Here is a 54,683-nt window from a genome sequence, read left to right as displayed (position 1 = left end):
AGCTCGCGCGTCATGGCGCCACTCCTTCTCGTTGTTTCATCGCCGCATACCAGGCCCAGAGCCCGCGCGCCGCGACCGCCCGCCAGGGCGACCAGGCGGCGGCAAGCTCGTTGAAGGCGCGTCGCTTCGGCCGCTCGGGCAGACCGAAGAGCAGCCGCGCCGCCTCGGCCAGTGCCAGATCGTCGACGGCAAAGACATCGGCGCGGCCAAGCGCAAAGATCAGATACATCTCGACGGTCCAGCGCCCGATGCCCGGCAGCGGCAGCAACGTCGCGATCACCTCCTCGTCGGGAAGCGTCCGCAGCGCGTCGAAGTCGATGCCAGATCCCGCCAGCGCCTGCAGATAGCGCACCTTCTGCCGCGACAGGCCGCAGCCACGCAAAGCCTCTTCCGAGGCCGAGACCAGCGCCGCCTCGCCCCCGAACCCCGCCGCCAGAACCTTGGCCCGGATCGCGTTCGCCGCCGCAACCGAGACCTGCTGGCCGATGATCGCGTCGCGCAGCGCCTCGAACCCGTCGGCACGGCGGCGCAGCGGCCAGGGGCCGGTGGTATCGAGCGCGCGCGCGAAGGCCGGCTCGCGCGCGGCAAGCCAGGCGGCCCCCTCGGCCACGTCGTCCTCGGTGGTGATGATCCGTCCAACCATGGCGCCACCCTGCCCGATTGTCGCGGCGCTTGCCAGCCCCCGCGCGGAAGGCTAGGCCTTTCGCCATGACCGATCTCGCCTCCTCCCCCGCCGGCCCCGACGCGCGCGAAAAGCGCAATGTCGCCGTCCTCGTCCTCGCCCAGGCTTTCCTTGGCGCACAGATGTCGATGATCTTCACCGTGGGCGGGCTTGCCGGCCAGTCATTGGCGCCGAACCCGTGTTTCTCGACGCTGCCGCTGTCGATGATCGTGCTGGGGTCCGTGCTCTCGGCGCAGCCGATGTCGGAGTTCATGGCGGCGAAGGGGCGGCGCGCGGGCTTCATCCTGTCGACGCTCGCAGGCGGCATCGGCGCGGCGATCGCGGCCTATGCGCTCTACATCGGGTCCTTCGCTTTGTTCATGGCGGGCTCGATGCTGACCGGCGTCTACATGTCGGCGCAGGGCTTCTATCGCTTTGCCGCGACCGATGGCGCCAGCCCCGAGTTCCAGCCGAAGGCGATCTCCTATGTGATGGCCGGCGGACTCGCCGCGGCGATCATCGGACCGCAGCTGGTGAAATTCACCGCACAGGCGATGGTGGTGCCGTTCATGGCGACCTATCTCGCGATCATCGTCATCAACCTGCTGGGGCCGATCCTGTTTGCCTTTCTCGATATCCCGGCCCCCGGTCGGCGGGCAAAGGGCGTGGCCCATCCCGGCCGCAGCCGGCGCGAGCTGCTGAAGGACCCGGTGATCGCGGTGGCGATGATCTGCGGCATGGTCAGCTATGCGCTGATGAACCTGGTCATGACCTCGACCCCGCTGGCCGTCGTCGGCTGCGGCTTCGAGGCGGGCGACGCCGCCAATATCGTCTCGGCGCATGTGCTGGCGATGTATATCCCCTCGTTCTTCACCGGCCATCTGATCGCGCGCTTCGGCAAGGAAATGATCGTCGGCATCGGCCTGGTGATCCTGGCCGCTTCGGGCGCGGTGGCGATGAGCGGGGTCGAGATCGAGAAGTTCTTCCTGGCGCTGATGCTGCTCGGGCTCGGCTGGAACTTCGGCTTCATCGGCTCGACCGCGATGCTCGCCTCGGCGCATACCGCCGACGAGCGCGGCCATGTGCAGGGGATGAACGATTTCGTCGTCTTCGGCGGCGTGTTCCTCGCCTCGCTCAGCTCCGGCAGCCTGATGAACTGCACCTCGGCGGGCGATCCGCAGGCGGGCTGGCAGGCGGTGAACCTTGCCATGCTGCCCTTCCTGACGCTCGCCGGTGCGGCGCTGATCTGGCTGGTGATGCGGCCGAAGGAAACGCGGTAAGGCAGGCCGCCGGGGGCTTTGCGCCCCCGGACCCCCGCAGAGTATTTTTCCAAGAAAAAACCAGAAGACTTTTCCTGGCCGAAATACTCCGGGGGGAGTCCGAAGGACGGGGGGCAGCGCCCCCCTTGCCCCGATCAGGCCCCGCGCAGCGCGCGGATGCGGGCGGCGAGGGCGCGGGTCGAGCCGTCCTTGCCCGCACCGTCGCTTTCGCCCGAAAGCACCGGAGCGAGCGCCAGCGCCAGCTCCTTGCCAAGTTCCACCCCCCATTGATCGAAGCTGTTGATGCCGAGGATCACGCCCTCGACGAAGACCCGGTGTTCATAAAGCGCGATGATGCCGCCGAGCGTGAAGGGGGTGAGCTTGTTGAACAGCAGCGTCGTCGAGGGCCGGTTGCCCGGGAAGACGCGGTGGCGCGCCTGACGCTCGAGATCGGCGCCGGTCAGGCCCTTCTTGCGCTGGATCTCGGTCGCCTCGGCGAGCGAACGGCCGCGCAAAAGCGCCTCGGATTGCGCCAGACAATTCGCGACGAGCAGCAGGTGCTGATGTTCGAGATCGGGCTCGCGCCCGGTCGCGGCGACCAGGAATTCGCAGGGGATCACCCGCGTGCCCTGGTGGATCAGCTGATAGAAGGCGTGCTGGCCGTTGGTGCCCGGCTCGCCCCAGACCACCGGGCCCGAGTTGTAGGGCAGGTCCGCGCCATCCATGCTGACGCGCTTGCCGTTGCTCTCCATCTCGAGCTGCTGGAGATAGGCCGGCAGCCGGGCGAGGCGCTGTTCATAGGGCAGCACGGCACGGGTGGCGTGGCCCAGCACCTGGTTGTGCCAGATCCCGACAAGCGCCAGCAGCACCGGCAGGTTTTCCGTGAAGGGCGCCTCGCGGAAGTGGCGGTCCATCGCGGCGGCGCCGGCGTGGAATTCGGCGAAATGCCCCGGGCCCACCGCGAGCATCAGGCTCAGCCCGATCGGCGACCAGACCGAATAGCGCCCGCCCACCCAATCCTCGAAGCCGAAGACGCGGGAGGCGTCGATGCCGAAGGCGGCGGTCTTGTCGACGGCGGACGAGATCGCGGCGAATTGCGCGGCGGGGTTGGCGACCTTTGCCGCCATCCATGTGCGCGCGGTTTCGGCGTTGGTCATCGTCTCGATCGTGGTGAAGGTTTTTGACGCGACGATGACGAGCGTCGTTTCCGGGTTCAGCCCCTTCAGCGTGTCATGGATATGCGCGCCATCGACGTTCGAGACGAAATGGCAGCGCGGCCCGTCCGCGAAGGACGAAAGCGCCAGCGTGGCCATCGCCGGGCCGAGGTCAGAGCCGCCGATGCCGATATTGACGACATCGGTGATCGCGCCCCCCTGCCCGGTGAAGCGGCCCGTGCGCACCTCCTCGGCAAAGGTCTGCATCCGGCCGAGCGTCGCGCGCACCTCGGGCATCACGTCGCGCCCGTCGACCGAGACCTCGGCCGCCATGTTGCGCCAGGCGGTGTGCAGGACGGCGCGATTCTCGGTTTCGTTGATCTTCGCGCCGGCGAACATCGCGGCGCGCTTCTCGGCAACGCCGCAGCGTTCGGCCAGCGCAAGAAGCAGCGCACGCGCGGTTTCGTCGATGGAAGTTTTGGAGTAATCGAACAGGAATCCGCCAAATTCCGCGCTGAACTCGGTAGCGCGATTATCATTTTCGAACAATTCCCGGATCTGCCGGTCTTTCGTCGCGGCAGCGTGGGACAGCAGGTCGTCAAAGCGGTTCATCATGGGGCCCAATGAATGGTGGCGGTGTTCAGAACGATGCGGACCGGGGCCTCGGCCTCGGACAGCTGTGCCGCGCGGTCGAGGGCGGCACGCTTCTCGTCGCCGGTGATGAGAATGTGGCAGTGCATCGCGCTGCGCAAGGCCGGCGCGGTGAGGGTGATGCGCGGCTCGCCCGCCGCCTCGGCGCGCAAGGCCATCAGCACCGGCGCGTCGGGGGCAAGCGCCTCGGCCAGCCGGTCGGCGCCGGGAAAGAGCGAGGCCGTGTGCATGTCCGCCCCCATGCCGAGCAGCAGCACGGTGATCGGCAGCACCGCGGCCACCCCCGCGGCAAGCTCGTCAAGACGGTCCTCGGGGCGGGGCGCGGGGGCGTAAAGCGGCACCAGCCGCGCCGCGGCCGCGCGGTCGCGCAAGAGCCGCTCGCGCACGAGCCGGGTGTTCGAGCGCTGGCTGTCCTCGGGCACCCAGCGCTCGTCGTTGAGCAGCACCGAGACGTTCTCCCAGTCGAGCGCCACGCCCGAGAGGATGTCGAAGACCGGCCCGGGCGTGGTGCCGCCCGGCACACTCAGCACCGCCCGCCCCTCGCGCGCGAGGGTTTCGCGCAACTGCGAGGCGATGGTGTCGGCCAGCGCCACCATCAGCATCTCGCGATCGGGGTAGGCCACAAGGTTCATTCGCGGATCTCGCGCCAGCGCCGGCCGTCGCGGTGCATCAGCATCAGCGCATCCTCGGGCCCCGAAGAGCCCGAATCATAGGGCTGCGGCCGGTCCCCCCGCGCCTCCCAGCCGGCGATGATCGGGTCGGTCCAGGCCCAGGCCGCCTCGACCTCATCGCCACGCATGAAGAGCGTCTGGTTGCCGCGGATCACATCCATGATGAGGCGTTCATAGGCGTCGGGGATGTCCGCCCCCTCCTCGCCCAGAGCCTCGGCAAAGGACATGTCGAGCGGCACCTGCACGAGGCGCATGCCGCCCGGGCCCGGCTCCTTGATCATCACCTTGAGGTTCATCCCCTCGTTCGGCTGCAGCCGGATCACCAGCACGTTCTCGCGCCAGCTGTCGTCAGCCTCGTCGAAGATCGAATGCGGCGGCTGCTTGAAGGTGATGGCGATTTCCGAGGTGCGCGCGCGCAACCGCTTGCCGGTGCGCAGATAGAAGGGCGTGCCTTGCCAGCGCCAGTTCGCGATCTGCACCTTCAGCGCGATATAGCTTTCCGAACGGCTGTCAGGGTTCTCGACATCCTCGACATAGCCGCGCCGCGCCGGGTCGCCCTTCACCGGCAGGTATTGGCCGCGCACGATGTCGGATTGCGCCGCGGGCTGCAGCGCGCGGATCACCTTCAGCTTCTCGTCGCGCACTGCGTCGGGGTCGAAGTGATAGGGCGGCTCCATCGCGATCAGGCACAGAAGCTGCATCATGTGATTCTGCACCATGTCGCGCATCGCGCCCGAGCGGTCATAATAGCTGCCACGCCCGCCCACACCCACGGTCTCGGCCACGGTGATCTGCACGTGGTCGACGTATTGGCTGTTCCAGAGCGGCTCGAACAGGATATTGGCGAAACGCACCGCCATCAGGTTCTGCACCGTCTCCTTCCCGAGGTAATGGTCGATGCGATAGATCTGATGTTCGTCGAAATGCGCGGCCAGCGTGGCGTTCAGCGCCCGCGCCGAGGCAAGGTCGCGGCCGAAGGGTTTTTCCACCACGATGCGCGAGTCGTCGGTGGTAATGCCGTGGCCGTGCAGTCGCTCGGCCAGATCGCCGAAGAGCGACGGCGCCACCGAGAAGTAGAAGGCATTCACCACGCCCGGGCGGATCAGCGCCTTCAGCTCCTGCCAGCCGGTGGTGCCGGTGGCATCGACCGGAACATAGTCGACGCATTGCAGGAAGGCCTCGATCTGCTCGGGGTCGCGCTTCGCCGCGCCGACATGTTCGGCGATCGCGGTCCGGGTGAGGGCGCGGAACCCCTCGGCATCGAGCTCGGTGCGGGCGGCGCCGATGATCCGTGCCTCGGGCGGGATCTGCCCGGCGAAGAAGCGCCGGTAGAGCGCAGGCAGGATCTTGCGGGTGGACAGATCGCCGGTGGCGCCAAAGACCACCACGTCGAACGGGTCCACCGGGATAACGCGCGAAACCATGAACCTCTCCGATGTTAGCGCTAACTGTCAGCGTTCTAGCGACGCGTTGCGCAACAGTCTAGTCCCCCGGATGCCGAGGTCAAAGCGGTTTGAAAGATCAGGCGCCGACCTGCGCCAGAAAGTCGCCGAGCGCCTGCGGCTCGGGGGCCAGTTCTGTCGCGAAATCGCCGGCGAAGTCGAGGAAGGCCGTGCGCGTCGCCGGCGGCACCGAAATCAGCACCGGATGCCCGGCCTCGAGCGCGGCGGCGATCAGCGCGCGGCTGCCGTGGCCTTCGCTTTCCTGCTTGCCGAACTTGTTCAGGATCAGCGGCGCCCCGGGCGCAGCCGCCGCAAGCGCCGCGGTGGTGGTCATCACCGCCGCCTCGAGCGCGCCGGCATCGAGCGTGCAGGCATCGGCGCCCGCGCCCAGAGATTGCGAAATCGGCGCGACCTCGCCCGACGGGTAAAGCCGCAGCGCCATCTCGCAGGCGCGCGCGGCCGGCAGCTCGGCACGGACCATGGCGACGACAGGGCGCCCTTCGGCCGCCAGATCCGCGGCGAAATCGGCCAGAAGCCGGTCCGCCTCCCCCCTCTCGGCAATCGTCACGAAGCCCAGCATCACGCCTCCAGCACCTTGCCCAACCGCGGCAGCTTGGCGCGTTTGAGCAGCGGCCGCAACGGCTGCGGCACGCCCGACAGCCGCTCGGCCTCGGCGCGCACCGCCTCGACCACCTCGGCGACGGGCGCGGGGCTGTCCGACCACAGCGCCCAGAGGAAGCCGTCCGGGTCGCGCCGCTCGAGCCCCTCGGCGGCCAGCGTCGCGCGTGGAAAATCGACGGCGTTGAAGGTCACGATGGCATCGGCCGAGCCGGCAATCGCCGCGGCCAGAACATGCACGTCATTCGGGTCGGGCAGCACGAGCCGCGCCTCGAGAGCGGGTTTCGGCGCCACCTCGGCGCGCGGGAAGGCCGCGCGCAACGCCGCCACCTCACCGCGCGCAATCACCTCGTCCGCCGGACCGAGCCGGGCCGCAGCGCGCGCCCATTCCTCCAGAATGCGCGCCGACCACAACGGCGTGTAGAGCCCGCGCCGCGCCACGCCGATCAGGATCTCGCGCAGCACGGTCGGATAGAGCACGCAGGCGTCGAGCAGGACCTTCATCAGTCGAGCCGGAAGAACAGCGCCTTCAGATAGCCCGACTCGGCGAGCTGCGGCAGCATCGGGTGATCGGGGCCGGCATAGCCCGTGTGCAGAAGTTGCGGCCGGCGCCCGCCGCGACCGATGCCGCGGCTCGAGGCGGCGCGGAACTGTTCGAGATCGGCGGCGTGCGAGCACGAGCACAGCGTCAGGAAGCCGCCCGGTGCGACAAGCGGCGCAGCCAGACGCGCGACGCGTTCATAGGCCCGCAGCCCGGCCTGCAGCGCGGGTTTCGCCGGCGCGAAGGCCGGCGGGTCGCAGATCACCAGATCGAATTGCGCGCCCTCGGCGGCCAGCGCCTCGAGCGTGGCGAAGGCGTCGCCCTGCCGGGTCGCGAAACGCGCGCCCTGCCCCATCGCCTCGGCGCCCTGTGCGGCCAGCCCCAGCGCCGCGGCCGAGGCATCGACCGACAACGCCTTTGCGGCCCCGCCCGCAAGACAGGCCAGCGCAAAGCCCCCCACATGCGAGAAGACGTCGAGCACCCGCGCCCCCTTCGCCAGTCGCGCGGCAAAGGCGTGGTTCGGGCGCTGGTCGAAGAACAGCCCGGTCTTCTGCCCGCCCAGAACGTCGGCCATGTAGATCGCGCCGTTCATCGGCACCTCGATCGGGCCCTCGATCGCGCCCAGCAGCACCACCGTCTCCTCGTTCAGCCCCTCGAGGCTGCGCGAGCGGCCCGAGCCGTTCTTGACGATGGTGGTGACGCCCGCGACCTCGGTCAGCGCGGCGGCAATGTCCCCGATCATCGCCTCGGACCAGGCGGCGTTCGGCTGCACCACCGCGACATCGCCGAAACGGTCGATGATGACGCCGGGCAGCCCGTCCGACTCGGCATGGACGAGGCGGTAGAAGGGGGCATCGAAGAGCCGCGCGCGCAGCTCGAGCGCACGGGCGATGCGCGCCGCGATCCAGCCGCGGTCGATCACCGCCTCGGCGTTGCGGTCGAGCACCCGGCCGATGATCTTCGAGTTCGGGTTGACGGTGACGGTGGCGAGCGGCCGGCGCTCGGCATCCTCGAGCGTGGCGATGGTGCCCGGGGTCAGCGCCTGCGTGCGCCGGTCGGTGACCAGCTCGTCGGCATAGACCCAGGGAAAGCCGTGGCGGATCGCACGCGCCTCGGCCTTGGGACGCAGCCGCACCACGGGACGCGGGAGCGAAAGATCGGTGTCGGACATCGGAAGGCCTCGCATGAAAAAAGGGGCGTTGCCGCCCCCTCTAGCGCGCCGCGGCCCGCGAGGAAAGCCTCACTGCCCGGGCTCGAGCAGCGAGATCCGATCCTCGGCCACCGGCGCGGGCACGCCGGGCTTCGCCAGCTCCGCCCGCAGCAGGTCGTCAAGGAACTGGGTGACCACCACCTTTTCGGTCAGCCCCCGCGCCTCTTCATCAAGCGCCTTCTGCCCGCCCGAGGCCGGATGCCCGGCCTTGACCACCCGCGGCCCGTCGATCAGCGCACCGCTCTGCGCATCGCGCACGGTGAGCGAGAACTTCACCCCATAGCTGCCGCCGACGCTGTAGCGGGTCTTTTCGGTCAGGGCATGGAAGCGCAGCACCTCGATGTCGACGGTGACTGGCCGGCCCGCGTGCATCTGCGCCGTGGCACGGTCCGCCGCCTCGGTGAAGATCGCCGAGACCTGGGCATAGCGGTCGCCACGCGGATCGCCGCGCCAGACGAGATCGGCGATCGGATAATAGAGATTCGCCTCGGACACATGCAGCGTGCGCGGCACCGTGACCCGCACCTCCCGCACGTCATAGCGCGGCTGCGTCACCGCGGGGGCGCCGCTCACCACGATCTCGTCAAGCGCCGTGACCTCGGTGGCGGCCCGCGTCGCCGGCACCACCTGCGCACAGGCGGCGAGCAGCGTCAGTCCGGCAAGGACAGCGGGAAAGCGCAGCGTTTTCATGCCCGATACTCCGTCAGCTTTGTTTTCGCTGCTGAAACTCGCTGCGGATTGTGGCAGGATGTGGCTTATTGTCGTGTATTTTGAAGGAATGCCGCTTGCGGCCGCGGGAACCGGCGCCAAAATTGAAACATTCCAGACGAGTTGATTTGTTAGCGCTAACGGTATAGAGCGGAGGCGCTGTCGCCGAAACCGCGCTCGCCCATCCGAACGGAAGACACCATGACCCAGACCAGCCCGCCGCTGAACGCCACCATCGCCCGAGTGACCGACCGGGTGCGGGCGCGATCGAAAGGGCTGCGGGACGACTACATGGCCCGGGTGCACGCAGCCGTCGTCGCCGGCCCCGCCCGCACACATCTGAGCTGCGGCAATCAGGCCCATGCCTATGCCGCCAGCCCGGACAAGGTGCAGCTGGCCGAGGGACGGAGCCCGAACATCGGCATCGTCACCGCCTATAACGACATGCTGTCCGCGCATCACCCCTATGAAACCTACCCCGGCCAGATCCGCGCGGCCCTTGCCGCCGTGGGCGCCACGGCGCAGGTCGCGGGCGGCGTGCCCGCGATGTGCGACGGCATCACCCAGGGCCAGCCGGGGATGGAGCTGAGCCTCTTTTCGCGCGACGTGATCGCGCTTGCCGCGGGCGTCGCGCTCAGCCACAACTGCTTCGACGCGGCGCTTTATCTTGGCGTGTGCGACAAGATCGTGCCGGGCCTCGTCATCGCCGCCGCCACCTTCGGCCACATCCCCGCAATCTTCGTGCCGGCCGGGCCGATGACCTCGGGCCTGCCGAACGACGAGAAGGCGAAGATCCGCGCGCAATTCGCCGCGGGCGAGGTCGGGCGCGAGGCACTGATGGCGGCCGAGATGGCCTCCTATCACGGGCCGGGCACCTGCACTTTCTACGGCACCGCGAACACCAACCAGATGCTGATGGAGGTGATGGGCCTGCACCTGCCGGGGGCGAGCTTCGTCAACCCCGAGACGCCGCTGCGCGACGCCCTCACCACCCAGGCCGCGCGCCGCGCCGCCGAGATCACCGCGCTTGGCAACGACTTCCGCCCGGTGGCCGAGGTGCTCGACGAGCGCGCCTTCGTCAACGGCATCGTCGGGCTGATGGCGACGGGCGGCTCGACCAACCTGGTGCTGCACCTGCCGGCGATGGCGCGCGCGGCCGGGATCGCGCTCGACCTCGAGGATTTCGACGAGATCTCCTCGGCGGTGCCGCTGATGGCCAAGGTCTATCCGAACGGGCTGGCCGACGTGAACCATTTCCACGCCGCGGGCGGGCTGCAATTCCTGATCCGCGAGCTTCTGGGCGCGGGTCTGCTGCACCCCGACGTGAAGACCGTGGCGGGCGACGGGCTTGCCGCCTATACCCGCGAGCCAAAGCTGCGAGATGGCGGCGTCGACTGGGTCGAGGGGCCGCAAGACAGCCTCAATGACCGCATCCTGCGCCCCGCCGCGACGCCGTTCCAGCCGCAGGGCGGGCTCAAGCAACTGTCCGGCAACCTCGGCCGCGGGGTGATCAAGATCTCGGCCGTGGCGCCAGAATATCACGTGATCGAGGCCCCGGCCCGCGTCTTCGCCGATCAGGAAGAGGTGAAGGCAGCCTTCAAGGCGGGCGAGTTCACCGCCGACACCATCGTCGTCGTGCGCTTTCAGGGGCCGCAGGCGAACGGCATGCCGGAGCTCCATTCGCTCACCCCGACGCTTTCAGTGCTGCAGGGCCGCGGGCTCAAGGTCGCGCTGGTCACCGACGGGCGGATGTCGGGCGCCTCGGGCAAGGTGCCGGCGGCGATCCACGTCAGCCCCGAGGCGGCCTGCGGCGGCCCGCTGGCGAAACTGCGCGACGGCGACCTCCTGCGCCTCGATGCGGTGGCCGGCACCCTTACCTGTCTCGCACCCGATTTCGAGGCGCGCACGCCGGTGACGGCGGATCTGACGAAGAACGCCCATGGCCTCGGCCGCGAGCTTTTCGCCGCCTTCCGCCGCAATGTCGGCCCCGCCACCGAGGGCGCCGCCGTCGTGGTCTGACTTTCTTGCCTCCGGCGGGAGTGTTCTCCCAGGGAAATGCCGATTTTCCTGGCCCGAATACTCCCGCCAGAGGCATCCCGCCCCCGCCGCCCGCGCGCGGCCACCGAAGGAGAGCGCCGATGACCCCCGCCGAACAATCCGCCGCCGCGCGCAGGATCTGCGCGCTGGCCCCGATCATCCCGGTGATCGTGGTGCAGCAGGTGACCGATGCCGCCCCCCTCGCCCGCGCGCTGGTGGCGGGTGGGCTGCCCGCGCTCGAGGTGACGCTGCGCACCCCCTGCGCACTCGAGGCGATCCGGGCGATGGCCGATGTCGAGGGCGGCGTCGTCGGGGCCGGCACCTTGCTGACCCCCGCCGACGTCAAAGCGGCGAAGGCCGCCGGCGCGCGCTTCGGCGTCTCGCCCGGGCTGACCGAGCGGCTGGTGAAGGCCTGCGAAGACGAGGGGCTGCCGCTTCTGCCCGGCGCCGTCACCGCGTCCGAGGTGATGCGGGCGATGGATTGGGGCTATGACATGCTCAAGTTCTTCCCCGCCGGCACCTCGGGCGGGGCGGCGGCGATCAAGGCGCTTGGCGGGCCGCTGCCGCAGGTGAGCTTCTGCCCAACCGGCGGCGTCAGCCTTTCGAATGCGCCCGATTATCTCGCGCTGAAGAACGTCGCCTGTGCCGGCGGCAGCTGGGTCGCCCCCGACGCCAAGGTGCAGGCCGGGGACTGGGCCGGGATCGAGACGCTCGCGCGCGAGGCGGCGGCGCTGCCGCGCTGAGCCGCGACCTCAGGCGAGCGCGCGTTCGATGATCGCCGCGGCCGCGCCGGTGGTGCGGGCCAGCCGCGCGGCCAGCGCCTCGAGGTCCGCCTCGTCCGCCTCGCGCAGCAGGAACGCCCGCCCGCCCTCGCCGATCGCCTCCATGTCGAGCGGCCGGTCGGTGAGCAGCCGCCCCCCCGCCTGCAACCGCCACAGGAAGCGATAGGCCGAGGCCAGCGCCTCGGCATCGGCCTTGCCGATCAGCCCGGCGCGTGGCCCCGCGCGCAGCTGCGCCTCGACGCGACGCGCCGGATCGCCGGCACGCAGGGCGAAGCTTTGCGCCAGCAGCTCGATGTCCTGCAGCCGGCCGGGGCCGATCTTCGCCTCCCAGTCGCCATCGGGGGCCTTCGCCGCAAAGATCCGCGCCCGCATCTCGGCCAGATCGGGCACCACCCGCGCCTCGCTGCCCTTGGTGCGCAAGACGATGCGCCGCACCGCCTCGATCTCGTCGGCAAGATCCGGGGCGCCCACCAGCGCCCGCGCGCGGGTCAGCGCCAGATGCTCCCAGGTCCAGGCCTCTTCCATCTGATAGGTCTGGAAGCTCTGCACCGACACCGCCACCGGCCCCTGCTTACCCGAGGGCCGCAACCGCATGTCGACCTCGTACAGCCGCCCCTCCGGCATCGGCGCGGTCAGCGCGGTGATGAATGCCTGCGTCAGCCGGGCGAAATAGGTGCGCGCCGGCAAGGGTTTCGGCCCCTGCGAGGCATCCTCGCCGCCGGCGTCATAGATCACGATCAGATCGAGGTCCGAGGCCGCGTTCAGCCGCTCGGCGCCGAGCGAGCCCATGCCCAGCACCACCGCCCCACGACCAGGCTGCGGCCCGTGCTTGCGCGCGAATTCGGCCACCACCACGGGCCAGAGCGCCGCCACCGCCGTGCCGGCGACATCGGCGTACTGCTTCGCCGCCTCGGCCGCATCCACAAGGCCGCGCAGATGATGCACCCCGACGCGGAAGCGCCATTCCTTCGCCCAGCGGCGCGCCGCATCGAGCGCCTTCTCGTAATCGGGCGCCGCCGCAAGTTCCGCCGTCAGCGCCGCATTCAGCGCCGCGCCACCGGGCCAGGGGGCGAAGAACGAGCCGCCCAGCACCGCGTCCAGAACCCCGGCATTGCGCGACAGATAGGCCGCCAGCCCCGGCGCCGTGGCGCAGATGTCGACGATCAGGTCGATCAGCTGCGGGTTCGATTCAAAGAGCGAGAACAGCTGCACCCCCGCCGGCAGCCGCGCAAGGAAACCGTCGAACTGGCGCAGCGCCTCCTCGGGGTTCGCGGCCCGGGTCATCCGCTTCAGGATCTCGGGCTCGATGCGGCGAAAGATCGCCTGCGCCCGGTCCGAGCGCAGCGCGGGATAGCCACGCCAGCCCTCGACCAGCGCCTCGGAAGCGGGCGAGAGATCCGGCCGCCCCTCGCATTCCGAAGGCGCGAAGAAGGCGCCGGTCAGCGTCTCGACCCGTTCGAGCCGCGCCCGCAGGCCCGCTTCCCAAGCGGCGGTGTCACTCTCGCCCATCATCCGCGCGATGCGGTCGAGCCCCTCGGCCGAAGTCGGCAAGAGGTGGGTCTGGGCGTCGTTGACCATCTGCACCCGGTGCTCGACCTCGCGATGCGCGCGGTAGATCCGGGTCAGCTCCTGCGCCACGGTCTCGGGCACCCAGCCCTGGGCCGCCAGCCGCGCCAGCCCGCCCACTGTCGTGCGCTCGCGCAGCGAGGGGTCACGCCCGCCGGCGATCAGCTGCCGGGTCTGGGTGAAGAACTCGATCTCGCGGATGCCACCCTGGCCGAGCTTCATGTTGTGGCCGGGGATCGACAGCGGCCCCTGCAGCCCCTTGTGCTCACGGATCCGCAGCCGCATGTCATAGGCGTCCTGGATCGCGGCGAAGTCGAGGTGCTTGCGCCAGACGAAGGGGGTGAGCGTCTCAAGGAAACGCGCGCCCGCCGCAAGGTCGCCCGCGCAGGGCCGCGCCTTGATATAGGCCGCGCGCTCCCAGGTCCGGCCCTCGGCCTCGTAGTACAGCTCCGCCGCGCCCATCGACAGGCACACCGGCGTCACCGAGGCATCGGGGCGCAGCCGCAGGTCGGTGCGGAAGACATAGCCCTCGGCGGTGTGATCGCTCAGCAGCGCCGCCATCTTCCGCGTCGCCCGCACCAGCGCCGCGCGCGCCTCCATCCGGTCGTCGGGGTCATAGCGGGTCTCGTCGAAGAGGCAGATCAGGTCGATGTCGGAGGAATAGTTCAGCTCCCCCGCCCCCATCTTGCCCATGGCGAGCGCCACCATGCCGGCGGCGGTGGCGATGTCGTCGGGGCCGGCGCCGGGGATCTTGCCGCGGCGGATCTCCTCGGCGACGAAGTGCTTCATCGCCAGATCGACGGCAGCATCGGCCAGCTGCGTCAGCGCCCCGGTCACCGTCTCGAGCGGCCAGACCCCACCGAGATCGGCGAGCGCCGTCAGCAGCGCCAGCCGCCGCTTCGCCCGGCGCAACTCGCTGCCGAGCGCCTCGCCGGGAGCGGCCGCCACGCGGGCCAGCTCGGCCTCGAGCGCGTCCTCGGGCGCACCCGCCAGCGCCGGCGCAAGCCAGTCGACCTCGCGCTCCATCAGCCCGGCCAGATAGGGCGAACAGCCCGCGGCGCCGGAGATCAGCGCGCGCAGCTCGGGCGCGAGGCCCGGAAAGCGCGCGGCCAGATCGGCACCGCGGTCGGGGTCATGCGGAATGGGGCAGCGGGTCAGGCGGGATGCAAAGCTCATGGCGGCACACTAGCCCCGCGCCCGCGCCGGTCAATGCCCTTCCCTGTCGCGGCCCCGGGCGCTAGACCCGCCGGGGCACGAACGAAGGAGCGCGAGATGAGCAAATCGCTGAAACGGGTCGAGGCGGCGCTGGCCGCGGCCGGGGCAAAAGCCGAGATCCGCGAGGTGGGGCAGGCCCGCACCGCCGCCGAGGCGGCCGAGGCCGCGGGCTGCACCGTCGACCAGATCGCGAAGTCGATCATCTTCCGCGGCGAGCAGAGCGGCCATGTCGTGCTGTTCCTGACCGCGGGCGGCAACCGGGTCAGCGCCGAGAAGGCGAGCGCCGTCGCCGGTCAGCCGCTCGGAAAGGCCGATGCCGAGCTGATCCGCGCCGAGACCGGCTTTGCCATCGGCGGCGTCTCGCCCGTCGGTCATCTGAAGCCGGTGCGGCTGTTCTGGGACCCGCGTCTGGCCGAGTTCGATCTGATCTGGGCCGCCGCCGGCACGCCGCGCCACATCTTCTCGATCGCACCGGCCGAGCTGTTGCGCATCACCGGCGCCGAACCTGCCGACTTCACCGAATGAGCTGGCCGACCGGCGACGGCGGGATGATGTGAAAATCTTTTACATCATCCCTTGATCGGCGCCACGGGGTCCCCCATCTTCCGCAATGTGAAAGACATTCACATCCCCAACCCGGAGGTTCCCATGTCCGCCTACGCCTACACCGACGTTCCCGCCCGTCCGGGCTGGATCGCGCGCACGCTGAACTGGCTTGACGAGCGCGGCCCGATCTCGTGGATCGTGGTCATGGTCGGCTCCTTCATCTTCGCCGGCCCTCTCGGCCTGCTCGTGCTCGGCTTCATCCTGATCACCGGCCGCTTCGGCCGCGGCTGCCGGCGCAATGCCGAGCGCTTTGCCGCCTGCGCGCCGCGAATGCATTTCCACGCCAGCCGCCCGACCGGCAACCGCGCCTTCGACGCCTACAAGGCCGATACGCTGGCCCGGCTGGAACGCGAACAGGATGAGTTCGAGGCCTTCCTTGCCCGCCTGCGCGAGGCCCGCGACAAGGCCGAGTTCGATCAATACATGGACGAACGCGCCCGCGCCGCCGCCGCGATGCCCGACACCGCGCCGGCCGGGACCGACGCCCCCGAGGCGCCCCGCAGCTGATTGCGAAACACGCAACCTGCCCCTTCCTGCCGCCCCGCCTTGAAAAAGGCGGGGCTTCGCATATCTGCAATGGCATGAAAGGCTTGGCGACGAGGATTGATCTTGCTAGCCTGCCGGCAGATTGCCAGGGACCTGACGCCCAGCCCCGCCACCTCAACCCCATCACAGCTGTCGAAATGCGCCATTCGCTTCCGCTTGCACCGCAGTTCTACGTGACCGCGCCGCAGCCCTGTCCCTATCTGGACGGGCGTTCGGAGCGCAAGCTGTTCACCGCGCTGCAGGGCGAGGGGGCGGAGAAGCTGAACAACGCCTTGTCGCGGCAGGGCTTCCGGCGCTCGCAGAACGTTCTTTATCGCCCGTCCTGCGCCGATTGCACGGCCTGCCTCTCGGCCCGGATCCGGGTCGCGGATTTCGAGCCCAGCCGCACCCAGCGCCGGGTGCTGAAGCGCAACGCGCATCTCAAGCGCACCGCGACCAGCCCCTGGGCCACCGAGGAGCAGTTTGCCCTCTTCCGCCGCTATCTCGACGCGCGCCACGCCGATGGCGGCATGGCCGATATGGACATCTTCGAATTCGCCGCGATGATTGAAGAGACGCCGGTGAAGTCGCGCGTCGTCGAATACCGCGAGACCGAGGCCTCGCCCGGCTCGACCCGCGCACTCGCCGCCGTGTGCCTGACCGACGTGCTCGATGACGGGGTGAGCATGGTCTACAGCTTCTATGACCCGGACCGGCACGAGGACAGCCTCGGCACCTTCCTGATCCTCGATCATGTCGACATCGCGCGCCGCGCCGGCCTGCCCTATGTCTATCTCGGCTACTGGGTGCCGGGCTCGCGCAAGATGGGCTACAAGGCGAATTTCGGCGCGCTCGAGATCTACAAGGGCGGCCGCTGGCAGGACATCGGCGCGCCCGAGGACCACAGCGGCGAAACCCACCCCCTGTCCGTCGACCCGATCGCCGAACAGGTCGCACGCATCCAGCTGCCCGACAGCCGCGGCTGACGCTGCGACTCTTGCGCGCAACGGGGGCGCTTTTGACATTTTATTGCGCGTTTTACGAAAAATCTTAATCCCCTGCTCTGGACTCGGTCGTCCCAACCTGACACGTTCGCGCCGCCGCGCGGGGCTTCCCGGCCCACGCGCAGCGCAAACACACCGAATTTGCACAAGAGGATCCAGATGGATCGCCGTTCCTTCCTGACCAAAGCCGCGATCGGCGGCACCATCGGCGGCGCCGCGGCCGGCCTTGCCGCCCCCGCGATCGCGCAGTCGAACCCGAAGATCACCTGGCGGATGACCTCGTCCTTCCCGAAATCGCTCGACACGCTCTACGGCAACACCGAAGCGCTCGGCAAACGCATCGCCGAGGCGACCGACGGCAATTTCGAGATCCAGTCCTTTGCCGCGGGCGAGCTTGTCGGCGGGCTGCAGGCGGCGGATGCCGTGCAGGCGGGCACCGTCGAGATGGCGCATACCGTGGGCTATTACTACTGGGGCAAGGACCCGTCCTGGGCGCTCGGCTCGGCCGTACCCTTCGGCCTCTCGGCGCGCGGCATGAACGCCTGGCACTACTTCGGCGGCGGCATCGAGCTCTACAACGAATTCCTCGCACAGCAGGGGCTGATCGGCTTCCCAGGCGGCAACACCGGCGTCCAGATGGGCGGCTGGTTCCGCAAGGAAATCAACACGCTCGAGGACATGAAGGGCCTCAAGATGCGGATCGGCGGTTTCGCCGGCCAGGTGATGGCGAAGCTCGGCGTCGTGCCGCAGCAGATCGCCGGCGGTGACATCTATGCCGCACTCGAGAAGGGCACCATCGACGCCACCGAATTCGTCGGCCCCTATGACGACGAGAAGCTCGGCTTCGTGAAGGTCGCGCCCTACTACTACTACCCCGGCTGGTGGGAAGGCGGCCCGACCGTCCACTTCATGATCAACCTCGACAAGTGGAACGAGCTGCCGAAGAACTATCAGTCGCTGCTGCGCTCGATCGCACAGGGCGTCGATGCCAACATGCTGCAGCAGTATGACTATCTGAACCCGACGGCGCTGAAGAAGCTGATCGCCGAAGGCACGCAGCTGCGCCCGTTCTCGGCCGAGATCCTCGAGGCCTGCTTCAACACCGCCAACGAGACCTATGCCGAGCTTGAGGCCTCGAACCCCACCTTCGCGAAGATCTGGGGCTCGATCAAAGGATTCCGCGCCGAGCATTACCTCTGGGCGCAGGTGGCGGAATACAATTACGACACCTTCATGATGATCCAGCAGCGCAACGGCAAGCTCTGAGCGCTGAAAGATGCAGCATCTGCCGGTACTTGCGGCAGATGCCCGAGGAAATCCACCGCCCCGGTGCCGGCCCCTGCCGCGCCGGGGCGGCGTCTTTTGGCGGTCACGAAACTTTCTTGCGGATTTCGCGCTGCATGCGCGTCGCCAGACTGGACAGCCTCCCGCGGTCAAGTAAAGTGACCACCGCAAGCCCTTTCGGAGAGGAGCCGGAAACGGACCGTGGGGCGAACGGACACCGGAGGAGTTTCATGGATCGTCGTTCATTTCTGACCAAGGCCGCGGTTGGCGGCACGCTCGGCGGCGCGGCCGCCACCCTTGCCGCCCCCGCCCTCGCGCAGTCGATGCCGAAAGTGACCTGGCGACTGACCTCGTCCTTCCCGAAATCGCTCGACACCATCTATGGCGCCGCCGAGGTGCTGTCGCAGATGCTTTCAGAAGCGACCGACGGCAATTTCCAGATCCAGGTCTTCGCCGCGGGCGAGATCGTCGGCGGGCTGCAGGCGGCCGATGCCGCCGCCGCGGGCACGGTCGAGGCCTGCCACACCGTTGCCTATTACTACTGGGGCAAGGATCCGACCTGGGCGCTGGCCGCGGACGTGCCCTTCGCGCTCAACGCGCGCGGCATGAACGCCTGGCAGTATCATGGCGGCGGCATCGACCTCTACAACGAGTTCATGGCCGAGCAGGGCCTTTTCGCGCTGCCGGGTGGCAACACCGGCGCCCAGATGGGCGGCTGGTTCCGCAAGGAAATCAACACCGTCGCCGACATGAAAGGGCTGAAGATGCGGGTCGGCGGCTTCGCCGGCAAGGTCATGGAGCGCCTTGGCGTGGTGCCGCAGCAGATCGCCGGTGGCGACATCTATCCGGCGCTCGAGAAGGGCACGATCGACGGCACCGAATGGGTCGGCCCCTATGACGACGAGAAGCTCGGCTTCTACAAGGTCGCGCCCTATTACTACTATCCCGGCTGGTGGGAAGGTGGCCCGACCGTCCACTTCATGTTCAACAAGGCCGCCTACGAGGGCCTGCCGAAGGTCTATCAGTCGCTGCTGCACACGGCCGCCCGGGCGACCGACGCCGACATGCTGCAGAAATACGACTGGAAGAACCCGAAGGCGCTGAAATCGCTGATCGCGAATGGCGCGCAGCTGCGGCCGTTCTCGCAGGAGATCCTCTCGGCCTGCTTCGACGCGGCGAACGAGGTCTATGCAGAGATGGAAGCCTCGAACCCGATGTTCAAGAAGATCTGGGGCTCGATCAAGGACTTCCGCGCCGAGCATTACCTCTGGGCGCAGGTGGCGGACTACAACTACGACACCTTCATGATGATCCAGCAGCGCGCCGGCAAGCTCTGAGCGCGGGCAGAAAATGGAAAGGCCCCCGGCGCACTGCCCGGGGGCCTTTTGCGTTGCAGGTCGCGCCGGCTCAGGGCCAGGGATAGCCCGCAACCGGCCAGCCCGCCTGCGTGCAGCCCGCAACCACCTCGCGGCGCAGCGCCACGACATCGGCCACCGGCACCGCGCGCAGCACCGCCACCTCCTCGGGGGTGAAGGGCGCCGCATCGGCCGCCTTCGAGGCGCCGGCATAGCTCTCCATCACATAGTTCATCACCGCCGCGATCTCGCCATCCGAGAGCGAGGAATTCACCACACCGGGCACGTGCATCAGGTAGGTGCGCCCCGGTTCCGAGCGCGCGAAGGAGCCGACATAGCCACGGAAATCGGGGATGCCGGCCTGCTCGCTGCCCGCGCCGTCCATGCCGTGGCAGCCGGTGCAGCGCAGCATGTAGTTGGTGCGCGCGTTATAGCCCTCGGCCCCCGCCTGCCCGGCGGCAAGGCACAGGATCAGTGCCGCAAGCGTCCGTTTCACATCCCGCCTCCCCGCATTTCCATCAGCGCCTTGTGGCCGGGGGCCGCGGCGCGCGCGGCGGCAATCTCGTCCACCGTCACCTGCATTCCGGTGCCGGCGATGGTGCCAAGCACATAGCTTGCCACCGCGGCCAGCTCCGCGTCGCTCAGGTCGCGCTGGCTTGGCATGACGAGGCCGTAATAGCCCACGCCCTGCGACATCAGCGTGCCCGAGAAGCCCGAGATCAGTACCCCCGAGAGGAAGGCCGGCGCCCGCTCGCCCAGCCGGTCCCACAGCGGCGGATCGGCCAGCGGCGGCGCCACCCCCGGGGTGCCGACGCCATTCGCGCCATGGCAGGCGGTGCAGACATCGGCAAAGACCGCCGCGCCGTCGGCCGCAAGCGCCGGGGTCAGGGGAGCGAGGGCCAGAACGGCCCCCGCGATCGTTGCCCGCAGGATCATTCGGCGATCCCCACCAGTACCGCGACCGTGCAGTGATAGCCCTGGCTCGCGTTCGCCATGCACCAGTTGATGTCGTTGTGCAGCCCCATGCGATAGCCGGGGCGCTCGCCCTGGTTCGCGTTGCAGAACGGCGCGTTGTCGCATTCCGCCCGGCCGCAGCAGTCGTTGTAGCTGACCAGGTAGTCCTTGCCGTCGGCCGGGTTGCGGCAGGTGCCGACCCAGCTGACCTTCGACACCTCCGAGCCCGGCGGGCATTGCGTCAGCGTGCCGCCGCAGCTGTTGCACAGGTTGCCGTCAAGCGCACAATAGCGCCAGTAATCGCAGCTGAACTCGTCGCCATCCGGGGCCGCGGCCAGGGCCATGCCGCCCGCCCCGCCGAAGGTGCGGTCGAAGGGCAGCACCGGCATCACCGCCGCGCCCACCAGACCGAGCCCGGCCCTGGCGAGGAAGCTGCGCCGCCCGGTGGTGGAGGCCACACCGCGCACCGAGGCCTCGGTCATGCGGTCCATCCAGTCGGTGATCTTGTCGAAAATGCTCATGGTCTCTCCTCAGGCGGTGATTGCGGGGCGGTCGAGCCAGGACTGGATCGAGTCGACCCCCATCTCGTGGGCGTTGAACAGGCTGTCGAGCTGCTCGCGCGAGTTGATCAGCCCCTTCGAGCGGATCGTCCCGTCGGGCGCGATCAGCACCGCGAAGGGCAGGCGCGAGACGCGATAGGCAAGGCCGAGCTCGGTCGAGTTGACGAAGGGGAAGGCCGCCAGATCGGCGGTGCCGATGAAGCGGGTGAGCTTCGCCTCGTCGCCGTCGGAGGCCAGCACGATGTCCAGCCAGCCGGCCTCGCCGCTGCGCGCCGATTTCAGGATCGGCAGCAGCTTCTTGCACACCGGGCACGTGGGCGAGAGGAAGAAGACGAGCGTCGCGCGCCCCTCGCGCGGGCCGATGGTGACCGGATCGGCCGAGGTCAGCGAGGGCAGCGTGAAGCGCGGCGAGGCCGCGCCGATCTGCGGGCCCGAGTCGTTCACCAGCGCCCCCATCGGGGCGATCCGCTCGAACAGCACGCCCACCTGCCGGGCAAGCGCGAAGACGGCCACGGTCAGCGCGATCACCATCGCGAAGAGCACGGCCACGAGAAAGGTCAGGGCAGTCATTGCAGGGTTCCTTGTTCGCGCCGCACCAGATAGGCGGCGTTCGAGAGAAGCTGGTCGGCCATCAGATAGCCGGCGAAGGCGATCAGCCCCGCGGCAATCGCCGCGGCGGCTTCGGCAAGCCCGAGCGGGGCGGCGGGGGCAAGCGCGCCCGCGATCAGCAGGAGCGCCAGCACCGCGTTGCGGGCGAGCAGCGCCGGGGTCACCGGCTGCACCGCGCCGCCGCAGCCGCATTCGATGTGGCGCCGGCCGCGCGCGACGTTCACCGCCATGGCGACGCCATAGCCGAGCAGCAGCCCCGCCCCGAGCACCAGCCCGAAGGCCCGCGCACCGGGGATCAGCATCGCCGCGACGACCAGCCCCTCGGCCAGCAGCAGCGCCGCCGAGGCACGGCGCACCAGCGCCTCGGGCAGCAGCCGATAATCCTGCACGAAGCCGGTGAAGGCGGTGAAATCCCACGCCTTGTGCAGCGCCGCGCGGGCGAAGAGGAACGCCGCGAAGGCCGCGACCGCCGCCGAGGCCAGCGCCCCGATCCCGGCGGCCTCGATCCCGGCGCCGCTCATTCGACCACCGAAAGCTGCATGGCAAAGCCCGCAAGCCCCGCCTCGCCCGCCTTGGTCAGCTTGAAATCGTCGCCCACGGTGAACTTGAAGAGCTTGCCCTCTTCCGAGGTGCCGAAGACCAGCGGCGTCTCGCCCGGGGTGACGACAAGCGAAGTCAGTCCCTCGGCCTCGGAACGCGCGAGCACCTTGCCACTGGCCAGCTCGATCGCCCAGACTTCCTTCGAGGCCGCCTTGTGGCTGCCGTCCGTGGCGCCCGGATGCATCGACAGGAAGAGCACGCCCTTGGCCGGGTTCGCCCCCAGAAGCTCGTAGCCGCCCGGTGCCCAGCCGCCCTCGACGCCGGCGACGAGATCGGTTTCCGACACCTTCTCGATCGCCGCGCCGCTATCCTTCAGCCCGATCAGCTTGCCCGAATAGGTGACGAAATAGAGCATGTCACCGACCTGCGCGCCCTCGATGAAGATCGGGTCCTTCTCGGGGTCGAAGACCGGCTTGCTCACCGTCTTCTCGGCGGTCGCGCCATCGGCCGACAGCGCATAGCTGGCAAAGGTGCCGTCACCGCAGATCGTCGAGAAGGACGCGCCCGCGGGCGCGGCGAAGATCGCCCAGCAACCGGGCGTCGGGATTTCCTGCGTCACCGCGCCCGCGGCCGGATCGACCACGGTGATCGACGAGGCGGGGGTGGCATTCTGCACCAGCACGAATTTCTTGTCGGCGGTCTGGCGCAGCAGCGGCGTATAGCCCAGCGCCATCGCGGCCTTCGGCGGCAGCACCACCTCGGGCCCGACCTTGGCGGTGGTCACGTCATAGGAGGTCAGCACCATCTCGTTCGGACCATAGGTGATCCGCTTCGGGAAGGAGGATTGCGCGAAGGCGCTCTTGCCATCGGCCGAGATCAGCATCTGGTGCATCGAGCCCGTCGGCAGCAGCGCCTTCAGCGCCAGCGTCGCCTGATCGAAGACGGCGATCGAGCCCGCGCCGATCCATTGCTGCTGCGACACGAAGACATTCGCGCCGGGGTCGATGGTCTCCTTCGCGGTCACCACCTCGGGCACGAAATCCTCGGCATGAAGCGCGGGCGCAAGGCTCAGCGCCAGTGGCAGGGCCAGCACAAGGGGCCGCAGGCGGCGGCGGGCTTGGGTCGTTTCGGTCACGGTTTCTCTCCTTCCATGAAGGTCCCGTGATCAGGCTAGCGGCGGCCGCATTTCCCCCGCTATCCACCGGCGACGGCCATTTCCGCTGAAAATCCGGGCGATTCGGAAACACCGGATGGCGCCGCGACTCGGGTCGCGGTCGCGAATCGCGCAGGGCCCCGAGGGATGCGCCCAAATTCCGGGCGGCGCCGGTTTCGCCCCCGCGCCCCGGGGCGCGACATCTTTACACAGCCCCGCCCCGGCCCGGCGATGGAGAGGTCCCCATCCGTTCAGCCCCCGGTGCCCCTTGCAGCCGATTCCCGCCAGCCGCAGCGTGCAGACCTTCCGCGACAGCGCCGAGCAGGAGCGCGGTCTGGCCGGCTGGTCGCAGCGCTATGTGCAAAGCGAGCCCGGCGCCTATCGCGGCGCGATCGACCGGCTTTCCCTGCCCGGGCTGACGATCTCGCGCGAACGGCTCGAGATCGGCGTCGAGCAGAGCACGGCACCGCCCGAGGGCAAGGTGATCTTCGTGCAGGCGCTGGCCGCCCCCGCGCCCTGGCGCTTCAACGCCGAGTCCTGCGCGGGCGGACTCACCGGCTTCATCCGCGGCGGCGAGGAGCATCTGGCGGAACTGCCGGCCGGCACCGAGATCCTGATGGTCGAGGCCGATGCCGAGGCCTTCGCCGCCGGTCAGGGCGTGCCCGCGGGACGGATGGCACTGGATGCGGCCTTCCTCGCCCTGCCCGAGGCGGCCGAGATGCGCGCGCTGGCCGAATGGTTCGTGATGCTGCTCGACGCGCCCGGGGCGGTCTCGGCGCTGATCCCCGAGCTTGCCTTCTACAACCTCGGCAAGCTGTGGCACCGCGCGCGCTTCGGCGCGGCCTTCCATGGCGGTGCGGCGCGGCGCGACTACCGGCTGTTTCGCCGTGCCGAGGCGCTGTTGCGCCGGGGCGAGCTGGAAACCCCCTCGGTGACGGTGCTCGCCCGCGAGCTGGGCGTGCCGGTCGCCGAGCTGCGCCGCGCCTTCGCGCAAAGCGTGGGCATCGGCCCGGTGGACTGGCTGCGCCGGCAACGCTTCGACGGGGCGCGGCGCGACCTTCGGGCGGCCTCCGAAGACACCACCGTCACCGAGGTCGCGATGAAATGGGGCTTCGTGCATCTGGGCCGGTTCTCGACGGGCTATGCCGCGCACTTCGGCGAGCCGCCCTCGGCCACGCTGCGCGCCGCCCGCGCGCGCTAGCCCGCGGCGGCGCGGAAGGCGCCGGGGCTGAGACCCGTCCACTTGCGGAAGGCCCGGTGGAAGGCGCCGGGCTCGCTGTAGCCCAGCTCGGCCGCGATCGCGGCGATGGGGCGGTCGCTGTCGCGCAACAGCCGCTGCGCCGCGACGGCGCGTACCTCGTCGCGGATCGCGGCAAAGCCCTGCCCCTCGGCCTTCAAGTGCCGGCGCAGCGTCGCGGGCGACAGGCCGAAGCGCGCCGCCAGCTCCTCGCCCCCCGGCCATTGCCCGGGCGGCGCGGCGCGCAGCTCGGCGCGCAGCCGCCCCGCCAGCCCCGCATCGTGGCGATAGCGCACCAGAAGGTTTGCCGGTGCCCCACGCAGGAACACCTTCAGCGCACGTTCCGAGCGGATCACCGGCAGCGCCAGATAAGCCGCGTCAAAGCTCAGCCGGCTCGCCTTGCGGTCGAAATGCACCGGCGCGCCGAAGAACAGTCGGTAATCGACCCGATGCGCCGGCGCCGGACAGGCGAATTCCACCTGCCGCAGCGGGATCCGCCGCCCGATCAGCCAGCAGGCAAGGCCGAGCAGGATCAGCCAATAGGTGCGATAGGCGAAGGCGCTGCGGGGCGCGGTCGAGGACAGCACCACCTCGGCCTCGGCGCCCTGCACCACCAGCCGCCCCTGCGGCTCGTCCAGCACCACGTTCAGGAAGCGCAGCGCCCGGCGCAGCGCATGGCCAAGCGTGCCGGTGTGCAGCGCCGCCTGACACATCAGCGCGAAACTGCCCGGCCGCATCGGCCGCGCGCCGAGGCCGAAGAACTCGTCGCGCGCGGCCTCGGCCATGGCGAGCCAGAGCGCCCCGAACTCGGCCCCGGTGATCGGATCCGCCACCACCGCGGGGAGCCCGACCTTGCGCAGCAGCGGCGCCGCCTCGATCCCCTGCGCGGCGAGGCAAGCCAGCGCGTCCTCAACAAAGCCGGGCGCGATCATCCGCCGTTCCATCACATTCTCCCTGCCCGGCCGGTCATGGCATTTCCGATCACACAATGTGATCCTGAATGTCATTGTCTGCAACCCTTGCACCGCGCGATCCTGTCCCCGGCTCGGTGCGCTGCGGCGCCCGGGCCACGAGAGGGAGGAGACAATGCAGATCGAGGATCGGGTGTTCCTGATCACCGGCGCGGGCTCGGGGCTCGGCGCCGCGGTGGCGCAGATGGTGGTTTCTGGCGGCGGGAGGGCCGTCCTGCTCGATGTCAACGCCGAGGCGGGGGCAGCGAGCGCAGCGGAGCTGGGCGATGCCGCACGGTTCCAGCGGACCGACGTGACGAGCGAGGCCGAGGGGAAGGCGGCCATCGACGCGGCACGCGACGCCTTCGGGCGGGTCGATGCGCTGGTGAACTGTGCGGGCATCGCCCCGGGCGAGAAGATCCTCGGCCGCGACGGCCCGCATGCCTTGGAAAGCTTCGAGCGCGCGATCCGGGTGAACCTGATCGGCACCTTCAACATGATGCGTCTGGCCGCCGCTGCGATGGCCCGGAACCCGGCGGGCGAGGATGGCGAGCGCGGGGTGATCGTCAACACCGCCTCGATCGCGGCCTTCGACGGACAGATCGGTCAGGCGGCCTATGCGGCCTCGAAGGGCGGCGTCGCGGCGCTCACCCTGCCCGCGGCGCGCGAACTTGCCCGCAGCGGCATCCGTGTCGTCACCATCGCGCCGGGCATCTTCCGCACGCCGATGATGGCCGGGCTGCCCGAGGAGGTGCAGGCAAGCCTTGGCGCCTCGGTTCCCTTCCCGGCCCGGCTTGGCCAGCCCGCGGAATATGCGGCGCTGGTGCGCCACATCTGCGAGAACCGGATGCTGAACGGCGAGGTGATCCGCCTCGACGGCGCATTGCGGATGGCGCCGAAATGAGCGGGGCCGCAGGGATGGAGCGCGATCCGATCGTGATCGTCGGCGCCGCGCGCACGCCGATGGGCGGGTTTCAGGGCGATCTGGCCGGCGCGACGGCGGCCGAGCTTGGCGCGGCAGCGATTGCCGCGGCGCTGGCCGGGGCGGGTCTTGCGCCCGAGATGGTCGAGGAGGTGGTGATGGGCTGCGTCCTGCCCGCGGGCCAGGGCCAGGCCCCGGCGCGGCAGGCGGGCCTTGGCGCCGGGTTGCCGCTTGGCGCCGGCGCGACCACGGTGAACAAGATGTGCGGCTCGGGGATGAAGGCCGCGATGCTCGCCCATGAACAGATCGTCGCGGGCGGCGCGGAGATCATCGTCGCGGGCGGCATGGAGAGCATGTCGAACGCCCCCTACCTGCTGCCGAAGGCGCGGGCCGGGCTGCGCATGGGCCATGGCGCGGTGCTTGACCACATGTTCCTCGACGGGCTCGAGGATGCCTATGACCGCGGCCGCCTGATGGGCACCTTCGCCGAGGATTGCGCCGAGGCCTATCAGTTCAGCCGCGAGGCGCAGGACGCCTTCGCGCTCGCCTCGCTCGCCCGCGCGCAGGCGGCGATCCGCGAGGGCCGTTTCGCCGGCGAGATCGCCCCGGTCACGGTGAAACGGGGCCGGGCCGAGGCGCGGATCGACACCGACGAACAGCCCGGCAAGGCCCGCCCCGACAAGATCGCCGGGCTGAAGCCCGCCTTCCGCCCGGGCGGCACGGTGACCGCGGCGAACAGCTCGTCGATTTCCGACGGGGCGGCGGCGCTGGTGCTGATGCGCGCCTCCGAGGCCGAGCGGCGCGGCCTGCGCCCGCGCGCGCGCATCGTCGGGCAGACCACCCACGCCGACCGGCCGAACCTGTTCCCGACCGCGCCGATCGGCGCGATGCGCAAGCTGGCGCAGAAGACCGGCTGGGACCTGCACGATGTCGACCTCTTCGAGGTGAACGAGGCCTTCGCCGTCGTCGCCATGGCGGCGATGCGCGATCTCGACCTGCCGCATGACAAGGTCAACGTGCATGGCGGGGCCTGCGCCCTTGGCCACCCGATCGGTGCCTCGGGGGCGCGGGTGCTGGTGACGCTGCTGGCCGCGCTCGAAACCCACGGCCTTGCCCGCGGCGTCGCCTCGCTGTGCATCGGCGGCGGCGAGGCCACGGCGATGGCGATCGAACGCCTGTCTTGACGCCGCGGCGCGGCACGGCCTTGAAAATCCGCGCGGAAACGGCAATCTGGGAAAGACTGCCCGACCGGAGGAGCCATGGCCTTGCCCGCACGCGCGCAACTGACGTACTGGGGGATCGCCGCGGTGATCTTCTTCGCCGCGCTGTGGTGGCTGGGCGCGGTGATCCTGCCCTTCCTCGTGGGCGGCGCCATCGCCTATTTCCTCGACCCGGTCGCCGACCGGCTGGAACGGCTGGGGCTGTCGCGGGCGCTCGCCACCGGTACCATCGCGCTGATTGCCACCCTCGCCTTCGTGGTGATCGGCCTTGCCGTCATCCCGATGCTGGTGCGCCAGCTCAGCCAGCTGGTCGCCACCGCGCCCGAGATGGCGCTGCATCTGCAGGAATTCCTCACCGCCCGCTTCCCCTCGATGATGGAGCCCGGCTCGGTGGTGAACGAGACGCTTCTGTCGCTCGGCGAGGCGGTGAAGGCGCGCGGCGGCGAACTCGCACAGACCGTGCTCAGCTCGGCGATGAGCGTGGTGAACTTCGTCGTCTTCATCGTCGTGGTGCCGGTCGTCGCCTTCTACATGCTGCTCGACTGGGACCGGATGGTGGCCAAGGTCGACGGCTGGCTGCCGCGCGACCATGCCGAGCAGGTCCGCGCCATCGCGCGCCAGATCGACAAGGTGCTCTCGGGCTTCGTGCGCGGGCAGGTCTCGGTCTGCCTGATCCTCGGCAGCTTCTATGCCATCGCGCTGATGCTCGCCGGGCTGAACTTCGGCCTGATCGCCGGCGCGATCGCCGGCGGGCTGACCTTCATCCCCTATGTCGGCGCGGTGATCGGCGGGGTGCTGTCGATCGGGCTCGCGCTCTACCAGTTCTGGGGCGACTGGATGTCGATCGGCATCGTCGCCGGGATCTTCGTCGCCGGCCAGTTCCTCGAAGGCAACGTCATCACCCCGCGCCTCGTCGGCTCGTCGGTCGGGCTGCACCCGTTGTGGCTGATCTTCGCGCTTTCTGCCTTCGGCACGATCTTCGGCTTCGTCGGCATGCTGGTCGCCGTGCCGGTCGCCGCGGTAATCGGGGTGCTTGCCCGTTTCGCACTTGACCGGTATCTGGAGGGCCGGCTCTACCGGGGGATCGAGGCGCTGCAGGAGCAGCCCGCGACCCTCGCCGACGAAACGGAAGGCGCCTGAGATGATCCGCCAGCTGATCCTCGACCTGCCCGTGCGCTCTGCACGGGGCCGCGACGATTTCTTCGTCGCCCCCGCGAACGCACTTGCGCTCGCCACGCTTGATGCGCCCGAAAGCTGGCCCTCGGGGCGGATGCTGCTGATCGGGCCCGAGGGCGCGGGCAAGTCGCATCTGGCCGCGATCTGGGCCGAGGCCCAGGGCGGTGTGCCGGTGGTGGCCGCGGCCGGCCTGACCGACGAGGCCGCCCCTGCCCTCGTCCGCGCCGGCGCCTGCGTCGTCGAGGATGCGCAGCGCGTCGCCGGCAGCCCCGCCGCGCAGGCCGCGCTGTTTCACCTGCACAACCTGATGCAGGCCGAGGGCGGGCGGCTGTTGCTGACCGCCGCCGCGCCGCCGCGCGACTGGGGCCTGACGCTCGCCGATCTCGCCAGCCGGATGGAGGCCACCGCCTCGGTGCGGATCACGCCACCCGACGATGCGCTGCTGTCCGCGGTGCTGGTCAAGCTTTTCGCCGACCGCCAGACCAAGGTGCCGCACAGCCTCATCCCTTGGCTCGTCACCCGCATGGACCGCTCGCTCGGCACCGCGCGGCGGATCGTCGCCGCGCTCGATGCCCGCGCCGTCGCCGAGGGCCGGCCGGTCACCCGGACGATGGCCGCCGAGGTGCTGGACAGTCTCGGCTGAGACGCGCAGACTGTCACCGAGCCATTACATTTCAGATCCATAAGCGCTCCATGACCCAGGCAGATTTCCTCAAGACCCCGTTCCCCGCCGCTGTCGAGCTCCCGCCCGAGGAGGTCGCCGGCCCGCGTCGTTTCTTCAATCGCGAGCTGAGCTGGCTTGCCTTCAACTGGCGGGTTCTGGAAGAGGCCGCGAATCCGCGGGTGCCGCTGCTCGAACGGCTGCGCTTCCTGTCGATCTCGGCCACCAATCTCGACGAGTTCTACACCGTGCGCGTCGCGGGGCTGATGGAACTGGTGCGCGAGGGCAATGTCATCCCCTCGGACGACGGACTGACGCCCTCCGAACAGCTGGCGCTGATAAACGCCGACGCGCGCCGCCTGATGGAAACGCAGCAGACCACCTGGAACGCGCTGCGCCGGGGCATGGAGGCCGCCGGCATCCACATCCTGAGCCGCGGCAAGCTGACCAAGGAAGACCGCGATTTCCTGGCCGAGCACTTCCTCGCCAAGGTCTTTCCGGTGCTCTCGCCGCTCGCCATCGACCCGGCGCACCCCTTCCCGTTCATCCCGAACACCGGCTTCTGTCTGGCGCTGGAGCTCGAGCGGCAGACCGACAAGCGCCGGCTGCAGGCGCTGCTGCCGATCCCCCAGCAGATCGACCGCTTCGTGCGGCTGCCCGGCGAGGCGCGCTTCCTGCCGCTCGAAGAGCTGCTGATGCTGCATCTCGGCTCGCTCTTCCCGGGCTATACCGACACCGGCTCCTGTGCCTTCCGCGTGCTGCGCGACAGCGACCTCGAGGTCGAGGACGAGGCCGAGGATCTGGTGCGCGAGTTCGAGACCGCGCTGAAGCGGCGCCGCCGCGGTCAGGTGATCCGGCTGAAGATCACCTCGGGCGCGCCCGAAAGCCTGCGCTCGCTGATCATGGACGAGCTGCACGTCGACCGCGACGAGGTCGTCGAGGTCAAGGGCCTCTTGGGCGTCGCCGACCTCAAGGAGCTGGTGCTGTCCTCGCGCCCCGACCTGCTCTGGCCGCCCTTCACCCCGCGCGTGCCCGAGCGCGTGCAGGATCACGATGGCGACATGTTCGCCGCGATCCGGCAGAAGGACATGCTGCTGCACCACCCCTACGAGACCTTCGACATGGTCATCCGCTTCCTGCAGCAGGCGGCGAACGACCCGAACGTGCTGGCGATCAAGCAGACGCTCTATCGCACCTCGAAGGACAGCCCGATCGTCGACGCGCTGTGCGAGGCGGCCGAGAACGGCAAGTCGGTGATGGCACTGGTGGAGTTGAAGGCGCGCTTCGACGAGGCCGCGAACATCCGCCAGTCGCGCCGGCTGGAACGCGCCGGCGCGCATGTCGTCTATGGCTTCATGCACCTGAAGACGCATGCGAAGATCTCGACCGTGGTGCGGCGCGAGGGCGATGCGCTCGTCACCTACACCCATTTCGGCACCGGCAACTATCACCCGATCACCGCGAAGATCTACACCGACCTGAGCCTCTTCACCTGCGATCCGGCGCTTGGCCGCGATGCGACGAAGGTGTTCAACTACCTCTCGGGCTACGTCCAGCCCGAGGGGCTCGAGAATCTCGCGATCTCGCCGATCTCGCTCAAGCCGCGACTGCTCGAGCTGATCCGCGCCGAGGGCGAACATGCGAAGGCAGGCCGACCGGCCGAGATCTGGGCAAAGATGAACAGCCTGATCGACCCCGAGGTGATCGACGCGCTTTATGCCGCCAGCGCCGCGGGGGTGAAGATCTCGCTCGTCATCCGCGGCATCTGCGGCGTGCGGCCGGGGATCAAGGGGCTGAGCGAGAATATCCGGGTCAAGTCGATCGTCGGGCGCTTCCTCGAGCATTCGCGCATCGTGTGCTTCGGCAACGGCCACGGCCTGCCCTCGAAGAAGGCGCGGGTGTTCCTCAGCTCGGCCGACTGGATGGGGCGCAACCTCAACCGCCGCGTGGAAACGCTGATCGAGGCGAAGAACGACACGGTGAAGGCGCAGATCCTCAGCCAGATCATGGCGGCGAACATGGCCGACGAGGCACAAAGCTGGATCCTGCAACCCGACGGCCGCTTCATCCGCCACCTGCCCGAGGGCCAGGACCTGTTCTCCTGCCACCGCTTCTTCATGGAGAACCCCTCGCTCTCCGGCCGCGGATCGGCAGGGGCAAAGGACGTGCCCGAGCTTGCCCACAGCACCGACTAGGCGCTAGTTTGGACCGGCGCGCACAGGCGCTCTCACGGCAGGACGAAAGATGATCGGAAAGACCGAAGCCCCGCGCCAGGCACTGGCCGACGACTGGGATGCATTCGGCAAGCCGTTGTTCGACGACCCCTCCGCCCGCGCGCTCAGCCGCGTCGGCGTCGTGGATGTCGGCTCGAACTCGGTTCGGATGGTGGTGTTCGACGGCGCGGCGCGCAGCCCGGCGTATTTCTACAACGAGAAGGTGATGGCGGGCCTCGGTCAGGGGCTGGCCGAAACCGGCCGGCTGAACCCGCAGGGCCGCGAGCGCGCCTTCGCCGCACTCAAGCGCTTTGCGCTGCTGGCGAAGGGCATGGACATCGGCCCGCTGACCTGCGTTGCCACCGCCGCGGTGCGCGATGCCGAGGACGGGCCCGAGTTCCAGCGCCTTGTCGAGAAGGAGACGGGGCTGCACCTGCATGTCATCGACGGCGCCGAGGAGGCGCGGCTGTCGGCCCAGGGCGTGCTTCTGGGCTGGCCCGAGGCGCAGGGGCTGATCTGCGACATCGGCGGCAACTCGATGGAGCTTGCCGAAGTGGGCGACGGCCGGGTCGGCCGCCGCGCCACCTCGCAGCTCGGCCCGTTCCGGCTGCAACAGGTGAAGGGCGGTCGCAAGGAACTGGTCGCCCACATCCGCGCCGCCGTCGCGGATCTGGCCCAGGCCGTCGGCACCGAGCACGACCGGATCTATCTGGTCGGCGGCTCGTGGCGCGCCATTGCACGCCTCGACATGGAACGGCGCAACTATCCGCTTCTGGTGCTGCACGAATACCGGATGGAGCCCGAAAGCCTGCTGAAGACGCTCGACTGGATCGAGAAGAGCGATCTTGCCGCGCTGCGCGCCCGCACCGGCACCTCGCAGGCGCGCATGGACCTCGTGCCGCTGGCCGCCCTCGTGCTGCGCGAGCTGATCGAGACCTTCCGCCCGAAGGAGATCGACACCTCCTCCTACGGCATCCGCGAGGGGCTGCTCTATGAGCAGATGCCCGAACGGCTGCGCAAGCGCGACCCGCTGGTCGAGGCCTGCCGCTATTCGGAAAAGGTGATGGCGCGGATGCCCGGATTCGGGAAGAAGCTGCACAGCTTCATCGCGCCGCTGTTCGGCCCGGTGCCGCCCGAAATCTTCCGCCTGCACCGCGCCGCCTGCCTGCTGCACGACACCACCTGGCGCACCCATCCCGACTATCGCGCCGAGGCGTGCTTCGACAATGTCACCCGCGCCAACCTTGCCGCGCTGAGCCATCCCGAGCGCGTCTTCGTCGGGCTTGCGCTGCTGCACCGCTACAAGAACTCGCGCGCGGGCTCGCGCTTCGAGCCGCTTTTCGCCCTGCTCACCCCCGAGCAGATCCAGGAGGCCGAGGTGCTGGGCAAGGCGATGCGCTTCGCCGCGATGTTCACCATCGAGGACCCGGCCGATGTCGGCGCGCTCGATTACAAGGCGAAGAAGAACGCGCTCGAGCTGAAGCTGACGAAACGCGGCGCGGGGCTGTTCGGCGAGGTCGTCGAGGCGCGCTTCGGCGCGCTGGCCGCGGCGTTGAAGGCGACGCCGGTGGTGCTGCGCCCCGAAGGCTGATCACAAGTCGATCTGCGGCCCTTCCGGCACGGCGGGGACATCCGTGTCGGGCGCCGCATCCTTGCCCTCCGGCAGCGGCGGGGGCGGCGGCGCACCGGCCTTGCGGCGGATCACGATGTCACCGTTCGGCAGCCGCTCGGGCGGCTCGTAATTCTTCACGTCATCGACCAGTGCCATCAGCCGCTCGAGCTCGGGACCCAGCTTGCGCGCCGCCTCCTCGATCCCTGCGGTCATCTCGTCGACCTGCGGCCCGATCTCCTCGATCAGCCCGCGCAGGAACAGCCGCGCGCCCTGCTCGATCAGGCCCGGTGCCTCCTCCTCGGAGGCCGGAGGCTCGGCTCCGGGCCCGGCGGGCGCCTCCTCGGCCAGCGCCGGGGTCAGGGTAAGGCTGCCCAGAAGGGCGATGAGAGCAATCCGGTTCATGCCCCCGATATGGGGGCTCAGATCGGAATGTCCACCGTCACCGGGAAATGATCCGACGCCTGCAGCAAGGCTTCGCGCAACTCTGGCGTGCGATAGCAGACCGGGTCGTCGAACGGGTGCCAGATCCGCCAGGCCGGATCGTCGGCACACAGGTCGGGCGACAGCAGCACATAGTCGAGCATCGCCGAGAAATACTGATGCGCCTCGGGCAGCCAGAACCGCGCCGAGGCGGGCTGCGCGGCGAGCGAATGGCCACCATGGCGCAGCCGCGCATGCGGATCGCGCATCCGCCGCTCGGGCGGGCTCCCCTCGCCCACCGCGATCTCGAGCCCCGAACGGCCGAACAGCTGCTCGTATTCGTCAAGCCCCGGCCCGTCGTTGAAATCGCCAAGCACGATCAGGCTGTCGCCCGCATCGAGATGCGCGTCGATGCGCCGGCGCAACCAGATGCACTGGGCCAGCTGCTTGCGACGGTTCTCGATCGCGATCCGCACCTCGGAGGTCGGATCGACCTCGCCATGCGGCGCCTTCGACTTGATGTGCACGCCGATCAGCCGCACCGTCTTGCCCGCCCTGGTGGTCAGCGCCACCTCGAGCGGCGGCTTCGAGAAGGTCACGGTGTCGAGCGTGTCGTCGATGTCGAGGTCGATCTTCAGGCTGCGGTCGAAGCGCGGGCAGTCCTCGGTGCCCTCCTGCGGATCGAAGACGGCGCTCACCGCATCGGGGTCATAGAGCAGCGCGATTTGCTGCTGCGTCTCGTTAGAGAAGCCGATCAGCGCGCGACGCTGGCGCAGGTTGAAATAGGCGGCAAAGCTTTCCAGCATCGGCACCGTCTTGCGCCGGGAATTGTCGTCGGGCGCCTCGACGATCAGCACCGCATCGGCATTGATCGCGGTGAAGACGATGCCAAGCCCGCCGAGCTGCTGCGCCCGCGTCACGTTGTAGCGCGACGACCACTGATCGTCGTCGAGCAACCGGCCGCGTCGGTCGAAGAGATTGGTGAACCACTCGACGTTATAGGTGGCGATCCGCATCCCTGCCCCTTGCCTGCAGATCGTCCCAGGCGCGGTTCAGCGCCACCACCCGCGCCTCGGCCAGCCGCACCGCCTCCTCTGGCAGGCCGCGCGCGATGGCACGGTCGGGATGGGCCTCGCGCACCAGATCGCGCCAGCGCGCCCGCACCTCGGGCAGCGGCGTGCCGGGCGGCAGTTCGAGCACGGTCCAGGGGTCGGGCTCGGCATCGGGCACGAAAGCAGCGCGCAACGCGGCAAAGCAGCAGTCCTCGAGCCCGAAGATCCGCGCCACCTCCTGCAGGAAGGCGTCCTCGCCCTCGTGATAGCTGCCGTCGGCCATGGCGATGGCAAACAGCCCCTCGAGCAGGTCCTTCAGCACCGGATTGCCCGGCCCGAACATCGCCGCGATCTTGCGCGCATAGGCATCGAAGCCCGCGACATCGGTGCGCGCCATGTCGAAGACCCGCGCCGCATTCGCCTCCTCGCCCGGCGGGATCTGGAAGATGCGCCGGAAGGCCGCGACCTCGTCGCGCGTCACCTGCCCGTCGGCCTTCGCCATCTTCGCACCGAGCGCGATCACCGCGATGGTGAAGGCGACTGAGCGCTCGGGCGGGCTGCGCAGCTGATCGAAGACAGATGACAGCCCCTCGCCCCGCGTGAGGGCGCTGACCGCCGCTGCGATGCGGCCCCAGAGGGAAAGCGGCTTGTCCATGGCCCGATCCTACCCGTTCCGCCGCGCCAATGCACCCGCTCCGCATCCGCCCGCCCCGGAAATCGGCCGCCTGCCGCCGGCGCGGGAGCAGAGCGGCGCGGCGCGGATCGCCGCGGCTCCTGTTCCGGCGCGACACTGCCCGTTGCCTGCCGGCTGTGCAATCCCGCTTTTTCCGATGTCCAAAGCCGGTTTTCGCCATCACAGGGTTGAAATCCGACCCCTTTCACGCCCATTTGCGGGGGGACTATTCCAAAAACGACCGAGGGGACAGGATGAAGGCGCTACTTCGTATCGAGAAACTTTTTCAGCACGAGGCGGCAGGCGGGATTGTCCTGATGCTGGCGACGGTGCTCGCCTTCCTGACCGCGAATTCGAGCCTGTCGACGCTCTACACCAATGTGCTGGATACGAAGTTCTCCGTCCTTCTGGGCGATGACGGCCTGTCCAAGCCGCTGATCCTGTGGATCAACGACGGTCTGATGGCGGTGTTCTTCCTGCTGGTCGGGCTCGAACTCAAACGCGAGGTCGTCGAGGGCCGGCTGAAGAAACCCGCGAATGTGGTGCTGCCCGGGGTGGCGGCGCTTGGCGGCATGCTCGCCCCGGCGCTGATCTTCCTCGCCTTCAACTGGAGCGATGCGGCCAATGCCAAGGCCTGGGCAATCCCGACCGCGACCGACATCGCCTTTGCCGTGGGCGTCGTCGCGCTCCTTGGCACCCGGGTGCCGGCGGGGCTGAAGATCTTCCTGCTCACCCTCGCCATCCTCGACGACCTCGGCGCGATCCTCGTCATCGCGATCTTCTACACCGAACATCTGAAGACGCATTACCTGCTGCTTGCGCTGATCCCGCTCGCGCTGATGCTGCTGCGCAACCTGACCGGTGGTCACCGCCTGGCGCCGACGCTGCTGCTCGGTGCGGTGCTCTGGGTGCTGGTGCTGAAATCGGGCGTGCACGCGACGCTCGCGGGCGTCGTCACCGCCTTCTTCATCCCGCTCAAGGACCGCTACGGCAAATCGCCCGCGCATTCGCTCGAACATGCGCTGCACCCTTACGTGATGTTCCTGATCGTGCCGATCTTCGCCTATGCGAATGCCGGGGTGAACCTCTCGGGCATGGGCATCGGCGATCTGTTCCAGCCGCTGCCGCTCGGCATCGCGCTCGGCCTCGTGCTCGGCAAGCAGCTCGGCGTCTTCGGCGCGACCTGGGCGATGGTGAAACTTGGCGTCGCCCGCCTGCCCGCCGCCACCTCCTGGGTGCAGCTCTACGGCATCGCCTGCCTCGCCGGCATCGGTTTCACCATGTCGCTCTTCATCGGCTCGCTGAACTTCGAGACCGACGACAAGATGAACGCGGTGCGGATGGGGGTGCTTGCGGGCTCGCTGATCTCGGCGGTGCTCGGCTATGCGGTGCTGCGCCTCGCAAGGACCGATCCCAATGCCGCGGACGAGGAAGAGGACGCCTGAGGCGCACCCGGGACGGGGCGCACGCGCCCGTCCCGCTTCCAATCGCCCGAAATATCCCGGGGGGTGAATTTGCTGAAAGCAAAGAGGGGGGCAGCGCCCCCCTCTTCTCGTTTCGGATGCCGTGCCGCCCTCAGGTACGGGTGGAGCGGATGATGTCGAGGATCTCGCGTGCCGCGGCCGGGATGTTGGTGCCGGGCCCGAAGATCGCCTTCACGCCGGCGGCCTTGAGGAAATCATAGTCCTGCTGCGGAATCACGCCGCCGCAGATCACGATGATGTCGCCCGCGCCCTTTTCCTTCAGCGCCTCGATCAGCTTCGGCGCCAGCGTCTTGTGGCCCGCGGCCTGCGACGAGATGCCGACGACATGCACGTCGTTGTCGATCGCGTCCTGCGCCGCCTCTTCCGGGGTCTGGAACAGCGGCCCGACGTCGACGTCGAAGCCGATGTCGGCAAAGGCCGTGGCGATCACCTTGGCGCCGCGGTCGTGGCCGTCCTGCCCCATCTTCACGACGAGCATGCGCGGACGGCGGCCTTCTTCCTCGGCGAAGGTCTCGACGTCCTTCTGGATCTGCTCGAAGCCCGCGTCGCCCTCATAGGCCGCGCCATAGACACCGGCGAGCGTCTTCACCTCGGCCCGATGCCGGCCGAACACCTCTTCCATCGCCATCGAGATCTCTCCAACCGAGGCGCGTGCCCGCGCCGCATCCACCGCGGCCTCGAGCAGGTTGCCGCCTTCCTTGGCGCGCCGGGTGATCTCGGCGAGCGCCGCCTGGCAGACCGCCTCGTCCCGCGTCGCCCGCATCTTGGTCAGCCGCGCGATCTGCGCCTCGCGGACCTTGACGTTGTCGATGTCGAGAATGTCGATCGGCTCTTCCTTGGCGAGACGATACTTGTTCACGCCGACGATCACTTCCTCGCCGCGGTCGATCATCGCCTGGCGCTTGGCCGCCGATTCCTCAATCTTCAGCTTCGGCATGCCCGAGGCCACGGCCTTGGTCATGCCGCCCATTTCCTCGACTTCCTCGATCAGCTTCCACGCCTCGTCGACCAGCTGCGCGGTCAGGCTTTCGACGTAGTAGCTGCCCGCGAGCGGATCGACGACATGGGTGATGCCGGTCTCTTCCTGCAGGATGAGCTGGGTGTTGCGCGCGATGCGGGCCGAGAATTCGGTCGGCAGGGCGATCGCCTCATCGAGCGCGTTGGTGTGCAGCGACTGCGTGCCGCCAAGCGCCGCCGCCATCGCCTCGTAGGCGGTGCGCACGACGTTGTTGTAGGGGTCCTGCTCCTGCAGCGACACGCCCGAGGTCTGGCAGTGGGTGCGCAGCATCGAGGAGCCCGGCTTCTTCGGGTTGAACTCGGCCATGACGCGCGACCACAGCAGACGCGCGGCGCGCAGCTTCGCGACTTCCATGAAGAAGTTCATGCCGATCGCGAAGAAGAACGACAGACGGCCGGCGAAGGCGTCAACGTCCATTCCGCGGGCAAGCGCCGTGCGGACATATTCGCGGCCGTCGGCGATGGTGAAGGCAAGCTCCTGCACCAGGTTCGCGCCGGCTTCCTGCATATGGTAGCCCGAGATCGAGATCGAGTTGAACTTCGGCATCTCGTTCGAGGTGTATTCGATGATGTCCGCGATGATCCGCATCGAGGGTTCGGGCGGATAGATATAGGTGTTGCGGACCATGAACTCCTTGAGGATGTCGTTCTGGATCGTGCCCGAGAGCTTCTCGCGCGGCACGCCCTGCTCCTCGCCGGTGACGATGAAGTTCGCCAGCACCGGGATCACGGCGCCGTTCATCGTCATCGAGACCGAGACCTTTTCGAGCGGAATGCCGTCGAACAGGATCTTCATGTCCTCGACCGAGTCGATCGCCACACCGGCCTTGCCGACGTCGCCCACCACGCGCGGGTGATCGCTGTCATAGCCGCGGTGCGTCGCGAGGTCGAAGGCGACCGAGACGCCCTGCTGCCCGGCGGCCAGCGCCTTGCGGTAGAAGGCGTTGCTCTCCTCGGCGGTCGAGAAGCCCGCATATTGCCGGATCGTCCAGGGGCGGCCGGCATACATCGTGGCGCGCACGCCGCGGGTGAAGGGCGAGAAGCCCGGCAGAGTGCCCAGATGCGGCAGCTCTGCGGTGTCCTCCTCGGTATAGAGGGGCTTCACCTCGATCCCTTCGAGCGTGTTCCAGGTCAGGCTGTCGAGCGGCCGGTCCTTGAGCTCCTTCTGGGCAAGTTTGGCCCAATCCTCTTTCTTGTTCGTCATCGAACGATCCCTTCTCTCAGCACCGCCCGGCCGGGGCCGGGTGGCGTCCCTTCAACCCTGCAGCCGCGGCGACGCCTTGCGCCACGGTCACGCTCCTCACCCCGGCCCCGTCAACGGGCGGCCGGAAAATCCTTCGCCCCCCGCGCCGGGCCATGGCCCCCACGCCGGCAAGCCCCTATAGTTGCCCCGAGGAGGCCCCGCATGAGACCCCGCATCAGACCCTTGTGCCTTTTGGCAGCAGCATCTTTCGCGCTGATGACGGTGCTGGCCCCGGCCCGTGCCGAAGACACCGCCGACACCCCCGCGGCCGCGCCGGCCTTCGCCCCGGTCCCCGGGGCCGAAGCCGATCTTGCCACGTATGTCTGGAAAAAGCGCCCCGTCGTTGTCTTTGCCGACAGCACGGCCGACCCGGCCTTCGCCGAACAGATGGCCGCGATTGCGGCGCGCTGGCCGGAACTGGCCGCGCGCGACGTCGTCGTCATTACCGACACCACGCCCGAACCGATGAGCGCACTGCGCCGCAAGCTGCGCCCGCGCGGCTTCTCGCTGGTGCTGATCGAGAAGGACGGCACCATCGCGGCCCGCAAGCCCCTGCCCTGGAACGGGCGCGAGATCATCGGCGCGATCGACAAGATGCCGATCCGGCGCGAGGAGATCCGGCGCGGCGCCGGCAGCGGCATGACCACGGGATACTGACCCGAAAAGAACACCGGGGGCCTTACGGCCCCGCGGCAGGTCGGAATGCATGCGCCGGCGGCCGCCGGGGCGGCGGGGCACTCGGCCCCCCTCCTCCGCGGCGACCGCCGTTGCATCATTCGAACTCCATGATGATGTCGTCGACCTTGAGCGAGGCGCCGGGCGCCGCGTTGATCTTCTTCACCACGCCCGCACGCTCGGCCTTGAGGATGTTCTCCATCTTCATCGCCTCGACGGTGGCCAGCGCCTGACCTTCCTGCACCTCCTCGCCCTCGGCGACCGAGATCTTCACGATCAGGCCGGGCATCGGGCAGAGCAGGTACTTCGAGGTGTCCGGCGGCAGCTTCTCGGGCATCAGCTGGGCCAGCTCGTGGGCGCGCGGGGTGCGGATGTGCACCTTCAGATCCGCGCCGCGCACACGCACGCGGAAGCCCATCGGGATCAGCCCGATCTTCAGCACCAGCGGGTGGCCGCCGACGTCGAGGGTGGCGAGCGAATGGCCCGGCACCCAGTCCGAGGTGACGCGCTTGTGGCCGCCGTCATCCTCGAAGGTGATGGTCGATCCCTCGTGATCGGCTGCAACGTTCAGATGGTATTCGCGGCCCTGCAGCGTCACCACCCATTCGTCGCCGACCTTGCGCTCGTGATTGCCGAGCGTGCCCGAAATCCGCGACTGCCGGATCTCGGTGACGCGGTTCATCGCCGCGACGGCGGCCGCCACGTTGCGCAGCGTCTCTTCGTCGAGCTCGACGCCGTGGAAGCCGTCCGGATATTCCTCGGCGATGAAGGCGGTGGTGATGTTGCCCTTGATGAAGCGGTCATGCTCCATCACCGCCGCGACGAAGGGCAGGTTGTGGCCGATGCCCTCGACCTCGAAGGTGTCGAGCGCAAGCCGCATCTCCTCGATCGCCTCGAGGCGCGTCGGCGCCCAGGTGCAGAGCTTGGCGATCATCGGGTCATAATACATCGAGATCTCGCCGCCCTCGAACACGCCGGTGTCGTTGCGCACGATGCCACCGCGCGGCGTCGGACCTTCGACCGGCGGACGGTACTTGGTCAGCCGGCCGATCGACGGCAGGAACTTGCGATAGGGGTCTTCGGCATAGAGCCGGCTTTCGATCGCCCAGCCGTTGATCTTCAGATCCGCCTGCTTGAACGGCAGCTCGCGGCCATAGGCGACGTTGATCATCTGCTCGACGAGGTCGACGCCGGTGATCAGTTCGGTGACCGGATGTTCCACCTGCAGGCGGGTGTTCATCTCGAGGAAGTAGAAGTTCTTGTTCCCGTCGACGATGAATTCCACGGTGCCGGCCGAGGTGTAGCCCACGGCCTTCGACAGCGCGACGGCCTGCTCGCCCATCGCCTTGCGCGTCGCCGGGTCGAGGAAGGGCGAGGGCGCCTCTTCGATGACCTTCTGGTTGCGGCGCTGGATCGAGCATTCACGTTCGTGCAGATAGACGCAGTTGCCGTGCTTGTCGCCGAGCACCTGGATCTCGATGTGGCGCGGCTGGGTCACGAACTTCTCGATGAAGATGCGGTCGTCGCCAAAGCTCGACGCGGCCTCGTTCTTCGAGCTTTCAAAGCCTTCGCGGGCTTCCTGCTCGTTCCAGGCGATGCGCATGCCCTTGCCGCCGCCGCCGGCCGAAGCCTTGATCATCACCGGATAGCCGATCTCGTTCGAGATCTTCACCGCTTCCTCGGCGTCGGCAATCAGGCCCATGTAGCCCGGAACGGTCGAGACGCCGGCTTCCTTGGCCAGCTTCTTCGAGGTGATCTTGTCGCCCATCGCCTCGATCGCGGTCGAGGGCGGCCCGATGAAGACGACGCCTTCCTTCTCCAGTGCCTCGGCGAACTTCATGTTCTCGGACAGGAAGCCGTAGCCCGGATGCACCGCTTCGGCGCCGGTCTTGCGGATCGCGTCCATGATCTTGTCGATCACGATATAGGACTGGTTCGCCGGCGACGGGCCGATATGCACCGCCTCGTCGGCCATCTTCACGTGCAGCGCGTTCGCATCGGCGTCGGAATAGACGGCGACCGTCTTGATCCCCATCTTGCGCGCCGTCTTGATCACGCGGCAGGCGATCTCGCCGCGGTTTGCGATCAGGATTTTCTTGAACATGTCAGTCCCTTCCCTCCAGGCGCGGGATACCGTTCCGCGCCTTCTCAACATGATTGGTGATGTGATCCCCGAGAACGCACAATGCCACCGGGGGCTGTCCCCCGGTGGCATTGCAGGTCGGATGGCGTCGAGCGGCCGCGCCGGGGCGGGCCGTCAGAACGGTCTCAGTAGCCGCGCTTGTTGCACAGGCCCACGTCGTCGCACAGCGCGCCGCCGGCCGCGCCGATCGCCGCACCGGCGATCGCGTTGTTGTCGGTCGCATCGGCGACGACGGCACCCGCCGCGGCGCCGGCAAGGGCGCGCTGGCCGTCGGTTTCCATGCAGCCGGCCAGAGCGGCACCAGCGAGCAGGGCGAGAAGAATCGGGGATTTGCGCATGTCGGAACACTGCCTCCGTCAGGGGTTGTTATTGCGACGGAACCTAACGCAAGTCCGAGGGAAGAAAAGTGCGATTCGCACCCCTTCCCCCCGCCATCGGCAAGCCGCCGCCGACGCATCACGCGATCGACAAGACCGCACCGACCGGCACCGGAACGCGACTGCGGTCCGGCCGCGAGGCCGAACCGCGACGTCAGGGAAGGGGTAGGGACGTGAGACCGGCAGCCCGACTGGAACCAGGCTCCGGCCATGGGATCAGACTGCGCCGCCCGCCCGGCTTTGGCAAAGCCATTCCGCCCGGCGAAACACCGGTCGGCGGCAAGCTGCCCATCGCGCGGGGGGATCGGCGTGCTCATGCCCAGTCGTCCTCCTCGTCACCGTCCCAGCTGAACGCCTCGGGATCGGCAAAGACCTCGGGGAACGAGGCTTGCGCGCGTTTCACGTCGATCTGCAGCAACTGGTCGTAAGAGGCCGGGTCGAACGGTTCCGCGGCGGCCACGACCTCGCGCCCGATCAGCCAGCTCAGCCGGCCGGCGTCGAGATTGCCGCGCTCGAACGGTTCTTCGCCGAAATGGTTCCACAGCGCGGCCATGAAGCCGGCATCTGCCCGGCGGTCGGCCGGGGCGCGATCCTTGTAGCGTTCGCGCCGGATGATCTTGGTCGGGCCTTCCTTGTTCGCCCGCCGGATCGTGAAATGATAGTCTGTGCCGGGCAAACGCCCGGGAAATCCGCGATGTTTCAGCATGTTCTGCCCTCCTGGCGGACCAGTTCGCACGTCCGCGCGCCCGAAGGCAACCACTGCGATGCGCAGAGGGAGGGCCGCCGGTCGCCGTGGCGCAGGGCCTGGGCGACCGACGAAAGGCCGGGGGCGGCAGCGACGCCCCGCCCCCGGATCAGATCACTTGTACTTGCCGGTGTAGGTCGGTTCGGTCGTGACGGCCGGAGCGACCGGCTCGGTCTTCGGGGCGCAGGCGGCGACGAAGGCGAGCAGAGCAACAGCGATGAGAGCTTTCGACATTTTGTTCTCCAATGGGGCTGGAGCTGCCGCGACGCAATATGCCGCGGTTCCTTTTCCCCGATCATGCCAAGAGCCGGATGATTCCGGCCCGCCGTCACAATATCTTGCGATTTCAGAGCGAAGAAGTGGCAAGATGCAATCGGCTGCGGATGTGGCGCCGCCGCATCAGCCTGATGCACGCGCGCCACGGCGCAGGTCTGCGGCCGGCGCGACGCCTGTGCGCCCGCCCCCTGCCCTGCTTTCCGGCTCCTCCCGCCACGCATCAGAACAACTCCCAAACGCAGGCCCCATCCTCAATGGAATAGGCCTCGAAATATTGCACCGCCTCGTCATCGGTCTCGCCGAAGGGGACAAGCCGGTCCGACAGGCTGATGACGATCTGCGCCGGCCTCGGCCCGACTTCGGGCACGCGCGGCAAGGCGAATCCATCACACAGGGCCTGCATGTCCGCCTCGGCCGCCTCCTGCGAGACCGGGCTCCCGCCCCCGATGGCGGGAGCGAGGAAGCGGAACCGCAAGGTCAGCCCGGCGGGCCCCTGCGAATCCCGGATCGTCTCGATCCAATGCACCTCCTCGCCGGAAGGCACTGGAACCGGCGCGCCGCTCCCCGCCACCTCGGCGGAGGCGGGCCGGGCAAGCGCAATCCCGGTCAGGATGGCGACTGCCACCCTGCTCAGGCGTTGCAACTGCCCGGCCGCGCGCCCCATTCCGCGCCCCTCAGAGCGGAATGTTGTCGTGCTTTTTCCAGGGGTTCGCGAGCTTCTTCGAGCGCAGCGAGGCGAAAGCCCGGGCGACACGGCGACGGGTCGAATGCGGCTGGATCACCTCGTCGATGAAGCCACGCTCGGCCGCCACGAAGGGGTTCGCGAAGCGGTCCTCGTAGTCCTTCGTGCGCGCCGCGATCTTCTCGGCATCGCCCAGTTCCGAGCGATAGAGGATCTCGACCGCGCCCTTGGCGCCCATCACCGCGATTTCCGCGGTCGGCCAGGCATAGTTGAAATCGCCGCGCAGGTGCTTCGAGGCCATCACGTCATAGGCGCCACCATAGGCCTTGCGGGTGATGACGGTGACCTTCGGCACCGTCGCCTCGCCATAGGCGAAGAGCAGCTTCGCGCCGTGCTTGATGACACCGCCGTATTCCTGCGTGGTGCCGGGCAGGAAGCCGGGCACGTCGACGAAGGTCAGGATCGGGATCTCGAAGGCGTCGCAGAAGCGCACGAAGCGTGCGGCCTTGCGGCTGCTGTCGATGTCGAGGCAGCCCGCCAGAACCATCGGTTGGTTCGCGACGACACCCACGGTCTGGCCCTCGATGCGGATGAAGCCGGTGATGATGTTGCCGGCGAAGTCCTTCTGGATCTCGAAGAAATCGCCCTCGTCGGCGATCTTCAGGATCAGCTCCTTCATGTCGTAGGGCTGGTTCGGGTTCGCCGGGATCAGGGTGTCGAGGCTTTCCTCGACGCGTTTCACGTCATCGAAGAACGGCCGCACCGGCGCCTTCTCGCGGTTCGACAGCGGCAGGAAGTCGATCAGGCGGCGGGTCTCGGCGATCGCCTCGACGTCGTTCTCGTAGGCGCCATCGGCGACCGAGCTCTTGCGGGTGTGAGTCGAGGCGCCGCCCAGTTCCTCGGCGGTGACGATCTCGTTCGTCACGGTCTTCACCACGTCGGGACCCGTCACGAACATGTAAGACGAATCCTTCACCATGAAGATGAAGTCGGTCATCGCCGGCGAATAGACCGCGCCACCGGCGCAAGGCCCCATGATCAGCGAGATCTGCGGCACCACGCCCGAGGCCATGATGTTCTTCTGGAAGACCTCGGCATAGCCCGCGAGCGAGGCGACGCCTTCCTGGATGCGGGCCCCGCCCGAATCGTTCATGCCGATCACCGGCGCGCCGTTCTGCAGCGCCATGTCCATGATCTTGCAGATCTTTTCGGCGTGGGTTTCGGAGAGCGAACCGCCGAACACGGTGAAGTCCTGCGAGAAGACATAGACCATGCGGCCGTTCACCGTGCCCCAGCCGGTGACCACGCCGTCGCCCGACACATGCTCGGCTTCCATGCCGAACTCGGTGCAGCGGTGCGTCTTGAACATGTCGAATTCTTCGAACGAGCCTTCGTCCAGCAGCAGTTCGATACGCTCACGCGCGGTCAGCTTGCCCTTCTTGTGCTGGGCGTCGATGCGGCGCTGCCCGCCGCCAAGACGCGCAGCCGCGCGCCGATCTTCAAGCTCGCTCAGGATATCTTTCATGGGGTCCCCTCCGACGTTTGGCGCACCCTATACTTGCGCAAGATTATTACAAAGCGGATTTGCGAAAATTTGCAAATTGTTGGCAGCGCCATGCGTGCGAATTGCATATTCGCGAACTCCAGCGCCGACTCCTCCCGCCTTCCGCTTCGACCTGACGCAAGGTGATCCTGCCGGAAAGGACATGCAACCCCTTGCTTGCGGGCCTTTCCCGGCCGTTGCAAAGCCTCTGGCGAGGGCGGCGCCGGCGCGCTAAGCCGGGCCGTCCCTCCCGTCGCAGGTCCGCCATGTCGCTTCCCGCTCCGCTCATCACCGTGCTTCTGCTCACCGCCTCGAACCTGTTCATGACGGTCGCCTGGTATGGCCATCTGCGCTTCAAGTCGGCGCCGCTGATCGTCGCGATTCTGGTCAGCTGGGGCATCGCCTTCTTCGAATACCTGCTGCAGGTGCCGGCGAACCGGATCGGCTATGGCGCCCTGTCGGCGGCGCAGCTGAAGACCATCCAGGAGGTGATCTCGCTCACCATCTTCGTGCTGTTCAACGCCGTCTGGCTGGGCGAGGCGATCACCTGGCGCACCGTGGCGGGCTTCGTGCTGATCGTCGCGGGCGTCGCGGTGATCTTCACCGGCCGCAGCTGAGCGCCCCCCTGCCCCCGAGCACGGCTCTTGTGCCGACACATTTCCGCGATGGACAAAGCCCGCCCCGGCCCCTAGCGCTGAGCCATGGCCTTTCTGAACCGTCGCTCCCCGCCCAATATCGTCACCCTCGTGCTCGTCTCCGGGCTCGCGGCGCTCAGCATGAACGTGTTCCTGCCCTCGCTGACCGGCATGGCACGGCATTTCGGCGTGGACTACGCGGTGATACAGCTGGCGGTCTCGGCCTATCTCGGGGTCTCGGCGCTCCTGCAACTGGTGATCGGGCCGATCTCCGACCGCTTCGGCCGGCGCCGGGTGCTGATCGCGGTCTATGCCATCTTCACCCTCGCCTCGCTCGGCACGCTGCTGGCGCCCTCGGCCGAGACCTTCCTGGCCGCGCGCTTCGCGCAGGCGGTGATCGCCACCTCCTTCGTGCTCTCGCGCGCCGCGGTGCGCGACATGTTCCCGGGGCCCGAAGCCGCCTCGATGATCGGCTATGTCACCATGGGCATGGCGCTGGTGCCGATGGTCGGGCCGGTGGTCGGCGGCTTTCTCGATGTCACCTTCGGCTGGCGGGCAAGCTTCCTGCTGCTCTTCGTTCTAGGCGCGCTCACCCTTGCCCTTGTCTGGGCCGATCTGGGCGAGACGCTGAGCGCCGGGGGCGTGCCCTTCCGCGACCAGCTGGCGGGCTATCCGGTGCTGCTGCGCTCGCACCGCTTCTGGGGCTACAGCCTGTCCGCGGCACTCGCCTCGGCGGTCTATTTCGCCTATCTCGGCGGCGCCCCCTTCGTCGGCGCGCAGGTCTTCGGGCTCAGCCCGGCCGAGGTCGGCTATTTCTTCGCCGTCCCCGCAGGCGGCTATGTGATCGGCAATTTCCTCTCGGGCCGCTTCGCCACGCGCCTCGGCATGGACCGGATGGTGCTGATCGGCACCGCCTTCGCCACTGCCATTCTCGCGCTCTCGCTCGCGGCCGAGGCGGCGGGCCTGCACCACCCGGTGATCTTCTTCGGCACCGTCGGGCTGACCAGCATCGGCAACGGGCTGTCGCTGCCCTCGGCCAATGCCGGGCTGATGACCGTCCGCCCGGAACTCGCCGGCACTGCCTCGGGCCTTGGCGCAACGCTGACCATCGGCGGCGGCGCCATCGCCTCCTCGGTCGCGGGGCTGATCCTCGGCCCGGGCACCGGGGCGCTGCCGCTCGTCGTGCTGATGGCCGCGTGCTCGGCCGGCTCGGTCGCCGCGATCGGCTGGGTCCATCTGCGCCGACGCCGCGTCCTCGGGATTTGACGTCAAACCTTTGCAAAGCTAGGACTGGCTTTGCAAAGGGAGGGGCGCGATGGCGACTCAGAAACTCTACGCCGGGGTGAAGCTGCGCGAGACGCGGGCGCGACTCGGTCTGACGCAGAAGGCCTTCGCCGACCGGCTGGGCGTTTCGCTGCCCTATCTGAACCAGATGGAGAACAACCACCGCCCGGTCTCGGCCACGGTGGTGCTGGCGCTGGCGGGCGAATTCGGTCTCGACGTGACCGAACTGTCGGCCGGCGATGCCGAGCGGCTGGTCAGTGACATGCGCGAGGCGCTCGCCGACCCGGTCTTTGCCGATGGCGCACCGCCGCTTGCCGATCTGCGCCTGACCGCCTCGAATGCGCCGGCGCTGGCGCGGTCGTTTCTCGAGCTGCACCGCGCCTATCGCCAGGCACATGAACGGCTCGCCTCGCTGGACGAGGCTTTGGGCCGCGAAGGCGCGCAGACGGTCGTCAGCCCCTGGGAAGAGGTGCGCGACTTCTTTCACTATTGCGACAATTACCTCGATGCGGTCGATCGCGCGGCCGAGCGCTTTTCCTGCCCGAATGGCAACCGATTGGACCCGGTTTCCCGGGCCGTCGAGGTGCTGGCGAAGCGCGGCGTCGACGTGCAGTTTTCCGACATCTCGGCGCTGCGCAGCCGCGAGGGCGAGACGCTGCGCATCTCCTCGCATGCCGGGCGCCCGACACAGGCCTTCCAGCTCTTGCACCAGGTCGCGCTGATCACCCAGAACGAACTGATCGACGCCACGCTCGACCTCGCGCGATTCCAGTCCGAGACCTCGCGCGCCATCGCCAAGATCGGGCTCGCCAACTATTTCGCCGGCGCCGCGCTGATGCCCTACCGTGCCTTTCTCGAGGCCGCGCAGGACACCCGCCACGATCTCGAGCGTCTTGCCGACATCTTCGGCGCCTCGATCGAGCAGGTGGCGCACCGGCTCTCGACGCTGCAGCGGCCGGGCGCGAAGGGCATCCCGTTCTTCTTCGTCCGCGTCGATCAGGCCGGCACGATCACCAAGCGCCACTCGGCGACCCGGCTGCAATTCGCCCGCTTCGGCGGCGCCTGCCCGCTGTGGAACGTGCATCAGGCCTTCGAGACGCCGACCCGCTTCCTGCGCCAGTTGGCCGAGACCCCCGACGGCGTGCGCTATCTGTGCCTGGCGCGCGATGTGTCGAAATCGGGCGGCTCCTTCACCGCGCCGGTGCGGCGCTATGCGATCTGCCTCGGCTGCGAGGTCAGCCATGCCCGCGGCCTCGTCTATGCCGACGACATGGAGCTGACCAACCCCCGCGCCTATCAGCCGATCGGCATCTCCTGCCGGATCTGCGAGCGCAAGGATTGCCACCAGCGCTCGGTGCCGCCACTGGAACGGCGGCTGCGCGTCGACCCGGACCGCCGCGGCCTGCTGCCCTACGACATCGCCTGAAACGAAAGGCCCCGGGTTTCCCCGGGGCCCTCTCGTTCCTCCCCGCCCCCTCAGGCGGTGGCGAGCATCCGCGCGATCTCATCCTTGATCGCGGCACGCTGCTTGCGCAACTCGACCTCGGCCAGCTCCTCGACCGGATCGACATGGGTTTCCGCACGATGCACACGGTCATTGATCGCGTCATAGTCTTCGAGCAGCTTCGCAAAGCGTGCATCCGCGCCCTTCAGCGCGCGCAGCTTCTCGATCTCGAACGGGAATTCTTCCTGCAGCGTGTGCGGCGTGTTGGACATCTGGCGTCTCCCTCTGTGAATTTCATCAAGAGCTTAGCGCGAGATCGCCCCACCTGCCTTGACCCGGGTCAAACCTGCGGCGGATTGCGCAACGCCGCCGCAATCTCGTCGAGCCGCCCCTCGAGTTCCTTGAACCGCCCCTCGATCGCCACCATCCGCATGTCGTCGATCTTCTCGTGCAACCGCATGATCTCCAGCTCGGATTTCAGGTTGACCTCATAGTCATGCGCCGCCGCCTCGCGGTCCTTCTCGGCCTGGCGGTTTTGCGACATCATGATCACCGGCGCCTGGAACGCCGCGACCATCGACAGGATCAGGTTGAGGAAGACGAAGGGGTAAGGGTCGGGCGGCGCCATCAGCAGCACCGCATTCAGCACCACCCAGACGACAAGCACGGCGAAGAACAGAAAGATGAAGGTCCACGACCCACCGAAGGCCGCCACCCGGTCGGCGACCCGCGCGCCAAGGCTGCCGTGCTCGACGCTCAGATCGCGCGAGATCGTCGCCTTCTCGGCCACCCGCTTCAGCACGCGCCGGTCGCGCTCGCTCAGCGCCTCGAGCGGCTTGCCCAGAAGGCGCTCGGCCAGCGCGCGCAACTTTGCATCCATGACAGTCTCCCGAAAGAACTGCCGGCAACTCTGCGCTGCGGCGCGGCCCTTGTCCACGCCGCCGTCGCGTGCCTCAGTCGCCGGCGTGGCGCCAGCCCGCGGCACGCGCCTCGGCCTCGGTGCAGAACCAGCGCTCACCCGTCGCGGTGTTGATCCGGGTCTTGGCATAGCTGCGGTCGTCCGGCAGGTGATAGATCCGCCCGCGCGACGAGATGTTGCCCTTGATCGCGCATCCCTTGGGCGCCGCCTGCACCGGCCGGGCGCCCGCGCGCACCGCGGCGGGGTTCTCGGCCGTGCCCGCCCAGATCCCGCGCTTCGCCGCCTTCGCCTGCCCCTCCTCGGCGACGTAGTCGAGCGAATAGCGGCGATAGGCGAAGGCCATGCCGTCGCGCACCATCGCCGCGCCAAGGTCGCGTCCGGCAACCGCACAGCGCGCCACAAGCCGGCCGTAGCGGTCCTGCTCCTCGCCCGAACAGCGCACCGCCCGGCCCTTGGTCAGATCGCGCAGCGCCTCGGTCGCGCGCGCGCCGCAAGCCCAGGGCCGGCCTGCCGCATCGGTGCAGCGCTGGTCATGCTCGGGCGCATCAATGCCGAAAAGCCGCACCCGCTCGCCGGAAATCTCCAGCGTGTCGCCGTCGATCACCCGCACCGGGCCGTCGAGCATCGCCCCGAAGGCCGGTCCGGCGCAGAGGGCAAGGAGTAAACAAAACCTGAACATGCCCCAGATATGGCGGAATGGCCCCGGGATGCAAGCCAGATCCTGTGGGGTTCCTCAGCGCTGCGCGTGGCCCCAGGCAGGGTTGAGCCAGGGCTCGAGGTTCTCGGCCGGAAGGCGCCGGCCCAGGATGTGATCTGCCATCTTCTCGCCGGTCATGATCGAAGGGCCGTTCAGGTTGCCATTGGTGATGCGCGGGAAGACCGAGCTGTCGGCGACGCGCAGCCCCCGCACCCCGATCACGCGCCCCTCCGGGTCGACCACCGCCATCGGGTCATCCGCCCGCCCCATCCGCGCGGTGCCGCAGGGGTGGAAGGCGCTCTCGGCATGCTCGCGGATGAAGCCGTCGATCTCGTCATCCGAGGCGACGGCCCGGCCCGGCTGGATCTCGTGCTTCACATGACCGGCCATCGCCGGCTGGGCAAAGATCTCGCGCGTCAGGCGGATGCACTTGCGGAATTCGGCCCAGTCGTCGGGGTGCGACATGTAGTTGAAGCGGATCACCGGGTTCTCGCGCGGATCGGCCGAGCGCAGCGTGACCGCCCCGCGCGACTTCGACCGCATCGGCCCGACATGGACCTGGAAGCCATGCCCCTCGGCCGCCGCGCGCCCGTCATAGCGCACCGCGATCGGCAGGAAGTGATACTGGATGTCGGGGTATTTCACCCCGGCGTCCGAGCGGATGAAACCGCAGGCCTCGAACTGGTTCGAGGCACCGAGGCCGCGCTTCGTCAAAAGCCATTGCGCGCCGATCGCCGCCTTGCCCCAGAGGTTCCAGTATTTGTAGAGCGTCACCGGCTGTTTTGCCGCGAACTGCATGTAGACCTCGAGGTGGTCTTGCAGGTTCGCCCCCACACCGGGCCGGTCCGCCACCACCGCGATGCCGTGTTCCGCGAGATGCGCCGCCGGCCCGATGCCCGACAGCATCAACAACTTCGGCGTGTTGAGCGAGCTGGCCGCCAGCACCACCTCGGCACGCGCACGCAGCACCACGACCTTGCCGCCGCGCTCGTATTCGACGCCCACGGCGCGGCCGTCCTCGATCACCACGCGCCGCGCAAGGCCACGCAGGATGGTCAGATTGCCGCCCTTCAGCGCCGGCCGCAGATAAGCATTGGCCGCCGACCAGCGCCGCCCCTGCCAGATCGTCGCCTCCATCGCGCCGAAGCCTTCCTGCTGACGGCCGTTGTAATCGCCCGTCACCGGATAGCCGGCCTGCGCGCCGGCCTCGACGAAGGCGCCGAACAGCGGGTTCTCGCGCGGGCCACGGGTGACGTGGAGGGGGCCGGACTGGCCGCGCCAGGCGGCATCGCCGCCGTCATTGCCGCCGTGCCAGCTTTCCATGCGCTTGAAATAGGGCAGCACGTCGGCATAGCTCCACCCCGTCGCGCCGCTTTCCGCCCAATGGTCGAAATCGCAGGCGTGCCCACGCACGAAGACCATGCCGTTGATCGAGGACGAGCCGCCGATCACCTTGCCCCGCGGCGTCACCAGCGAGCGGTTGCCCAGCCCCGGCTCGGGCTCGCTCTTCATGCCCCAGTCGTAAAGCCCCATGTTCATCGGATAGGACAGCGCCGCCGGCATCTGGATGAACGGCCCTGCGTCCGAGCCGCCATGCTCGACGATCACCACCTTGTGCCCGGCCTCGGTCAGCCGATAGGCCAGCGCCGAACCACCCGAGCCCGCCCCGACGATCACATAATCCGGTTCCATCACGCATCCCTCCGGGCCCGGGGCCCCTGTTCATCTTGCCCGAAATACCTCGTGGGCCCCGGGGGCGGCGCCCCCCGGACGTCCCTGTCCCGGGCCACCGCTCAATAGGGGCTGTCGACCGGCCCGGTGCCGACGTAGACCGCCTTCACCTGGGTGTAATGCTCGACCGCCGCGCGCGAATTCTCGCGCCCGAGGCCAGAGGCCTTGACCGCCCCGAAGGGCATCTCGACCGGGGTCAGGTTGTAGGCGTTGATCCAGCAGGTGCCGGCCGCGAGCTGCCCGATCACCCGGTGCCCGCGGGCGAGATCGGCGGTGAAGACCCCCGCCGCCAGCCCGAATTCGGTGCCGTTCGCGCGGGCGATCACCTCTTCCTCGGTCTCGAAATCGAGCACCGCCATCACCGGGCCGAAGACCTCCTCGCGGGCAAGTGTCATGGTGTCGGTGACATCGGCGAAAACGGTGGGCTGCACGAAAAGCGGCCCCTCGTTGCCGGCGGACCCGCCGCAGACGAGCCGCGCGCCTTCGGCCTTTGCCTTCTCGATATAGCCCAGCACCTTGTCGTGCTGCGCGGCCGAGACCAGCGGGCCGAATTGCGTCTCGTCCGCCAGCGGATCGCCCGCGACGATCTTCGCGGTGCGCGCGGCAAGCCGGCTCAGGAACGCCTCCTTCACCGAGCGCTGCACGAAGACCCGCGTGCCGTTCGAGCAGATCTGCCCCGAGGAATAGAAATTCCCCAGCATCGCGGCGCCGACCGCGCTGTCGAGATCGGCGTCCTCGAAGACGATCAGCGGCGACTTGCCGCCCAGCTCCATCGTCACATGCTTCATCCCGGCGGCGGCCGCGGCATAGACCTTCGCCCCGGTCGGCACCGAGCCGGTGAGCGAGACCTTGGCGATTCGCGGATCGGTCGCCAGCGCCGCACCAACCTCGCCGCGCCCCTGCACGACGTTGAAGAGGCCCGCGGGCATCCCCGCCTCGATCAAAATCTCGGCAAGTTTCAGCGCGCCGAGCGGCGTGACTTCCGAGGGTTTGAACACCATCGCATTGCCGAGTGCGAGCGCCGGCGCGGCCTTCCAGCAGGCGATCTGGCTCGGGTAATTCCACGCGCCGATGCCGGCGCACACGCCCAGCGGCTCGCGAATCGTATAGGCGAAATCGCCACCCAGCGGGATCGTCTCGCCGGTCACCGTGGGCGCGAGCCCGGCGAAATACTCCAGCGCATCGGCGCCCGAGGGCCAGTCGGCGACGCGCGTCTCCTGGATCGGCTTGCCGGTGTCGAGGGTCTCGAGCAGCGCCAGTTCCTCGCTCCGCGCGCGGATGATCTCGACCGCCTTCATCAGCACCCGTGCCCGCTCGACCGGACGGCGCCGGCCCCACTCGGCCTGTGCCGCGACCGCTCCCGCAATCGCCGCCTCGAGCACCGCAGGCGTCGCCGCATGCAGCCGCGCGATGGTCTCGCCGGTGCCCGGATAGATCACCTCGATCGGCGCGCCGGCCGTGTCCTCGAGCCAGTCGCCATTGACGAAATGGCTTGCCTTCGGTTGTGCCTTCATTCCCGCACCTCCAGTTCTCGATCAAGATATTCCGTAACGATTTTGAGCGCATAGGCCCGGTCCGGCGCGCCATCGGCGAGCGCCGCGCGGATGTAGACGCCGTCGATCAGCGCGCCGAGGCCGCGCGCCACCGCCTCGGCCCGCGCGCCCACCAGCGGGCGCAGTTCGTGGCGCAGGTTCGAGCGCAGCCGGCGCTGATAGACCCGCAGCAGCCGGTACGCCTCGGGCAGGGTCTGCGCCAGAACGTAGAAGTTCAGCCAGGCCGAGATCGTCTCGCGGCGGAAGCTGCCGGGCGCGAAGCTGCCCGAGACGATCGCGCGCAGCCGGCTCTCGGCCGTCGTCGCGGTCGAGAGCGCGCCGCGCACCTCGGCGCCGTACAGCGTCAGGATCGAGCGCATCGCGGCAAGGAAGATCTGCTCCTTCGAGCCGAAGTAGTGATGCGCCAGCGCCGAGCTCATCCCCGCCCGCCGCGCAATCTGCGCAACCGTGACCTCAAGCGAGCCCGCCTCGCCCACTGTCTCGATCGTGGCTTTCACCAGTGCTGCCCGTCGAATAGGCTCTGCCCCCAGCTTCGGCATGGTTTGCGACCCACCTTGAAAAAAGTCCTTGCCATCCGGAGCTACAGGCAAGTTTATTGACTCGTCAATCAACAAAAACGCCTGACCCTGAATCTGGGCTACCAACGGGAGACCAACATGATCCTTCGTTCCCTTCTTCTGGCCGGCACCGCCACGCTCGCCCTTGCCTCGGGCGCCGTGGCTGCGGGTTGCGACAAGGTGACCTTCTCGGATGTCGGCTGGACCGACATCACCTCGACGACCGCGGTCGCCACCACCGTGCTGCAGGCCCTCGGCTACGAGACCGACATCAAGGTGCTCTCGGTGCCGGTGACCTATTCGGCGCTCGCCTCGGGCGACGTCGATGTGTTCCTCGGCAACTGGATGCCCTCAATGGAGGCCGACCTTGCCCCATACCGCGAGGACGGCACGGTCGAGACGGTGCGCACCAACCTGACCGGCGCGAAATACACCCT

The 54,683-nt window shown here is 68.6% G+C and carries 53 protein-coding genes (2 of these 53 running past the window's edge); 21 read left to right on the top strand and 32 right to left on the bottom strand.

Annotated features, from left to right (window positions below; genetic code table 11):
- Together EOW65_RS11295 and EOW65_RS11290 are read right to left on the bottom strand one after the other, a co-directional pair.
- Nucleotides 1–14: the 5' portion of an alpha/beta hydrolase gene (locus EOW65_RS11295; RefSeq protein ID WP_128149469.1), read on the bottom strand. It extends 649 nt beyond the left edge of the window; only the first 14 of its 663 coding nucleotides appear in the window; it begins with the start codon at nt 12–14; its stop codon lies beyond the left edge, outside the window.
- On the bottom strand, nt 11–643 hold the full coding sequence (locus tag EOW65_RS11290; protein WP_128149467.1) for a DNA-3-methyladenine glycosylase family protein: 633 nt from the start codon (nt 641–643) through the stop codon (nt 11–13). The genes EOW65_RS11295 and EOW65_RS11290 overlap by 4 nt, the downstream gene beginning before the upstream one ends.
- Nucleotides 644–708: 65 nt before the next feature.
- On the opposite strand from EOW65_RS11290, the gene EOW65_RS11285 reads away from it, so the two are divergent.
- Nucleotides 709–1,941 carry an MFS transporter gene (locus tag EOW65_RS11285; protein ID WP_128149465.1) on the top strand — a complete coding sequence of 411 codons (1,233 nt, stop codon included), beginning with the start codon at nt 709–711 and terminating at the stop codon, nt 1,939–1,941.
- A gap of 134 nt (nt 1,942–2,075) precedes the next feature.
- Here EOW65_RS11285 and pgi read toward each other — a convergent pair whose 3' ends face one another.
- From pgi to EOW65_RS11250, 7 genes are all read right to left on the bottom strand, one after another.
- Nucleotides 2,076–3,686 (bottom strand): glucose-6-phosphate isomerase, encoded by a 1,611-nt coding sequence (pgi, locus tag EOW65_RS11280; protein WP_128149463.1) that lies wholly within the window; start codon nt 3,684–3,686, stop codon nt 2,076–2,078.
- The gene (gene pgl / locus EOW65_RS11275; protein WP_128149461.1) at nt 3,686–4,357 is read right to left on the bottom strand and encodes a 6-phosphogluconolactonase; all 672 of its coding nucleotides are present in this window, start codon (nt 4,355–4,357) and stop codon (nt 3,686–3,688) included. Before pgl ends, pgi begins: the two co-directional genes overlap by 1 nt.
- Complete coding sequence (gene zwf / locus EOW65_RS11270) at nt 4,354–5,820, bottom strand: glucose-6-phosphate dehydrogenase (protein ID WP_128149459.1); 1,467 nt, start codon at nt 5,818–5,820, stop codon at nt 4,354–4,356. The genes pgl and zwf overlap by 4 nt, the downstream gene beginning before the upstream one ends.
- Before the next feature lie 97 nt (nt 5,821–5,917).
- Nucleotides 5,918–6,418 (bottom strand): DUF2478 domain-containing protein, encoded by a 501-nt coding sequence (locus tag EOW65_RS11265; protein ID WP_128149457.1) that lies wholly within the window; start codon nt 6,416–6,418, stop codon nt 5,918–5,920.
- Complete coding sequence (locus EOW65_RS11260; protein ID WP_128149455.1) at nt 6,418–6,960, bottom strand: RSP_2648 family PIN domain-containing protein; 543 nt, start codon at nt 6,958–6,960, stop codon at nt 6,418–6,420. Before EOW65_RS11260 ends, EOW65_RS11265 begins: the two co-directional genes overlap by 1 nt.
- Entirely contained in the window at nt 6,960–8,168 is a 1,209-nt protein-coding gene (locus tag EOW65_RS11255) for an RSP_2647 family RNA methyltransferase (protein WP_128149453.1), read from the bottom strand. The genes EOW65_RS11260 and EOW65_RS11255 overlap by 1 nt, the downstream gene beginning before the upstream one ends.
- A gap of 69 nt (nt 8,169–8,237) precedes the next feature.
- Nucleotides 8,238–8,897 carry a DUF6778 family protein gene (locus EOW65_RS11250; RefSeq protein WP_128149451.1) on the bottom strand — a complete coding sequence of 220 codons (660 nt, stop codon included), beginning with the start codon at nt 8,895–8,897 and terminating at the stop codon, nt 8,238–8,240.
- Nucleotides 8,898–9,116: 219 nt separating this feature from the next.
- Between EOW65_RS11250 and edd the strand changes: the two genes are divergently transcribed.
- A complete protein-coding gene (edd, locus tag EOW65_RS11245) occupies nt 9,117–10,934 on the top strand; it encodes a phosphogluconate dehydratase (RefSeq protein ID WP_128149449.1) in 1,818 nt (605 codons plus the stop codon).
- Between the two features lie 119 nt (nt 10,935–11,053).
- Nucleotides 11,054–11,695, top strand: coding sequence for a bifunctional 4-hydroxy-2-oxoglutarate aldolase/2-dehydro-3-deoxy-phosphogluconate aldolase (locus EOW65_RS11240; protein ID WP_128149447.1), 642 nt, complete (start codon nt 11,054–11,056; stop codon nt 11,693–11,695).
- 9 nt (nt 11,696–11,704) lie between these two features.
- On the opposite strand, the gene EOW65_RS11235 is transcribed toward EOW65_RS11240, so the two are convergent.
- Entirely contained in the window at nt 11,705–14,476 is a 2,772-nt protein-coding gene (locus EOW65_RS11235) for a [protein-PII] uridylyltransferase family protein (protein WP_128149445.1), read from the bottom strand.
- A 96-nt stretch (nt 14,477–14,572) separates the two neighbouring features.
- Between EOW65_RS11235 and EOW65_RS11230 the strand changes: the two genes are divergently transcribed.
- The 5 genes from EOW65_RS11230 to EOW65_RS11210 all read left to right on the top strand — a co-directional run bounded on the left by EOW65_RS11230 (nt 14,573) and on the right by EOW65_RS11210 (nt 19,271).
- The gene (locus EOW65_RS11230) at nt 14,573–15,040 is read left to right on the top strand and encodes a YbaK/EbsC family protein (RefSeq protein WP_128149443.1); all 468 of its coding nucleotides are present in this window, start codon (nt 14,573–14,575) and stop codon (nt 15,038–15,040) included.
- Nucleotides 15,041–15,163: 123 nt separating this feature from the next.
- Nucleotides 15,164–15,628 (top strand): DUF2852 domain-containing protein, encoded by a 465-nt coding sequence (locus tag EOW65_RS11225; RefSeq protein WP_128149441.1) that lies wholly within the window; start codon nt 15,164–15,166, stop codon nt 15,626–15,628.
- 176 nt (nt 15,629–15,804) lie between these two features.
- Nucleotides 15,805–16,632 carry an arginyltransferase gene (locus EOW65_RS11220; RefSeq protein WP_113899057.1) on the top strand — a complete coding sequence of 276 codons (828 nt, stop codon included), beginning with the start codon at nt 15,805–15,807 and terminating at the stop codon, nt 16,630–16,632.
- A gap of 177 nt (nt 16,633–16,809) precedes the next feature.
- Complete coding sequence (locus tag EOW65_RS11215) at nt 16,810–17,916, top strand: TRAP transporter substrate-binding protein (protein ID WP_128149439.1); 1,107 nt, start codon at nt 16,810–16,812, stop codon at nt 17,914–17,916.
- A gap of 248 nt (nt 17,917–18,164) precedes the next feature.
- Complete coding sequence (locus tag EOW65_RS11210) at nt 18,165–19,271, top strand: TRAP transporter substrate-binding protein (protein WP_128149436.1); 1,107 nt, start codon at nt 18,165–18,167, stop codon at nt 19,269–19,271.
- 70 nt (nt 19,272–19,341) lie between these two features.
- Here EOW65_RS11210 and EOW65_RS19985 read toward each other — a convergent pair whose 3' ends face one another.
- From EOW65_RS19985 to EOW65_RS11180, 6 genes are read right to left on the bottom strand one after another with little or no spacing between them, the layout of a single operon-like run.
- Entirely contained in the window at nt 19,342–19,785 is a 444-nt protein-coding gene (locus tag EOW65_RS19985) for a cytochrome c family protein (RefSeq protein ID WP_164880072.1), read from the bottom strand.
- On the bottom strand, nt 19,782–20,225 hold the full coding sequence (locus EOW65_RS11200) for a c-type cytochrome (protein WP_128149434.1): 444 nt from the start codon (nt 20,223–20,225) through the stop codon (nt 19,782–19,784). The genes EOW65_RS19985 and EOW65_RS11200 overlap by 4 nt, the downstream gene beginning before the upstream one ends.
- On the bottom strand, nt 20,222–20,764 hold the full coding sequence (locus EOW65_RS11195; protein ID WP_128149432.1) for a methylamine dehydrogenase light chain: 543 nt from the start codon (nt 20,762–20,764) through the stop codon (nt 20,222–20,224). Before EOW65_RS11195 ends, EOW65_RS11200 begins: the two co-directional genes overlap by 4 nt.
- A 9-nt stretch (nt 20,765–20,773) precedes the next feature.
- Nucleotides 20,774–21,373, bottom strand: coding sequence for a thioredoxin-like domain-containing protein (locus EOW65_RS11190; protein ID WP_128149430.1), 600 nt, complete (start codon nt 21,371–21,373; stop codon nt 20,774–20,776).
- Nucleotides 21,370–21,933, bottom strand: a complete 564-nt coding sequence (locus EOW65_RS11185) for a MauE/DoxX family redox-associated membrane protein (RefSeq protein WP_128149428.1) — start codon at nt 21,931–21,933, stop codon at nt 21,370–21,372. The genes EOW65_RS11190 and EOW65_RS11185 overlap by 4 nt, the downstream gene beginning before the upstream one ends.
- Nucleotides 21,930–23,087 carry an amine dehydrogenase large subunit gene (locus EOW65_RS11180; RefSeq protein ID WP_128149426.1) on the bottom strand — a complete coding sequence of 386 codons (1,158 nt, stop codon included), beginning with the start codon at nt 23,085–23,087 and terminating at the stop codon, nt 21,930–21,932. The genes EOW65_RS11185 and EOW65_RS11180 overlap by 4 nt, the downstream gene beginning before the upstream one ends.
- 313 nt (nt 23,088–23,400) lie before the next feature.
- Between EOW65_RS11180 and EOW65_RS11175 the strand changes: the two genes are divergently transcribed.
- Nucleotides 23,401–24,306: a helix-turn-helix domain-containing protein gene (locus EOW65_RS11175; protein ID WP_164880071.1), complete on the top strand. Its 906-nt coding sequence runs from the start codon at nt 23,401–23,403 to the stop codon at nt 24,304–24,306.
- Here the strand turns inward: EOW65_RS11175 and EOW65_RS11170 are convergent.
- Nucleotides 24,303–25,286 (bottom strand): AraC family transcriptional regulator, encoded by a 984-nt coding sequence (locus tag EOW65_RS11170; RefSeq protein WP_128149422.1) that lies wholly within the window; start codon nt 25,284–25,286, stop codon nt 24,303–24,305. The genes EOW65_RS11175 and EOW65_RS11170 overlap by 4 nt on opposite strands.
- Before the next feature lie 142 nt (nt 25,287–25,428).
- Between EOW65_RS11170 and EOW65_RS11165 the strand changes: the two genes are divergently transcribed.
- The 6 genes from EOW65_RS11165 (at nt 25,429) to EOW65_RS11140 (ending at nt 33,075) form a co-directional block, all read left to right on the top strand.
- The gene (locus tag EOW65_RS11165; protein ID WP_128149420.1) at nt 25,429–26,196 is read left to right on the top strand and encodes an SDR family NAD(P)-dependent oxidoreductase; all 768 of its coding nucleotides are present in this window, start codon (nt 25,429–25,431) and stop codon (nt 26,194–26,196) included.
- 14 nt (nt 26,197–26,210) lie between these two features.
- Nucleotides 26,211–27,398 (top strand): acetyl-CoA C-acyltransferase, encoded by a 1,188-nt coding sequence (locus tag EOW65_RS11160; RefSeq protein WP_128149520.1) that lies wholly within the window; start codon nt 26,211–26,213, stop codon nt 27,396–27,398.
- Nucleotides 27,399–27,473: 75 nt separating this feature from the next.
- The gene (locus tag EOW65_RS11155; RefSeq protein WP_128149418.1) at nt 27,474–28,574 is read left to right on the top strand and encodes an AI-2E family transporter; all 1,101 of its coding nucleotides are present in this window, start codon (nt 27,474–27,476) and stop codon (nt 28,572–28,574) included.
- Between the two features lies 1 nt (nt 28,575).
- The gene (locus EOW65_RS11150; RefSeq protein WP_128149416.1) at nt 28,576–29,253 is read left to right on the top strand and encodes a P-loop NTPase family protein; all 678 of its coding nucleotides are present in this window, start codon (nt 28,576–28,578) and stop codon (nt 29,251–29,253) included.
- Nucleotides 29,254–29,303: 50 nt separating this feature from the next.
- Nucleotides 29,304–31,466: an RNA degradosome polyphosphate kinase gene (locus tag EOW65_RS11145; RefSeq protein WP_128149414.1), complete on the top strand. Its 2,163-nt coding sequence runs from the start codon at nt 29,304–29,306 to the stop codon at nt 31,464–31,466.
- Between the two features lie 49 nt (nt 31,467–31,515).
- Nucleotides 31,516–33,075, top strand: a complete 1,560-nt coding sequence (locus EOW65_RS11140) for a Ppx/GppA family phosphatase (protein ID WP_128149412.1) — start codon at nt 31,516–31,518, stop codon at nt 33,073–33,075.
- Here the strand turns inward: EOW65_RS11140 and EOW65_RS11135 are convergent, their stop codons facing one another.
- Genes EOW65_RS11135 through EOW65_RS11125 form a run of 3 tightly spaced genes read right to left on the bottom strand, consistent with a single transcriptional unit; the run spans nt 33,076 to nt 35,223 of the window.
- A complete protein-coding gene (locus EOW65_RS11135; RefSeq protein ID WP_206364060.1) occupies nt 33,076–33,498 on the bottom strand; it encodes an AAA+ family ATPase in 423 nt (140 codons plus the stop codon).
- 17 nt (nt 33,499–33,515) lie between these two features.
- Nucleotides 33,516–34,532 carry an endonuclease/exonuclease/phosphatase family protein gene (locus EOW65_RS11130; protein ID WP_128149410.1) on the bottom strand — a complete coding sequence of 339 codons (1,017 nt, stop codon included), beginning with the start codon at nt 34,530–34,532 and terminating at the stop codon, nt 33,516–33,518.
- Nucleotides 34,513–35,223: a molecular chaperone DjiA gene (locus EOW65_RS11125; protein WP_128149408.1), complete on the bottom strand. Its 711-nt coding sequence runs from the start codon at nt 35,221–35,223 to the stop codon at nt 34,513–34,515. Before EOW65_RS11125 ends, EOW65_RS11130 begins: the two co-directional genes overlap by 20 nt.
- 272 nt (nt 35,224–35,495) lie before the next feature.
- On the opposite strand from EOW65_RS11125, the gene nhaA reads away from it, so the two are divergent.
- Complete coding sequence (nhaA, locus tag EOW65_RS11120) at nt 35,496–36,686, top strand: Na+/H+ antiporter NhaA (protein ID WP_128149406.1); 1,191 nt, start codon at nt 35,496–35,498, stop codon at nt 36,684–36,686.
- Nucleotides 36,687–36,816: 130 nt separating this feature from the next.
- Here the strand turns inward: nhaA and scpA are convergent, their stop codons facing one another.
- Complete coding sequence (scpA, locus tag EOW65_RS11115) at nt 36,817–38,946, bottom strand: methylmalonyl-CoA mutase (protein WP_128149404.1); 2,130 nt, start codon at nt 38,944–38,946, stop codon at nt 36,817–36,819.
- 255 nt (nt 38,947–39,201) lie between these two features.
- Here scpA and EOW65_RS11110 point away from each other — a divergent pair, with 255 nt between their 5' ends.
- Complete coding sequence (locus EOW65_RS11110; RefSeq protein WP_128149518.1) at nt 39,202–39,642, top strand: DUF4174 domain-containing protein; 441 nt, start codon at nt 39,202–39,204, stop codon at nt 39,640–39,642.
- A 115-nt stretch (nt 39,643–39,757) separates the two neighbouring features.
- Here EOW65_RS11110 and EOW65_RS11105 read toward each other — a convergent pair whose 3' ends face one another.
- From EOW65_RS11105 to EOW65_RS11085, 5 genes are all read right to left on the bottom strand, one after another.
- Nucleotides 39,758–41,764: an acetyl-CoA carboxylase biotin carboxylase subunit gene (locus tag EOW65_RS11105; RefSeq protein WP_128149402.1), complete on the bottom strand. Its 2,007-nt coding sequence runs from the start codon at nt 41,762–41,764 to the stop codon at nt 39,758–39,760.
- Nucleotides 41,765–41,928: 164 nt separating this feature from the next.
- The gene (locus EOW65_RS11100) at nt 41,929–42,141 is read right to left on the bottom strand and encodes a hypothetical protein (protein WP_128149400.1); all 213 of its coding nucleotides are present in this window, start codon (nt 42,139–42,141) and stop codon (nt 41,929–41,931) included.
- 352 nt (nt 42,142–42,493) lie between these two features.
- Nucleotides 42,494–42,886: a hypothetical protein gene (locus EOW65_RS11095; protein WP_128149398.1), complete on the bottom strand. Its 393-nt coding sequence runs from the start codon at nt 42,884–42,886 to the stop codon at nt 42,494–42,496.
- Between the two features lie 535 nt (nt 42,887–43,421).
- Nucleotides 43,422–43,826, bottom strand: coding sequence for a DUF6497 family protein (locus EOW65_RS11090; RefSeq protein WP_240664641.1), 405 nt, complete (start codon nt 43,824–43,826; stop codon nt 43,422–43,424).
- A gap of 49 nt (nt 43,827–43,875) precedes the next feature.
- On the bottom strand, nt 43,876–45,408 hold the full coding sequence (locus EOW65_RS11085) for an acyl-CoA carboxylase subunit beta (protein ID WP_128149396.1): 1,533 nt from the start codon (nt 45,406–45,408) through the stop codon (nt 43,876–43,878).
- Nucleotides 45,409–45,692: 284 nt separating this feature from the next.
- On the opposite strand from EOW65_RS11085, the gene EOW65_RS11080 reads away from it, so the two are divergent.
- From EOW65_RS11080 to EOW65_RS11070, 3 genes are all read left to right on the top strand, one after another.
- Nucleotides 45,693–46,043 carry a DMT family protein gene (locus EOW65_RS11080; RefSeq protein WP_121532871.1) on the top strand — a complete coding sequence of 117 codons (351 nt, stop codon included), beginning with the start codon at nt 45,693–45,695 and terminating at the stop codon, nt 46,041–46,043.
- An 84-nt stretch (nt 46,044–46,127) separates the two neighbouring features.
- Entirely contained in the window at nt 46,128–47,327 is a 1,200-nt protein-coding gene (locus EOW65_RS11075) for a multidrug effflux MFS transporter (RefSeq protein WP_128149394.1), read from the top strand.
- Nucleotides 47,328–47,376: 49 nt separating this feature from the next.
- Nucleotides 47,377–48,771, top strand: a complete 1,395-nt coding sequence (locus tag EOW65_RS11070; RefSeq protein ID WP_128149392.1) for a helix-turn-helix domain-containing protein — start codon at nt 47,377–47,379, stop codon at nt 48,769–48,771.
- Nucleotides 48,772–48,821: 50 nt separating this feature from the next.
- Here EOW65_RS11070 and EOW65_RS11065 read toward each other — a convergent pair whose 3' ends face one another.
- From EOW65_RS11065 to betI, 6 genes are all read right to left on the bottom strand, one after another.
- On the bottom strand, nt 48,822–49,061 hold the full coding sequence (locus EOW65_RS11065; protein WP_128149390.1) for a YdcH family protein: 240 nt from the start codon (nt 49,059–49,061) through the stop codon (nt 48,822–48,824).
- A 68-nt stretch (nt 49,062–49,129) separates the two neighbouring features.
- On the bottom strand, nt 49,130–49,669 hold the full coding sequence (locus EOW65_RS11060) for a DUF1003 domain-containing protein (RefSeq protein WP_128149388.1): 540 nt from the start codon (nt 49,667–49,669) through the stop codon (nt 49,130–49,132).
- Nucleotides 49,670–49,742: 73 nt separating this feature from the next.
- On the bottom strand, nt 49,743–50,387 hold the full coding sequence (locus EOW65_RS11055; RefSeq protein WP_128149386.1) for a thermonuclease family protein: 645 nt from the start codon (nt 50,385–50,387) through the stop codon (nt 49,743–49,745).
- Between the two features lie 54 nt (nt 50,388–50,441).
- Nucleotides 50,442–52,097, bottom strand: coding sequence for a choline dehydrogenase (gene betA, locus EOW65_RS11050; RefSeq protein ID WP_128149384.1), 1,656 nt, complete (start codon nt 52,095–52,097; stop codon nt 50,442–50,444).
- 101 nt (nt 52,098–52,198) lie between these two features.
- Nucleotides 52,199–53,650 (bottom strand): betaine-aldehyde dehydrogenase, encoded by a 1,452-nt coding sequence (gene betB, locus EOW65_RS11045; protein ID WP_128149383.1) that lies wholly within the window; start codon nt 53,648–53,650, stop codon nt 52,199–52,201.
- The gene (gene betI / locus EOW65_RS11040) at nt 53,647–54,228 is read right to left on the bottom strand and encodes a choline-binding transcriptional repressor BetI (protein ID WP_128149381.1); all 582 of its coding nucleotides are present in this window, start codon (nt 54,226–54,228) and stop codon (nt 53,647–53,649) included. The genes betB and betI overlap by 4 nt, the downstream gene beginning before the upstream one ends.
- A 117-nt stretch (nt 54,229–54,345) precedes the next feature.
- Here betI and choX point away from each other — a divergent pair, with 117 nt between their 5' ends.
- Nucleotides 54,346–54,683, top strand: partial view of a choline ABC transporter substrate-binding protein gene (gene choX, locus EOW65_RS11035; RefSeq protein WP_128149379.1) — the 5' end (the start) only. It continues 592 nt past the right edge of the window; the window shows 338 of its 930 coding nt (coding positions 1–338); its start codon is at nt 54,346–54,348; its stop codon lies off the right edge, out of view.

The sequence above is a fragment of the Paenirhodobacter ferrireducens genome, assembly GCF_004022265.1.
GTDB classification, from domain to species: Bacteria; Pseudomonadota; Alphaproteobacteria; order Rhodobacterales; family Rhodobacteraceae; genus Rhodobacter; species Rhodobacter ferrireducens.
The sequence above is the reverse complement of the archived record's forward strand: the minus strand, read 5'-3'. Positions and strand labels throughout refer to the sequence as shown.

Coding starts and splice junctions, on each gene's coding strand:
- zwf (WP_128149459.1), bottom strand. CDS start 5,820: ATGGTTTCGCGCGTTATCCCGGTGGACCCGTTCGACGTGGTGGTCTTT.
- scpA (WP_128149404.1), bottom strand. CDS start 38,946: ATGACGAACAAGAAAGAGGATTGGGCCAAACTTGCCCAGAAGGAGCTC.
- EOW65_RS11075 (WP_128149394.1), top strand. CDS start 46,128: ATGGCCTTTCTGAACCGTCGCTCCCCGCCCAATATCGTCACCCTCGTG.
- EOW65_RS11130 (WP_128149410.1), bottom strand. CDS start 34,532: ATGCGGATCGCCACCTATAACGTCGAGTGGTTCACCAATCTCTTCGAC.
- betB (WP_128149383.1), bottom strand. CDS start 53,650: ATGAAGGCACAACCGAAGGCAAGCCATTTCGTCAATGGCGACTGGCTC.
- EOW65_RS11070 (WP_128149392.1), top strand. CDS start 47,377: ATGGCGACTCAGAAACTCTACGCCGGGGTGAAGCTGCGCGAGACGCGG.
- nhaA (WP_128149406.1), top strand. CDS start 35,496: ATGAAGGCGCTACTTCGTATCGAGAAACTTTTTCAGCACGAGGCGGCA.
- pgi (WP_128149463.1), bottom strand. CDS start 3,686: ATGAACCGCTTTGACGACCTGCTGTCCCACGCTGCCGCGACGAAAGAC.
- EOW65_RS11200 (WP_128149434.1), bottom strand. CDS start 20,225: ATGATCCTGCGGGCAACGATCGCGGGGGCCGTTCTGGCCCTCGCTCCC.
- EOW65_RS11170 (WP_128149422.1), bottom strand. CDS start 25,286: ATGGAACGGCGGATGATCGCGCCCGGCTTTGTTGAGGACGCGCTGGCT.
- EOW65_RS11060 (WP_128149388.1), bottom strand. CDS start 49,669: ATGGATGCAAAGTTGCGCGCGCTGGCCGAGCGCCTTCTGGGCAAGCCG.
- EOW65_RS11260 (WP_128149455.1), bottom strand. CDS start 6,960: ATGAAGGTCCTGCTCGACGCCTGCGTGCTCTATCCGACCGTGCTGCGC.
- betI (WP_128149381.1), bottom strand. CDS start 54,228: ATGCCGAAGCTGGGGGCAGAGCCTATTCGACGGGCAGCACTGGTGAAA.
- EOW65_RS11100 (WP_128149400.1), bottom strand. CDS start 42,141: ATGCGCAAATCCCCGATTCTTCTCGCCCTGCTCGCTGGTGCCGCTCTG.
- EOW65_RS11240 (WP_128149447.1), top strand. CDS start 11,054: ATGACCCCCGCCGAACAATCCGCCGCCGCGCGCAGGATCTGCGCGCTG.
- edd (WP_128149449.1), top strand. CDS start 9,117: ATGACCCAGACCAGCCCGCCGCTGAACGCCACCATCGCCCGAGTGACC.
- EOW65_RS11145 (WP_128149414.1), top strand. CDS start 29,304: ATGACCCAGGCAGATTTCCTCAAGACCCCGTTCCCCGCCGCTGTCGAG.
- EOW65_RS11190 (WP_128149430.1), bottom strand. CDS start 21,373: ATGACTGCCCTGACCTTTCTCGTGGCCGTGCTCTTCGCGATGGTGATC.
- EOW65_RS11125 (WP_128149408.1), bottom strand. CDS start 35,223: ATGGACAAGCCGCTTTCCCTCTGGGGCCGCATCGCAGCGGCGGTCAGC.
- EOW65_RS11285 (WP_128149465.1), top strand. CDS start 709: ATGACCGATCTCGCCTCCTCCCCCGCCGGCCCCGACGCGCGCGAAAAG.
- EOW65_RS11255 (WP_128149453.1), bottom strand. CDS start 8,168: ATGTCCGACACCGATCTTTCGCTCCCGCGTCCCGTGGTGCGGCTGCGT.
- EOW65_RS11215 (WP_128149439.1), top strand. CDS start 16,810: ATGGATCGCCGTTCCTTCCTGACCAAAGCCGCGATCGGCGGCACCATC.
- EOW65_RS11235 (WP_128149445.1), bottom strand. CDS start 14,476: ATGAGCTTTGCATCCCGCCTGACCCGCTGCCCCATTCCGCATGACCCC.
- EOW65_RS11225 (WP_128149441.1), top strand. CDS start 15,164: ATGTCCGCCTACGCCTACACCGACGTTCCCGCCCGTCCGGGCTGGATC.
- EOW65_RS11250 (WP_128149451.1), bottom strand. CDS start 8,897: ATGAAAACGCTGCGCTTTCCCGCTGTCCTTGCCGGACTGACGCTGCTC.
- EOW65_RS11080 (WP_121532871.1), top strand. CDS start 45,693: ATGTCGCTTCCCGCTCCGCTCATCACCGTGCTTCTGCTCACCGCCTCG.
- EOW65_RS11195 (WP_128149432.1), bottom strand. CDS start 20,764: ATGAGCATTTTCGACAAGATCACCGACTGGATGGACCGCATGACCGAG.
- EOW65_RS11185 (WP_128149428.1), bottom strand. CDS start 21,933: ATGAGCGGCGCCGGGATCGAGGCCGCCGGGATCGGGGCGCTGGCCTCG.
- EOW65_RS11220 (WP_113899057.1), top strand. CDS start 15,805: ATGCGCCATTCGCTTCCGCTTGCACCGCAGTTCTACGTGACCGCGCCG.
- EOW65_RS11230 (WP_128149443.1), top strand. CDS start 14,573: ATGAGCAAATCGCTGAAACGGGTCGAGGCGGCGCTGGCCGCGGCCGGG.
- EOW65_RS11210 (WP_128149436.1), top strand. CDS start 18,165: ATGGATCGTCGTTCATTTCTGACCAAGGCCGCGGTTGGCGGCACGCTC.
- EOW65_RS11160 (WP_128149520.1), top strand. CDS start 26,211: ATGGAGCGCGATCCGATCGTGATCGTCGGCGCCGCGCGCACGCCGATG.
- EOW65_RS11150 (WP_128149416.1), top strand. CDS start 28,576: ATGATCCGCCAGCTGATCCTCGACCTGCCCGTGCGCTCTGCACGGGGC.
- EOW65_RS11110 (WP_128149518.1), top strand. CDS start 39,202: ATGACGGTGCTGGCCCCGGCCCGTGCCGAAGACACCGCCGACACCCCC.
- EOW65_RS11165 (WP_128149420.1), top strand. CDS start 25,429: ATGCAGATCGAGGATCGGGTGTTCCTGATCACCGGCGCGGGCTCGGGG.
- pgl (WP_128149461.1), bottom strand. CDS start 4,357: ATGAACCTTGTGGCCTACCCCGATCGCGAGATGCTGATGGTGGCGCTG.
- EOW65_RS11105 (WP_128149402.1), bottom strand. CDS start 41,764: ATGTTCAAGAAAATCCTGATCGCAAACCGCGGCGAGATCGCCTGCCGC.
- EOW65_RS11290 (WP_128149467.1), bottom strand. CDS start 643: ATGGTTGGACGGATCATCACCACCGAGGACGACGTGGCCGAGGGGGCC.
- EOW65_RS11155 (WP_128149418.1), top strand. CDS start 27,474: ATGGCCTTGCCCGCACGCGCGCAACTGACGTACTGGGGGATCGCCGCG.
- EOW65_RS11065 (WP_128149390.1), bottom strand. CDS start 49,061: ATGTCCAACACGCCGCACACGCTGCAGGAAGAATTCCCGTTCGAGATC.
- EOW65_RS11085 (WP_128149396.1), bottom strand. CDS start 45,408: ATGAAAGATATCCTGAGCGAGCTTGAAGATCGGCGCGCGGCTGCGCGT.
- EOW65_RS11265 (WP_128149457.1), bottom strand. CDS start 6,418: ATGCTGGGCTTCGTGACGATTGCCGAGAGGGGGGAGGCGGACCGGCTT.
- EOW65_RS11135 (WP_206364060.1), bottom strand. CDS start 33,498: ATGAACCGGATTGCTCTCATCGCCCTTCTGGGCAGCCTTACCCTGACC.
- EOW65_RS11140 (WP_128149412.1), top strand. CDS start 31,516: ATGATCGGAAAGACCGAAGCCCCGCGCCAGGCACTGGCCGACGACTGG.
- EOW65_RS11095 (WP_128149398.1), bottom strand. CDS start 42,886: ATGCTGAAACATCGCGGATTTCCCGGGCGTTTGCCCGGCACAGACTAT.
- betA (WP_128149384.1), bottom strand. CDS start 52,097: ATGGAACCGGATTATGTGATCGTCGGGGCGGGCTCGGGTGGTTCGGCG.
- EOW65_RS11055 (WP_128149386.1), bottom strand. CDS start 50,387: ATGTTCAGGTTTTGTTTACTCCTTGCCCTCTGCGCCGGACCGGCCTTC.